Origin of the sequence: Sandarakinorhabdus sp. DWP1-3-1 (genome assembly GCF_049896705.1) — a bacterium.
GTDB lineage: Bacteria > Pseudomonadota > Alphaproteobacteria > Sphingomonadales > Sphingomonadaceae > Sandarakinorhabdus.
The window spans coordinates 507,102-563,617 of the sequence record NZ_JAFCUV010000001.1 but is presented as its reverse complement, the minus strand read 5'-3'; the positions used below and the strand labels follow the sequence as shown (position 1 = coordinate 563,617).

Annotated in this window: 49 protein-coding genes and 1 tRNA gene (2 of these 50 cut by a window edge); 28 read left to right on the top strand and 22 right to left on the bottom strand. The window is 67.8% G+C overall.

Features of this window, described 5'->3' with window-relative positions; genetic code table 11:
- Nucleotides 1–1,029, bottom strand: partial view of a transketolase gene (gene tkt / locus ACP7AI_RS02595; protein ID WP_426163750.1) — the 5' portion only. 939 nt of this gene lie to the left of the window's left edge; 1,029 of the gene's 1,968 nt are visible here — the first part of the coding sequence; the start codon lies at nt 1,027–1,029; its stop codon lies beyond the left edge, outside the window.
- 408 nt (nt 1,030–1,437) lie between these two features.
- On the opposite strand from tkt, the gene ACP7AI_RS02590 reads away from it, so the two are divergent.
- The 4 genes from ACP7AI_RS02590 to ACP7AI_RS02575 all read left to right on the top strand — a co-directional run bounded on the left by ACP7AI_RS02590 (nt 1,438) and on the right by ACP7AI_RS02575 (nt 3,090).
- Nucleotides 1,438–1,761, top strand: coding sequence for a cell division protein ZapA (locus ACP7AI_RS02590; protein WP_426163748.1), 324 nt, complete (start codon nt 1,438–1,440; stop codon nt 1,759–1,761).
- A gap of 219 nt (nt 1,762–1,980) precedes the next feature.
- Nucleotides 1,981–2,574 (top strand): 5-formyltetrahydrofolate cyclo-ligase, encoded by a 594-nt coding sequence (locus tag ACP7AI_RS02585; RefSeq protein ID WP_426163746.1) that lies wholly within the window; start codon nt 1,981–1,983, stop codon nt 2,572–2,574.
- 10 nt (nt 2,575–2,584) lie between these two features.
- On the top strand, nt 2,585–2,797 hold the full coding sequence (locus ACP7AI_RS02580; protein ID WP_426163743.1) for a DUF2842 domain-containing protein: 213 nt from the start codon (nt 2,585–2,587) through the stop codon (nt 2,795–2,797).
- Nucleotides 2,794–3,090 (top strand): chorismate mutase, encoded by a 297-nt coding sequence (locus tag ACP7AI_RS02575; RefSeq protein WP_426163741.1) that lies wholly within the window; start codon nt 2,794–2,796, stop codon nt 3,088–3,090. Before ACP7AI_RS02580 ends, ACP7AI_RS02575 begins: the two co-directional genes overlap by 4 nt.
- 147 nt (nt 3,091–3,237) lie before the next feature.
- On the opposite strand, the gene ACP7AI_RS02570 is transcribed toward ACP7AI_RS02575, so the two are convergent.
- Nucleotides 3,238–3,314, bottom strand: a tRNA-Asp gene (locus tag ACP7AI_RS02570).
- Nucleotides 3,315–3,411: 97 nt separating this feature from the next.
- On the opposite strand from ACP7AI_RS02570, the gene ACP7AI_RS02565 reads away from it, so the two are divergent.
- Complete coding sequence (locus ACP7AI_RS02565; protein WP_426163739.1) at nt 3,412–4,308, top strand: acyl-CoA thioesterase; 897 nt, start codon at nt 3,412–3,414, stop codon at nt 4,306–4,308.
- Here the strand turns inward: ACP7AI_RS02565 and ACP7AI_RS02560 are convergent.
- Together ACP7AI_RS02560 and ACP7AI_RS02555 are read right to left on the bottom strand one after the other, a co-directional pair.
- The gene (locus ACP7AI_RS02560) at nt 4,286–5,575 is read right to left on the bottom strand and encodes a dicarboxylate/amino acid:cation symporter (RefSeq protein WP_426166532.1); all 1,290 of its coding nucleotides are present in this window, start codon (nt 5,573–5,575) and stop codon (nt 4,286–4,288) included. The two genes, ACP7AI_RS02565 and ACP7AI_RS02560, sit on opposite strands and share 23 nt — an antisense overlap.
- A gap of 33 nt (nt 5,576–5,608) precedes the next feature.
- The gene (locus ACP7AI_RS02555) at nt 5,609–6,370 is read right to left on the bottom strand and encodes a sterol desaturase family protein (RefSeq protein ID WP_426163737.1); all 762 of its coding nucleotides are present in this window, start codon (nt 6,368–6,370) and stop codon (nt 5,609–5,611) included.
- Nucleotides 6,371–6,437: 67 nt separating this feature from the next.
- On the opposite strand from ACP7AI_RS02555, the gene ACP7AI_RS02550 reads away from it, so the two are divergent.
- The 4 genes from ACP7AI_RS02550 (at nt 6,438) to ACP7AI_RS02535 (ending at nt 10,085) form a co-directional block, all read left to right on the top strand.
- Entirely contained in the window at nt 6,438–7,325 is an 888-nt protein-coding gene (locus ACP7AI_RS02550; protein ID WP_426163735.1) for a dienelactone hydrolase family protein, read from the top strand.
- An 82-nt stretch (nt 7,326–7,407) separates the two neighbouring features.
- Complete coding sequence (locus ACP7AI_RS02545) at nt 7,408–8,832, top strand: hypothetical protein (RefSeq protein WP_426163732.1); 1,425 nt, start codon at nt 7,408–7,410, stop codon at nt 8,830–8,832.
- Entirely contained in the window at nt 8,832–9,641 is an 810-nt protein-coding gene (locus tag ACP7AI_RS02540) for a hypothetical protein (RefSeq protein WP_426163730.1), read from the top strand. Before ACP7AI_RS02545 ends, ACP7AI_RS02540 begins: the two co-directional genes overlap by 1 nt.
- A 45-nt stretch (nt 9,642–9,686) precedes the next feature.
- Nucleotides 9,687–10,085 (top strand): GFA family protein, encoded by a 399-nt coding sequence (locus tag ACP7AI_RS02535; RefSeq protein WP_426163727.1) that lies wholly within the window; start codon nt 9,687–9,689, stop codon nt 10,083–10,085.
- A 63-nt stretch (nt 10,086–10,148) separates the two neighbouring features.
- On the opposite strand, the gene ACP7AI_RS02530 is transcribed toward ACP7AI_RS02535, so the two are convergent.
- Nucleotides 10,149–11,336, bottom strand: a complete 1,188-nt coding sequence (locus tag ACP7AI_RS02530) for an NAD(P)/FAD-dependent oxidoreductase (protein ID WP_426163725.1) — start codon at nt 11,334–11,336, stop codon at nt 10,149–10,151.
- Nucleotides 11,337–11,427: 91 nt separating this feature from the next.
- Here ACP7AI_RS02530 and ACP7AI_RS02525 point away from each other — a divergent pair, with 91 nt between their 5' ends.
- The 3 genes from ACP7AI_RS02525 to ACP7AI_RS02515 are packed head-to-tail and all read left to right on the top strand — an operon-like array spanning nt 11,428 to nt 13,941.
- Nucleotides 11,428–12,624, top strand: coding sequence for a M20 metallopeptidase family protein (locus ACP7AI_RS02525; protein WP_426163723.1), 1,197 nt, complete (start codon nt 11,428–11,430; stop codon nt 12,622–12,624).
- A gap of 22 nt (nt 12,625–12,646) precedes the next feature.
- Nucleotides 12,647–13,084 carry a Pvc16 family protein gene (locus ACP7AI_RS02520; RefSeq protein ID WP_426163721.1) on the top strand — a complete coding sequence of 146 codons (438 nt, stop codon included), beginning with the start codon at nt 12,647–12,649 and terminating at the stop codon, nt 13,082–13,084.
- Nucleotides 13,081–13,941 carry an MBL fold metallo-hydrolase gene (locus ACP7AI_RS02515; RefSeq protein ID WP_426163719.1) on the top strand — a complete coding sequence of 287 codons (861 nt, stop codon included), beginning with the start codon at nt 13,081–13,083 and terminating at the stop codon, nt 13,939–13,941. Before ACP7AI_RS02520 ends, ACP7AI_RS02515 begins: the two co-directional genes overlap by 4 nt.
- Here the strand turns inward: ACP7AI_RS02515 and ACP7AI_RS02510 are convergent.
- Nucleotides 13,938–15,347: a helix-turn-helix domain-containing protein gene (locus tag ACP7AI_RS02510; RefSeq protein ID WP_426163717.1), complete on the bottom strand. Its 1,410-nt coding sequence runs from the start codon at nt 15,345–15,347 to the stop codon at nt 13,938–13,940. The two genes, ACP7AI_RS02515 and ACP7AI_RS02510, sit on opposite strands and share 4 nt — an antisense overlap.
- 147 nt (nt 15,348–15,494) lie before the next feature.
- Here ACP7AI_RS02510 and ACP7AI_RS02505 point away from each other — a divergent pair, with 147 nt between their 5' ends.
- The gene (locus tag ACP7AI_RS02505) at nt 15,495–17,090 is read left to right on the top strand and encodes an isocitrate lyase (RefSeq protein ID WP_426163715.1); all 1,596 of its coding nucleotides are present in this window, start codon (nt 15,495–15,497) and stop codon (nt 17,088–17,090) included.
- Nucleotides 17,091–17,285: 195 nt separating this feature from the next.
- Nucleotides 17,286–18,626 (top strand): FAD-dependent oxidoreductase, encoded by a 1,341-nt coding sequence (locus ACP7AI_RS02500; RefSeq protein ID WP_426163713.1) that lies wholly within the window; start codon nt 17,286–17,288, stop codon nt 18,624–18,626.
- Nucleotides 18,627–18,629: 3 nt separating this feature from the next.
- Here the strand turns inward: ACP7AI_RS02500 and ACP7AI_RS02495 are convergent, their stop codons facing one another.
- The 3 genes from ACP7AI_RS02495 to ACP7AI_RS02485 are packed head-to-tail and all read right to left on the bottom strand — an operon-like array spanning nt 18,630 to nt 22,731.
- Nucleotides 18,630–20,156, bottom strand: coding sequence for a DHA2 family efflux MFS transporter permease subunit (locus ACP7AI_RS02495; protein WP_426163711.1), 1,527 nt, complete (start codon nt 20,154–20,156; stop codon nt 18,630–18,632).
- A gap of 5 nt (nt 20,157–20,161) precedes the next feature.
- Nucleotides 20,162–21,307 (bottom strand): HlyD family efflux transporter periplasmic adaptor subunit, encoded by a 1,146-nt coding sequence (locus ACP7AI_RS02490; protein ID WP_426163709.1) that lies wholly within the window; start codon nt 21,305–21,307, stop codon nt 20,162–20,164.
- Entirely contained in the window at nt 21,307–22,731 is a 1,425-nt protein-coding gene (locus tag ACP7AI_RS02485) for an efflux transporter outer membrane subunit (RefSeq protein WP_426163707.1), read from the bottom strand. The genes ACP7AI_RS02490 and ACP7AI_RS02485 overlap by 1 nt, the downstream gene beginning before the upstream one ends.
- Before the next feature lie 92 nt (nt 22,732–22,823).
- Here ACP7AI_RS02485 and ACP7AI_RS02480 point away from each other — a divergent pair, with 92 nt between their 5' ends.
- On the top strand, nt 22,824–23,453 hold the full coding sequence (locus ACP7AI_RS02480; protein ID WP_426163705.1) for a TetR/AcrR family transcriptional regulator: 630 nt from the start codon (nt 22,824–22,826) through the stop codon (nt 23,451–23,453).
- Nucleotides 23,454–23,539: 86 nt separating this feature from the next.
- A complete protein-coding gene (locus ACP7AI_RS02475; RefSeq protein WP_426163703.1) occupies nt 23,540–24,508 on the top strand; it encodes a sensor histidine kinase in 969 nt (322 codons plus the stop codon).
- A gap of 134 nt (nt 24,509–24,642) precedes the next feature.
- Here ACP7AI_RS02475 and ACP7AI_RS02470 read toward each other — a convergent pair whose 3' ends face one another.
- From ACP7AI_RS02470 to ACP7AI_RS02455, 4 genes are all read right to left on the bottom strand, one after another.
- Nucleotides 24,643–28,311, bottom strand: coding sequence for an SDR family NAD(P)-dependent oxidoreductase (locus ACP7AI_RS02470; RefSeq protein WP_426163701.1), 3,669 nt, complete (start codon nt 28,309–28,311; stop codon nt 24,643–24,645).
- Nucleotides 28,312–28,322: 11 nt separating this feature from the next.
- A complete protein-coding gene (locus ACP7AI_RS02465) occupies nt 28,323–33,827 on the bottom strand; it encodes an AMP-binding protein (RefSeq protein ID WP_426163699.1) in 5,505 nt (1,834 codons plus the stop codon).
- Nucleotides 33,828–34,009: 182 nt separating this feature from the next.
- Nucleotides 34,010–35,140: an acyltransferase family protein gene (locus ACP7AI_RS02460; RefSeq protein ID WP_426163696.1), complete on the bottom strand. Its 1,131-nt coding sequence runs from the start codon at nt 35,138–35,140 to the stop codon at nt 34,010–34,012.
- Nucleotides 35,141–35,151: 11 nt separating this feature from the next.
- Nucleotides 35,152–36,615: an undecaprenyl-phosphate glucose phosphotransferase gene (locus ACP7AI_RS02455; protein ID WP_426163694.1), complete on the bottom strand. Its 1,464-nt coding sequence runs from the start codon at nt 36,613–36,615 to the stop codon at nt 35,152–35,154.
- A gap of 89 nt (nt 36,616–36,704) precedes the next feature.
- Between ACP7AI_RS02455 and ACP7AI_RS02450 the strand changes: the two genes are divergently transcribed.
- Nucleotides 36,705–36,968: an XrtV sorting system accessory protein gene (locus ACP7AI_RS02450; RefSeq protein ID WP_426163692.1), complete on the top strand. Its 264-nt coding sequence runs from the start codon at nt 36,705–36,707 to the stop codon at nt 36,966–36,968.
- A 20-nt stretch (nt 36,969–36,988) separates the two neighbouring features.
- On the opposite strand, the gene epsI is transcribed toward ACP7AI_RS02450, so the two are convergent.
- Genes epsI through ACP7AI_RS02420 form a run of 6 tightly spaced genes read right to left on the bottom strand, consistent with a single transcriptional unit; the run spans nt 36,989 to nt 43,096 of the window.
- Nucleotides 36,989–37,696 (bottom strand): exosortase-associated protein EpsI, V-type, encoded by a 708-nt coding sequence (epsI, locus tag ACP7AI_RS02445; RefSeq protein ID WP_426163689.1) that lies wholly within the window; start codon nt 37,694–37,696, stop codon nt 36,989–36,991.
- Complete coding sequence (gene xrtV / locus ACP7AI_RS02440) at nt 37,693–38,583, bottom strand: exosortase V (protein ID WP_426163686.1); 891 nt, start codon at nt 38,581–38,583, stop codon at nt 37,693–37,695. Before xrtV ends, epsI begins: the two co-directional genes overlap by 4 nt.
- Entirely contained in the window at nt 38,583–39,479 is an 897-nt protein-coding gene (locus ACP7AI_RS02435) for a CpsD/CapB family tyrosine-protein kinase (RefSeq protein WP_426163684.1), read from the bottom strand. Before ACP7AI_RS02435 ends, xrtV begins: the two co-directional genes overlap by 1 nt.
- Nucleotides 39,480–39,502: 23 nt before the next feature.
- Nucleotides 39,503–40,897, bottom strand: a complete 1,395-nt coding sequence (locus ACP7AI_RS02430; protein WP_426163682.1) for a Wzz/FepE/Etk N-terminal domain-containing protein — start codon at nt 40,895–40,897, stop codon at nt 39,503–39,505.
- Nucleotides 40,898–40,931: 34 nt separating this feature from the next.
- Nucleotides 40,932–41,747: a polysaccharide biosynthesis/export family protein gene (locus tag ACP7AI_RS02425; protein WP_426163680.1), complete on the bottom strand. Its 816-nt coding sequence runs from the start codon at nt 41,745–41,747 to the stop codon at nt 40,932–40,934.
- A gap of 11 nt (nt 41,748–41,758) precedes the next feature.
- Nucleotides 41,759–43,096, bottom strand: coding sequence for a hypothetical protein (locus tag ACP7AI_RS02420; protein WP_426163678.1), 1,338 nt, complete (start codon nt 43,094–43,096; stop codon nt 41,759–41,761).
- Nucleotides 43,097–43,291: 195 nt separating this feature from the next.
- On the opposite strand from ACP7AI_RS02420, the gene ACP7AI_RS02415 reads away from it, so the two are divergent.
- The 11 genes from ACP7AI_RS02415 to ACP7AI_RS02365 all read left to right on the top strand — a co-directional run bounded on the left by ACP7AI_RS02415 (nt 43,292) and on the right by ACP7AI_RS02365 (nt 54,236).
- Nucleotides 43,292–44,725 carry an AAA family ATPase gene (locus ACP7AI_RS02415; protein ID WP_426163676.1) on the top strand — a complete coding sequence of 478 codons (1,434 nt, stop codon included), beginning with the start codon at nt 43,292–43,294 and terminating at the stop codon, nt 44,723–44,725.
- Between the two features lie 37 nt (nt 44,726–44,762).
- Entirely contained in the window at nt 44,763–45,707 is a 945-nt protein-coding gene (locus ACP7AI_RS02410) for a glycosyltransferase (protein WP_426163674.1), read from the top strand.
- Nucleotides 45,704–46,729: a hypothetical protein gene (locus tag ACP7AI_RS02405; protein WP_426163672.1), complete on the top strand. Its 1,026-nt coding sequence runs from the start codon at nt 45,704–45,706 to the stop codon at nt 46,727–46,729. Before ACP7AI_RS02410 ends, ACP7AI_RS02405 begins: the two co-directional genes overlap by 4 nt.
- Before the next feature lie 65 nt (nt 46,730–46,794).
- On the top strand, nt 46,795–47,748 hold the full coding sequence (locus ACP7AI_RS02400) for a hypothetical protein (RefSeq protein WP_426163670.1): 954 nt from the start codon (nt 46,795–46,797) through the stop codon (nt 47,746–47,748).
- 67 nt (nt 47,749–47,815) lie between these two features.
- Nucleotides 47,816–48,985: a polysaccharide pyruvyl transferase family protein gene (locus ACP7AI_RS02395; RefSeq protein WP_426163668.1), complete on the top strand. Its 1,170-nt coding sequence runs from the start codon at nt 47,816–47,818 to the stop codon at nt 48,983–48,985.
- Complete coding sequence (locus ACP7AI_RS02390; protein WP_426163666.1) at nt 48,982–50,199, top strand: Coenzyme F420 hydrogenase/dehydrogenase, beta subunit C-terminal domain; 1,218 nt, start codon at nt 48,982–48,984, stop codon at nt 50,197–50,199. Before ACP7AI_RS02395 ends, ACP7AI_RS02390 begins: the two co-directional genes overlap by 4 nt.
- Nucleotides 50,196–51,080 carry a glucose-1-phosphate thymidylyltransferase RfbA gene (gene rfbA / locus ACP7AI_RS02385; RefSeq protein WP_426163664.1) on the top strand — a complete coding sequence of 295 codons (885 nt, stop codon included), beginning with the start codon at nt 50,196–50,198 and terminating at the stop codon, nt 51,078–51,080. Before ACP7AI_RS02390 ends, rfbA begins: the two co-directional genes overlap by 4 nt.
- The gene (rfbC, locus tag ACP7AI_RS02380; RefSeq protein ID WP_426163662.1) at nt 51,077–51,619 is read left to right on the top strand and encodes a dTDP-4-dehydrorhamnose 3,5-epimerase; all 543 of its coding nucleotides are present in this window, start codon (nt 51,077–51,079) and stop codon (nt 51,617–51,619) included. The genes rfbA and rfbC overlap by 4 nt, the downstream gene beginning before the upstream one ends.
- Nucleotides 51,616–52,482, top strand: coding sequence for a dTDP-4-dehydrorhamnose reductase (rfbD, locus tag ACP7AI_RS02375; protein ID WP_426163660.1), 867 nt, complete (start codon nt 51,616–51,618; stop codon nt 52,480–52,482). Before rfbC ends, rfbD begins: the two co-directional genes overlap by 4 nt.
- The gene (gene rfbB / locus ACP7AI_RS02370) at nt 52,479–53,567 is read left to right on the top strand and encodes a dTDP-glucose 4,6-dehydratase (RefSeq protein ID WP_426163658.1); all 1,089 of its coding nucleotides are present in this window, start codon (nt 52,479–52,481) and stop codon (nt 53,565–53,567) included. Before rfbD ends, rfbB begins: the two co-directional genes overlap by 4 nt.
- A 30-nt stretch (nt 53,568–53,597) precedes the next feature.
- Nucleotides 53,598–54,236, top strand: coding sequence for a DUF1345 domain-containing protein (locus tag ACP7AI_RS02365; protein ID WP_426163656.1), 639 nt, complete (start codon nt 53,598–53,600; stop codon nt 54,234–54,236).
- A 6-nt stretch (nt 54,237–54,242) separates the two neighbouring features.
- On the opposite strand, the gene ACP7AI_RS02360 is transcribed toward ACP7AI_RS02365, so the two are convergent.
- The 3 genes from ACP7AI_RS02360 to ACP7AI_RS02350 form a co-directional block, all read right to left on the bottom strand.
- Nucleotides 54,243–54,734: a Dps family protein gene (locus tag ACP7AI_RS02360; protein WP_426163654.1), complete on the bottom strand. Its 492-nt coding sequence runs from the start codon at nt 54,732–54,734 to the stop codon at nt 54,243–54,245.
- A 92-nt stretch (nt 54,735–54,826) separates the two neighbouring features.
- On the bottom strand, nt 54,827–55,390 hold the full coding sequence (locus ACP7AI_RS02355; protein WP_426163652.1) for a glycine zipper 2TM domain-containing protein: 564 nt from the start codon (nt 55,388–55,390) through the stop codon (nt 54,827–54,829).
- Between the two features lie 82 nt (nt 55,391–55,472).
- Nucleotides 55,473–56,516 carry the end of a hypothetical protein gene (locus ACP7AI_RS02350; RefSeq protein ID WP_426163650.1) on the bottom strand. It continues 2,259 nt past the right edge of the window, so the window shows 1,044 of its 3,303 coding nt (coding positions 2,260–3,303); the start codon falls outside the window, past its right edge; the stop codon is at nt 55,473–55,475.

The window sequence follows — 56,516 nt, the reverse complement described above, 5'->3', positions numbered from 1 at the left end:
CGCGGCGATCAGCCCGGCGATATGGGCATCGAGCGCGGCCACCGCGGCGGCGGGCACGTCACCCGCCATGCGCGCCGTGAAATCCGCCCTCGCCGGTGCCGCCGCCAGCCGACCTTCCCAGGCCGTGCGCGCGTCGGCGCCCTTGCGGCCCACCGCCAGCCAGTCGGCGCGGATGTCGTCGGGAATGACGAACGCCGGATGCTCCCAGCCGAGCGCGGCGCGGGCGCCCTCGATCTCCTTGGCGCCGAGCGGCGAGCCGTGCGAACCGCTGGTCCCGGCCTTGGTCGGCGCGCCGAAGCCGATGGTGGTGCGACAGGCGATCAGCGACGGGCGCGGGTCGGCGGCAGCCGCGGCCAGCGCCGCATCGACGCTGGCAAAATCCTGGCCATCGCAGGCAACGACATGCCAGCCGGCGGCGGTGAAGCGCCCGGCGATATCCTCCGACGTCGACAGCGAGGTCGGGCCGTCAATGGAAATGCGATTGTCGTCCCACAGCACGTTGAGCCGGCCCAGCTTCAGATGGCCGGCCAGCCCGATGGCTTCATGGCTGATGCCCTCCATCAGGCAGCCATCGCCGGCGATCACCCAGGTGCGATGGTCGACAAGGTCGTCGCCGAACTCGGCATTGAGGTGCCGCTCCGCCATCGCCATGCCGACCGCGGTCGCCAGACCCTGCCCCAACGGACCCGTGGTGGTCTCGATGCCGGCGAGCTCGAAATTTTCGGGGTGGCCGGCGCAAGGGCTGCCGAGCTGGCGGAACTTGCGAATGTCGTCGAGCGTCGGGCGGTCGTAGCCGGTCAGGTGCAGCAGCGCATAGATCAGCATCGAGCCATGGCCGGCCGACAGCACGAATCGGTCGCGGTCGGGCCAGTGCGGCCGGCTGGCGTCGAACTTCAAATGGTTGGCGAACAGCACGGTGGCGGCGTCGGCCATACCCATCGGCATGCCGGGATGCCCTGAATTCGCCGCCTCGACAGCGTCCATGGCCAGGGCGCGAATGGCATTGGCCATCGGTCGAATCTGGGTCATCGTCAAAAAGCCTGTGATTTCGAGCAAAAACCGAACGTCGGCACCGGTGTCGGAACAGCGGCGCGAATCGCGCCGGACATTGGCCAGAGCCGGACGAGAGCGTCAACCACAGCGGACCGGCAAGCACGTCCATCGCAAAGTGTATTAATACGCACGTAGTAATTGACGCATGCTGATAATCGGTCTTACAAGGCTCCCGGAACCCACTGAACTCTAAGGCGCTGCCATCTTCGATCACACCGCCATTGCCGACCGTTTGCAGGATGCGATCGCCAGGATCGAAGCCGGGATGGCGCGTCGCGACGCAGAAATCGCACGGTTGCGCCGTGTCGAGGAGGCTGCCGCCGCGGCGCTTGCCGATCTCGATGCCTTCATCGACGGCCAGGCTGAAAAGCGGAAATACGGCTGATGGGCCAGGTCATCGTCGACATCGGCGGCCGCAGTTACCCGCTATCGTGCCGCGACGGTGACGAGGCGCATCTCGCCGAGCTCGCCGCCGGTATCGCGACGAAAGCCGATGGCCTGACCCGTTCGCTCGGCGCGATGAGCGAATCGCGGCTGCTGCTGATGGCGGCACTGATGGTCGCCGACGAGCTCTACGACATGCGCCGTGGCGGCCCGATTACCCCAAGCAGCGCCGTGGGTCTCGACCCCGAACTCGCCGAACGCCTGCTCGGGCTGGCCGATCGCGCCGAAAAGCTCGCCGACGCGCTCGAATCCTCGGCTGCGTGAATCTTTGCGCCGCCGGTTGAGCCGGCCGCGCCGAGCGCCTATATCAGGGACAGGCGGGTACTGCCCGGCACGAGCACCGAGCATCCCTGAGGCGATTCACTATCCTAGGGGGCTGGCCCTGGGCGGATCCTGGTCCGTTCTATCTGGCTCCCACCTGACGTAACTGGCGTCAGAGGATCTCTCATGCAACGACCCATGGTGGTCCCGCCGAACGATCCTATGCGCGACCCGACAGAATACCCCAAGCCGGCGCTGCGCCGGATGTTCCGCAGCGACCGCGCCGCCTTCGTCGCAGCGCAGTCGCCCGCCGAACGCGCCCGGCTTGAGGGCGACCTCGCCGCCCGCGTGCTGCCACTGCTGCGGGGTGCTACCGTCATCGCCAGCTATGCCGGCGTCGGTGCGGAGGTCGATCCCGGCCCGATCGAGGCGCTGCTGGCGTCATCCAGGCCACCCCCGCATGTCGCCTTCCCCCTCGTTACCGGCCGCGACCTCAGCTTCCACATCGCCGCGTGGGCCGACCTGAAACCCGGCGTCCTCGGCATCCCCGAGCCCGCCGCCACCGCGCCGCGCGTCACGCCGGACCTGCTTCTCGTCCCCCTCCTCGCCGTCACCACCGCCGGCGTCCGCCTCGGCCAGGGCGGCGGCTATTATGACCGCACGCTCCGTTCCCTCCGCGCCGCGGGCCCCGTCACCGCCATCGGCCTCGCCTGGGACGTGCAACTCGCCGACGCCCTGCCCCGCGACCCCTGGGACGAGCTGCTCGACTGGGTCGCGACACCGACACGACTGGTGGATTGCGCAAAGCACCGCTAACAGGCCGCGCATGGAACCCAGCTGGCGCAAACCCGTGGGCGTGCTTGCCCTCCTCGTCTATCTCATCGTCTATGCGGTGATCGTCTCGTCGTTCGGCGCGACGCTCGACACGCTGCCGACGATCCTCAAGGTCGTCGCCTATCTCGCCGCCGGCCTCGCCTGGGTGCTGCCGCTGAAGCCGCTGTTCGTCTGGATGAACACCGGCCGCTGGAGCAGCAAATGAACCCCGCCGAATGCACGACGATGGCCGAGGTCCGGACCGGCGTCGACGCGCTCGACCAGGAGCTGGTGGCGCTGCTCGTTCGCCGCTTCGGCTACATGGACGCCGCGGCCCGCATCAAGACCGAGCGGACAGCGGTGCGCGACGAGGCGCGCAAGGCGCAGGTGATCGCCAATGCGGAAGGCGCCGCGGTCGCGGGCGGGATTCCGGCCGGCGTCGCGGCGGCGTTGTGGGAGACGCTGGTGGAGGCGTCGATTGCGTATGAGCTGAGCGCCTGGGATCGGGCGCGAGGCTAGCCCGCGGGCGGCGAAATCGGTGGTGTATGGGTCCCGGCCTGCGCCGGAATGACAGAAATTGCGTGTCATCCCGGCGCAGGCCTGGACCCATACACCACGATCGTGGCCACAAAATTTCGATTTCCGAGATCAGACCCACAAAAAGGGTGGCGCGAGTGACGGGGCTCGAACCCGCGACCTCCGGCGTGACAGGCCGGCGCTCTAACCAACTGAGCTACACCCGCTTGAAGCGGAAGCGGCGGGATAGGTGCGGGCCCCCGGCCTGTCAAGCAGCTTTCAAGCCAGATGACAGCCGCAGCGCACCCGGCTAGGCACACGGCCATGACCACGGCCCCCACAACGACCCCCGATCACGCCGGCAGCGTCGGCCGCCTGCTCGACCTTCTCGATGTCGAACGGCTGGAGGACAATCTGTTCCGCGGCCAATCGACCAACGCCGGCTGGATGCGCGTCTATGGCGGCCAGGTCGTCGCCCAGGCGCTGATGGCGGCATCGAAGACCGTCAACGACGGCCGGCTCTGCCATTCGCTGCACAGCTATTTCATCCGCCCCGGCGACCCCGCCCACCCGATCGTCTACAGCGTCGAGCGCGACCGCGACGGCCAGAGCTTCACCACCAGGCGGGTGGTCGCTATCCAGAAGGGCCGCCCGATCTTCAACATGGCGGCATCCTTCCAGGCGCCCGAGCCCGGCCTGCAGCACGGCTTTGCTGCCCCCGATGCGCCGCCGCCCGAAAACGTCCGCAGCGACGCCGCATGGGCACTCATCAACGCCGATCGCACCCCCGAACCCTTCAAGACGCTGTGGACGACCCGCGAGCGCCCGATCGAGTTTCGCGCCGTCGACCATGCCGATCCCTTTGCGCCCGTCGCCATGCCGCCACGCGCCCGCCACTGGTGCCGGGCCGCCGCGCCGTTCAGCGTCGACGAACCGATGATGCGCGCGCTGTTCGCCTATGCCAGCGACATGACCATGCTCGACACCTGCCTGCTGCCGCACGCCATCGCCTGGTCCGATCCGCGCCTGCAGGTCGCCAGCCTCGATCACGCCATCTGGTTCAATGCGACGCCGGATCTCAACGACTGGCTGCTGATGGACCAGGATTCGCCGGTGTCGGGCGGCGGCCGCGGCCTCAACCGCGGCATCGTCTACACCCGCAGCGGCCAGGTCGTGGCGACGCTGATGCAGGAAGGCCTCATCCGGCTGCGCGAGGGCTGAACACCGCTGCGAACCGTTCCTCGTCGATGCCGCCCTCCCAGCGCGAGACGACGATGCAGGCGACCGCGTTGCCGATGAAATTGGTCAGCGACCGGCATTCCGACATGAAGCGATCGACGCCCAGGATCAGCGCCATGCCCGCCACCGGCACGCTCGGCACGATCGACAGCGTCGCCGCCAGCGTGATGAAGCCAGCCCCGGTTACCCCGGCGGCCCCCTTCGAACTCAGCATCGCCACGCCGAGCAGCAGCAATTGTTCGCCCAGCGAAAGGTGTGTGTTGGTCGCCTGGGCGATGAACAGCGCCGCCAGCGTCATGTAGATGTTGGTGCCGTCGAGATTGAACGAATAACCGGTGGGCACGACGAGGCCGACGATCGCCTTGGGGCAACCCGCCGCCTCCATCTTTTCGATCAGCGACGGCAGCGCCGATTCGGAGCTGCTGGTGCCGAGCACGAGCAGCAACTCGCTCCGGAGATACCGGATCAGCCGGAAGATCGAAAAGCCCGCCCGCCACGCCACCAGCCCCAGGATGCCGAGCACGAACAGCAGCGCCGTCAGGTAGAAGGTCGCGACCAGCGCCGCCAGATTGGCGACCGAGCCAAGCCCGTATTTGCCGATGGTGAAGGCAAAGGCCCCGAACGCCCCGATCGGCGCCGCGCGCATGAAGATCTCCACCAGCTTGAACACCCCGGTCGCCGCCGACCCCAGCACCTCGAGCAGCGGCCGCGCCCGCTCCCCGATCATCGCCAGCGCGATGCCGAAGCCAATGGCCAGGAACAGCACCTGCAGCAGATTGCCCTCGGTGAACGCCCCCAGCGCCGTGTCGGGGATGATCGCCAGCAGGAAGCCGGTGATGGTGCTGTCGTGCGCCTTCGCGACATAATTGCCGATCTCGCCGGTCTCGAGCGTCGCCGGGTCGATATTCAACCCGGCGCCGGGCTGCACGATATTGCCGACGACCAGCCCGACGACCAGCGCCAGCGTCGACAGGGTCAGGAAATAGGCAAAGGCCTTCAGCGCCACCCGCCCGACGCTGGCGACATCGCGCATGCCGGCGATGCCTGTGACGATGGTCAGGAAGATGACCGGCGCGATGATCATCTTCACGAGCTTGATGAAGCCGTCGCCGAGCGGCTTCAGCGCCACGCCCGTCGCCGGCGCGAAATGCCCGATCAGCCCGCCGAGCAGGATGGCGAACAGCACCTGGAAATACAGCTGCGCGTAGAACGGCCGGCGAACGGGCGGCGCGGCGCTGATGGGCTGGATGGCGATGGTGCGGCTCCCCGGTATCGGGGCACGCTAGCGCACCCGGTCGGCCCCTGTCATCCGGAACGGCAGCAGCAGCGCCGTCACCAGCCCCTGGTCGACGGCCAGCCCCGGCACCCCGATCGGCACATCCGGCGCAGTGTCCGCGAACGTCCCGTGCAACCGGTCCCAGACACTCAGCCCCGAGCTGAAGTTGGCATCGAGCGACGCCGCATCGGCGCGGTGGTGAATGTCATGCATCCCCGGCGTCGTCAGCAGCCACGCCAGCCCGGCATCGCCCGGCACGTCGAGGTCGGCATGGTGGAACAGCACGGAGGCGAAGAAAAACCTCTCCCAAGCCGCCAGCGCCCGCGGCGACACCCCGAGCACGCGCACCTGCGCCGCCCGCAACCCCACCGAAATCATCATATCGAGCACATGAAAGCGCAGCGCCGTCGATGCATCCATGTCGCGGTCGACATGATGCACCGCATGCAGTCGCCACAACAGCGGCACGCGATGCGTCGCCACATGCCAGTGATACATCGACCAATCGAGCAGCAGGAACGCCGCCACATCGCGCAACGGCGCCGGCAGGTGCTGCGCCAGCCCCTGTCGTCGCTTCTCCACGCCAGCCGCCAGCCGCCGTGCCAGCGGTTGCTGCACCCCCGCCACGACGCCCAAGTCGATCAACCCCAGCGCCACGTTGCGCATCGTCCGCGCCGGCTCCGCCTCTGTCCGCACCCGCCGCGGCCGCAGCCGCTCCGCCACCAGCAGCGCCGCCACCGCCGCGGCGCCGAGCCACAGGCCACCCATATCCGGCTTTTGTCGCGCCATCGCCCCAGTCTAGGCTATGCCGACCCGCGCCCCCAAGGAGTTTTGCATGGCCACGCTCACCCACGACGCCGCGCCGCCCGTCAGCCGCCGCGGCGCCACCGCGCTGATCGCCGCCGGCTATGCCGCCATCGCCGTCGGCGCCGATGCCGCGGCCATCACCACCGACAGCGCCGGCCTCGTCATCGACAGCGTCACCATGCCCAACGGCGCCGCCGGCCTGCCCGCCTATGTCGTCCGCCCGGCGGCTGCGGGCCGCCACCCCGCCGTCATCGTCGTCAACGAGGTCTTCGGCCTCCACGAATACATCAAGGACACCTGCCGGCGCCTCGCCAAGGCCGGTTATGTCGCCATCGCGCCCGAATTCTTCTATCGCAACGACCCCGACCGCAAGCTGGCGCAGACGATGGACTTCCCGTTCATCATGAAGATCGTCGGGGAGGCGACCAATGCCCAGGTCATGGGCGACGTCACCACCACCCTCGGCTGGCTGCAGAAACAGGGCTTTGTCGCTCCCGATCGCCTTGCCATCACCGGTTTCTGCTGGGGCGGCGGCGTCACCTGGATGGCGGCGGCGCAATTTCCGCAGCTGAAGGCCGGCGTCGCCTGGTACGGCCGCCTGGCGCCGCCCAAGACCGCCGCCCCCGGCGCCGAGCAGCGCCGCTATCCGATCGAGGTCGCACCCGATTTGAAGGCGCCGGTCCTCGGCCTCTACGGCGCCCTCGACAAGGGCATCCCGGTCGACGACGTCGCCGCCATGCAGGCGGTGCTGAAGGACGCCGGCGCGCGCAACCCCGCCGCGAAACGCAGCATGATCCGCCTCTACATGGCCGCCGACCATGGTTTCCACGCCGACTATCGCCCCAGCTACAACGAGGCCGACGCCAGGGACGGCTGGGCCCGCATGCTGGCCCACTTCAAGGCCAACGGCGTCTAGCAACGGCACGGTTAATTGACTCTTGCCGTCGAAAACCCGACTGTAACGCGGCTTTACAGCTGGGGAACGGGGCGTTTTCGAGATGCTGGACTATATCCTTGGCGTGATCGCCGAGCATCGCTGGGTGCTCGCCGGGGTCATCCTCACGACCTTCGTGGCGTGGGTGTTCGTTCAGCGCCACCGGCTGTTCTGGGTCACCGACCTCGCCTACACCGTGCCTGTCGTTGGCCGGATCGCCCGCTTTTCGTCGGACTATGCCAAGGCGCACGATGGCTGGCTCAACGTCGAAAAGACGCTGTGCCGCGACTATGCCAAGCACGTCCCCGCCCTGTCGCGCGGCGAGTTCGAGAACCACGCCGAATATCTGCGCAAGACCTATGACCACGGCCGCAAGCCGCTGCCCTTTGCCATCGTCGCACTGCTCGCGGTGCTGATCGGGCTGGAGGCGCTGGGCTTTTCCTATCTGCTCGGCTCACTGATGGCACTGGAAGGGTCCGAAAACACCCGCACACTGCTGATGCTCGCCGTTGTCACCGTGCTGGCCATCGTGCTGCTGTGGCTGACCCATGCCGCAGGCCACCAGCTTTATCGTACAAACCTGCTGCGCAAGCTGTTCCGCGAGCACCAGGTCGACAACAGCCGCGAATTCACCAGTCGCACCGTCAAGCTCAACGAGCCGCAATCGATCGACGATGACCAGCCCGACCATGTCCAGGCCGCCAACCGCATCGCCGCCGGCCCCGGCGATCGCGGCAGCTACAGCATGGTGTGGATCGCGCTGGCCTTCATCCTCGTCGTCGCCATCGGCTCGACGGTGCTGCGCATCGAGACGCTGAACAGCATCGAGCAGGAAGCTGCGGCCCCGGCCGCGTCGATCTTCGGTGCGACCGAAGGCGAAGCCGCCGCGCCCGCCGTCGCCGCCACTCCCGAACCCGGTGCGGAGGCCCGCCACAACGCCGCACTGACCGGTTTCACCCTGCTCGGCGCCATCTTCCTCGTCACCCAGTTCATCGGCATGCGCGTCGGCTATTCCTATGGCTTCGTCGGCCTGCAGAGCGCCGAGGCGCATCGTGCCACCGAAGGCGCCGCCGACTATGCCAGCTACTGGGCGCGCATCCAGGCGATGATCGACATCGCCAATCTGCGCCTGCAGAAACTCCACCAGAAACTCGAGGCCGGTGCCCATCGCCCGCTCGAATTCCACAAGAGCTTCGTCGATTTCCTGCGCGAGGAGCGCGGCCGCTCCGGCGACCATCTGCTCGATCCCGCAGACCCCGGCACCGGCGGCCCCGGTGGCCGCGGCCGCCCGACGCTGGTGCCCAACGCCACCGAAGCCGTCGATCGCGCGGTGGAGGCGCTCGACAAGGCGCCGACCAGCGCCGCCAAGCTGGAAACCCTGGAAGGACTCGACGCGCACATGCAGGACCTGGTCGAGGAACGCCTGCGCGCCCGCGCCGCCGCCGGTCGCCGCGAACAGCTGCGTACGCGCTTCGCCGGGCTGTATTGATGCGCCGCCTGCTGCTTGGTGCCGCCCTGCTTGCCACCCCCGCACTCGCGGCCGAAAACGCCGTGCCCAGCTGTTATCGCGCCATCCCGATCGGCGTCGCCGCGCCGGCGCCGCAGCGTGACGTCTTTGTCTTCATCGACCAGACGACGCCGCTGCCGGCCGACATCAAGACCGCCGTCGACGACAATGTCCGCCGCCTGGTTCGCCCCGGCACGCGCTTCACCATCGCTTCCTTCTCGGCCTTCGCCCAGGGCCGCGCCACCACCGTCCAGTCTTCCGGCACCGTCGAAACCGGCATCGCGCCGCAGCGCCGCGGCGATGTGTCGGTGGCCCTGCTCAAGAAATTCGACACCTGCCTCGCCCAACAGGCCCCCTATGCCGGCCGCCTCGCCGTCGCCACCGTCGACAAGGCTATCGCCGGCGCCAGCAACGACCTTGCCAAGTCCGACGTGCTGGCCAGCCTGTCGCAACTGTCGGTCCGGGTCGCGGCGTCGCGAGCCCGCGACAAGACCGTGATCATCGTCTCCGACATGATCGAAAACAGCGGCGTCACCAGCTTTTACGCCCGGAAAAAGCTGCGCCGCATCGACCCCCAGGTCGAGCTCGACAAGGTCGCCAAGGCCGAAGTCGGCGGCAATTTCGGCGGCGCCCGCATCTATGTCATCGGCGGCGCCCTGCTCCCCGACAACGGCTATCGCGCCGAACCCGAGCTGAAGGCTCTGGAACGTTTCTGGGACGCCTGGTTCCGCGGTTCACAGGCAAAACTCGTCGAGTTCGGCCGCCCCAATCTGGTCAACCCGATCGATTGACGACCGGCTTGCCGCGGGCGTGCCCGGCCCCATAGACTGCGCGTGATGAGCATCCGGACCGCCACCTGTCGCTGCGGGCAGCTCAGCGCCACCTGCACCGGCGAGCCCGTGCGTGTCTCTGTCTGCCACTGCCGCAATTGCCAGCGACGCAGCGGCAGCGCCTTTTCCCTGCAGGCGCGCTGGCCCGATGCACAGGTCGAACTCGCCGGCAGTTTCCGGGAATGGCAGCATCTGGGCGACAGCGGATCGTGCGCAACCTTCCGCTTCTGCCCCGAATGCGGGTCGACCCTGGTCTATGCCAGCACGGGCCTGCCGGGCCTCACCGCCGTCGCGGTCGGCGGTTTCGCCGATCCCTCGTTCCCGCCGCCGCATTACTCGGTCTATGAATCGCGAAAACACGGCTGGGTCGCCATCACGGGCGACGCCATCGAGCATTTCGACTGACGCCGTCGCGGCTATGCCGCGCAATCGTTATCGGCGGCTATGCCGCGCAATCGTCATCACCGGCTATCCCGCCGCGATCGCCGTCCCCGCCGCCCAGCCGCTCGCCCAGGCCCATTGGAAGTTGTAGCCGCCGAGCCAGCCCGTCACGTCCACCGCCTCCCCGATGGCATACAGCCCCGGCACCTTCCGCGCCTCCAGCGTGCGTGACGATAGCCCATCGGTAGCGATGCCGCCGACCGTCACTTCGGCCTTGGCGAACCCCTCGGTACCGTTGGGCAGGAACTGCCAGTCCGCCAGCAGCCGCTCGATGTCGCCCAATCGGGCATCGGTGATGCTGTTGAGATCACCATACAGACCGATACGTTGCCACAGCATGTCGGCCAGCCGGTCGGGCAGCACCGCCGCCAGCGCCACCTTCAGGAAACTGCGCGGCCGCTGCCGCTTCATCTCGACGAGCCAGCCGGGACGGTGATCGGGCAGGAAGTTGATCGCAATCGGCTGCCCGTGCCGCCAATAGCTCGAAATCTGCAGGATCGACGGCCCCGACAGGCCGCGATGGGTGAACAGCGCCGCCTCGCGGAACGCCGTCCTGCCGCATTTCGCCACCACGTCCGCTGCAACGCCGGAGATGTCGCGAAACAGCGTCTCGTCACCACCCAGCGTCAACGGCACCAGCGCCGGCCGCGGTTCGACGATCGACAGCCCGAACTGCCGCGCCAGGCCATAGGCATAATCGGTCGCCCCCATCTTGGGGATCGACGGCCCGCCGGTGGCGATGACCAGCGCCGGCGCCGTCGCCACGCGGTCGCCATAGGTCACGGTGAACCGGCCATCGGCATGCGTCACCGCGCCGATGCCGTGCCCGAGGCTGATCGCCACCCCGCCGGCGGCGCATTCATCGAGCAGCATCGCGACGATCTGCTTCGCACTCCCGTCGCAGAACAGCTGGCCCAGCGTCTTTTCATGATAGGCAATGCCGTACTTCTCGACGAGCGTCACGAAGTCGGCGGCCGTGTAGCGACCCATGGCACTCTTCGCGAAATGCGGATTGGCCGAGATATAGCGTTCCGGCACCGCGCCCAGATTGGTGAAATTGCACCGCCCGCCGCCCGAAATCAGGATCTTCTTGCCGACTTCATCGGCATGATCGACGACAAGGACGCGCTTGCCGCCCTGCCCCGCCACCGCGGCGCACATCAGCCCGGCCCCGCCGCCACCAAGGACGATCGCGTCATATTCCTGTGTCTGCATCGGGGCGGCGTGTCGCAACGGGGTGGAAAGTGCAAGCCCGAGTTGTCGGGGCAACGCGCCCGCTCTAGCATCGCCTTCAAGGAGTCTCCCCATGAAGATCGACTGGAACGCCGACGCGCTGGCCGTACTGCCCGACCTCGTCGCGCTGCGCCGCGCCATCCATGCCGAGCCCGAACTGGGTCTGCACAATCCCCGCACCACCGCCAAGATCCGCGACGCCCTCGCCGGCCTGCCGCTGACCATCACCGAAGGGCCGAGCACCACCGGCCTCATCGCCACCCTCGCCGGCCCGCAGAACGGTCGCACCGTGCTGCTGCGCGGCGACACCGACGCGCTGCCGCTGCACGAGGACACCGGCCTCGATTTCAGCTCCGCCACCCCTGGCGCCATGCACGCCTGCGGCCATGACAGCCATGTGGCGATGCTGGTCGGCGCGGCCAAACTGCTCTGTGCCCGGCGCGAGCAGCTCGCCGGCACCGTTCAGTTCATGTTCCAGCCCGGCGAGGAGGGCCACCACGGCGCCCGCTTCATGCTCGACGACGGCCTCATCGACCCGCTGCCCGATGCCGCCTTCGCGCTTCACGTCATGCCCAATGCCCCGCACGGGGTCTTCGGCGGCCGGCCCGGGCCCCTGCTTGCCGCCACCGATCGCCTGCATGTCACCATTACCGGCCGCGGCGGCCATGCCTCGATGCCCCATGACGCGCTCGACCCGGTGCCGATCGCCTGCGAGATCGTCGGCGCGATCCAGAGCTTCGTCACCCGCCGCGTCTCGGTTTTCGACCCCGCCGTCGTCACCATCGGCAAGATCGAGGCCGGCACCACCGACAACATCATTCCCGAGACGGCGAAAATGCTGGGCACCATCCGCACGCTCAGCGCCCGGACGCGTGCCGACGTCGCCGTGGGCCTCGAGCGCCTGGTCACCGGTATCGCCGCCGCCCATGGCGCGACGGCGCAGGTCCGCATCGAACAGGGTTTTCCGGTGACGATTTGCGACGCCCGCGCCGTCGCGCTCGGCCAGCGCGTGATCGAGGATGTGTTCGGCGCCGATGCCTGGCGCACCATGGCCAGCCCGGTGATGGGCGGCGAAGATTTCGCCTATGTCCTCGAAAAGGCTTCCGGCGCGATGTTCTTCCTCGGCGCCTCGCACGAAGGCAGCGACTGGACGGCGTGCTGCGGGCTGCACAGCAACCGCATGATGCTCGATGAAAAGGTCATGGCGCGCGGCGCCGCCGCCCATGCCGCCATCGCCGAACGCTTCCTCGGCGGCGGTTTCGACGGGTGAGCGGCAGCCCGAAGTCTGTCGCATGAGCGATAGCCGCGCCATCGCCGCCATCACTGCCGCACTCACCGCCCTGCTGCTGCCGATCGGCCCCGGCGTCGCGCCGACCCTGTACCGGGTGACGCCGAGCAGCCGGGCCCGCAACGCGCTGCCGCGGGCCGGCACCGCGCTGTCACGCGGCACCGCCGTCGATCTCCACTACATGATCACCGGCGCCGGCGACATCGGCCTGCAGCTGGGTGCCGCCATCACGGCGCTGGCCGCATCGCCGCTGCTCGACGGCACCGCAATCGACCGCCATGTCGTCGATCGCGGCCTCCACGGCGCCATTGCCGCCGACGAGCATGTCCAGCTGGCCGCGGAAATACTGACGCTCGAGGAGACCGCCCTCCTGTGGCAGGCGCTTGGCCAACCGCTGCAACCGGCGCTGTTCTATCTGGTCGGACCGTTGACGCTGGCATGATCGGGCTGGCCATCGCCCTGGTCCTGCTGGCGCCGCCGCCGAAACCGCTGTTCCGGCCCTGGATGGACGCCACGACAGCCGAGCCGCGGGTGCAGGTCCAGCGCATCGACGCCGACACCTTCGTCATCCGCCAGTCGATCGCCACCAATTTCGAAGGCCCGTTCCTCTACCTGCTGTTCGGCCGCGACCGCGCCCTGCTGCTCGACAGCGGCGCCGGCGGGCTGACGATCCGCCCCACGATCGACGCGCTCATCGCCGGCTGGGCCGCCGCCCACCACCGCGCGGGCATCCCGCTTGTCGTCGCGCACAGCCACGGCCATGGCGACCACCATCAGGGCGACGCCGAATTCGCCGGCCGACCCGACACGCAGGTCGTCGGCCTGTCCCCGGCAGCGGTCGCCAAGTTCTTCGGCATCGTCGCCTGGCCCGACACCATCGCCCCATACGACCTCGGCGGCCGCACGCTCGACATCATCCCGACCCCCGGCCACCAGGACGCGCACATCATGGTCCATGATCGCCGCACCCGCCTGCTGCTCTCGGGCGACATGCTCTACCCGGGAAGGCTGTACGTGCCCGAGAACCATTTCGCCGAATTTCGCGCCAGCGCCGACCGCCTCGTCGATTTTGCGCACACGCATCCGATACACCGGCTGCTCGGCGCGCATATCGAGATGACCGCGACGCCCGCCCAGGACTATGCCCGCGAGGCCCCCAACCACCCCGGCGAACACAGGCTCGAGATGCTGCCAAGCGCCATCTTCGACCTGCAGAAGGCTGTGGCGGCGATGGGGGACACGCCGGTGCGCAGGCTCCTGCCGGACTTCATCATCACCCCGGTGCCACCCCGGCCCTAGACATCGGAAAACCCGAACGGCGCACTCGCCCGGCGGAAGTCGTCAGGCAACACCGGGCGGCCCAGCGGCGGCGCCGAGCGTGCGGTGCACTTCGGCCGATGGCACAAATGGCAGGCGACCCCGATCGTCGTCGCCGTCTCCGGCCCCGGGCTCGCGGGATCCTGGGTATAGACCAGCCGCCCGGCGTGTTCGGCGGCACAGCCCAGCGCAATCGCACGCTCGACGCGCAGCGAGCCATAGGCACCGCCACCCGCCGTCACTGTCCGTGATATCGAGAAGAACCGCTGGCCGTCGGGAAGCTCCAGCCATTGCGTGACGATCTCGCGCGGCCGGCGAAACACCTGGTGCACCGACCACAAAGGACAACCGCCGCCGTGGCGGGCGAAGGGGAAGCCGGCACCATCCAGACGCTTGGACACATTGCCGGCCTGGTCGACCCGGATGAAAAAGAACGGCACCCGCTCGTCGCCGGGCTTTTGCAGCGTCGTCAGCCGATGCGCCGTCTGCTCGAAACTGGCGCCGAACTGCCGCGCCAGTTTCTCGACGTCATAGCGCCGCGACTCCGCCGCCTGCGCAAAGGCGGTATAGGGCATCAGCACCGCGGCCGCTGCGTAGCTGGCGAGCGCCTTGTGCGCCAGGCGACCGCCGCTTTCGGTGGCAAAGCCGCCGCGGCCCAGCTCGGCATCGATCTCGCCGCGCATCTCGAGATAGGCGAGCTGCACCGCCAGTTGGAATGTCTGGCTGGCGGTGTCGAGCGTCTCGTCGAGCAGCACCTGGTCGCGGTGCCGGTCATAGCGGCGCATCGCACCGCCCATGACGTCCGACGGCAACCGCCGCACCCGCAGCCGGTGACGAGCCTTGAGATACGCCGCCAGCCCCCCGGCCTCCGCCACCGCCGCCGCCAGCCGTTCCCCGGCATCGTCGAGGCTGGCGAAATTGTTGCGCCGCGCCGCCAGGAAGCGCCGCGCCTCCGCCACCGGGTCCGACGCATCGGGGGCATTGTCGCGGGTTTCGGCGCCCCGGTCAGCAAGCGCCAGATGTTCCTCGCGATAGGCGGTGTAGAGGCGCAACAGTGTCTCTGTAACGCCCGGAAAGCCGGTGACGACATCGGCCAGCTCCAGCGCCGGCACGTCGATGTCGCCGAACATCGGGTCCTTCAGCAGCGCCTGCAACCGTGCCGTCTGTTCGCCGCCAGCATCATGCGCCAGATCGGCCATGTCGATCTTGTAGATGCGCGCCAGCCGCAGCAGCATGTCGGCGGTCAACGGCCGCTGGTTGCGTTCGAGCAGCGCGACATAGGACGACGAAATCTCGAGGTCGGTCGCCATGTTGGCCTGGGTCAGCCCGAGGTCGCGGCGCAGCCGGCGCAGGCGCGGCCCCATATAGACGGGACGTTCGTTGGACACGGCTCGACTCCTGCGTGCTGTGCAGTCCTTACAACATTACAACGAATGCCTGTAAAGTCTTACAGCTGAACTGCGAAGCCGCTTCCTGCACCAAAGAGACGCGCCTACGCCGCGTCGCAACACGAATGTCATATAGGGCGGTGAACCATGTCGTATCAGGACCACATCAACCAGGTCAGCACGCTCATCGGCAAGCAGAAGGGCACTTGGGACGGCATCAGCGCCGAATCCGTCGCCCGCATGCGCCTGCAGAACCGTTTCCAGAACGGCCTCGAGATTGCCAAATACACCGCCGCGATCATGCGCCGCGACATGGCCGCCTATGATGCCGACCCGGCGAACTACACCCAGTCGCTCGGCTGCTGGCACGGCTTCATCGGCCAGCAGAAGATGATTTCCATCAAGAAGCATTTCGGCTCGACCGAGCGTCGGTACCTGTACCTGTCGGGCTGGATGGTCGCCGCGCTGCGCAGCGAATTCGGCCCGCTGCCCGACCAGTCGATGCACGAAAAGACCAGCGTTCCGGCGCTGATCGAGGAGCTTTACACCTTCCTGCGACAGGCCGATGCTCGCGAGCTGGGCATGATGTTCCGCGACATCGACGCGGCCCGCGCCGCCGGTGACGTGATGCGCGAAAAGCAGCTGCTGGCCGCGGTCGACAACTATCAGACCCACGTCGTGCCGATCATCGCCGACATCGATGCAGGCTTCGGAAACGCCGAGGCGACGTACCTTCTCGCCAAGAAGATGATCGAGGCCGGCGCCTGCGCGCTGCAGATCGAGAACCAGGTTTCCGACGAAAAGCAATGCGGCCATCAGGACGGCAAGGTCACCGTTCCGCACGAGGACTTCCTCGCCAAGGTCCGCGCTTGCCGCTACGCCTTCCTCGAGCTGGGTATCGATGACGGCATCATCGTCACCCGCACCGACTCGCTCGGCGCCGGCCTGACCAAGCAGATCGCCGTGTCGAAGGAGCCGGGCGACATCGGCGACCAGTACAACAGCTTCCTCGATTGCGAGGAGATCGACCCCGCGACAGCCCGCAACGGCGATGTCATCCTCAATCGCGACGGCAAGCTGCTGCGGCCGAAGCGCCTGCCGTCGAACCTGTTCCAGTTCCGCGCCGGTTCCGGCGAGGACCGCTGCGTGCTCGATTGCATAACCAGCCTGCAGAACGGCGCCGACCTGCTGTGGATCGAAACCGAAAAGCCGCACATTGAGCAGATCGCCGGCATGGTCGACCGCATCCGCGAGGTTATTCCCAATGCCAAGCTGGTCTACAACAACTCGCCCAGCTTCAACTGGACGCTGAACTTCCGCCAGCAGGTCTATGACGCCTGGGTCGCCGCCGGCAAGGACGTCAGCGCCTTCGACCGCGCCCGGTTGATGAGCGTTGATTATGACGCCACCGACCTCGCCGTCGAAGCCGATGAGCGCATCCGCACCTTCCAGCGCGACGCCGCCGCCCGGGCCGGCATCTTCCACCACCTGATCACCCTGCCGACCTATCACACCGCGGCGCTGTCGACCGACAACCTCGCCAAGGAATATTTCGGCACCGAAGGCATGCTGGGCTACGTCAAGAACGTCCAGCGCGCCGAGATCCGCCAGGGCATCGCCTGTGTGAAGCACCAGAACATGTCGGGTTCGGACATCGGCGACGACCACAAGGAGTATTTCGCAGGCGAGGCGGCGCTCAAGGCCGGTGGCGCGCACAACACGATGAATCAGTTCGCGGCGTAGCGCCGCGCGCGCGTAGCCGGCGGCTACGCGCCGACAGGCGCAAGCCCGGCCGGCGGGGCGGCGGCGTTCCGCCGCCGAACCCGTCCGACGCCAGCATGGGCTTTGCTCATGCCCTCGCCGCCTCCCCAGCCGCCCACTTTACGCAACCCTGCCGACGGTCGATAAAACCCCACCCGACCCGACCGCAGGCCCACCATGCAGCTCTATGAATACACCGTCCCCGTCGTGATCGTCGGCGGCGGCGCCTCCGGCACGGTCGCGGCCCTCGCCGCCCGCGAAGCCGGCGCCGAGGTCCTGCTCATCGAACAGGACGCCCGCGCCGCCGGCACCACATCGATGTCGCAAGGGTTGATGTGCGCCGCCGGCACCGCCCAGCAACGTGCACTCGGCATCGAAGACAGCGCCGACACACTGTTCGCCGACATCATGGCCAAGACCCGCGGCCAGGCCGACCCGGTCATCGCCCGCGCCATCGCCGACGGCTCCGGCCCCTGCTGCGAATGGCTTACCGAGACCATCGGCTATCCCTTCGCGCTCGATACCGGCTTTCGCGCCGTCTATGGCCACAGCCGCCAGCGCATGCACGGCTGGCCCGGCCATGGCGGCGACGACATGGTGCAATTGCTCCACCAGCGCCTGGCGGAACGCGGCGTCGACGTGCTTCTGCAGGCGCGGCTCGTCGACATCCATGCCGATGGCGACCGGGTCACCGGCATCACCGTCGAACGCCCCGATGGCAGCCGCGAGCCCATCGGCTGCGGCGCGCTGGTCCTCGCCTCCGGTGGTTTCGCAGCCAATCACGACATGGTCGCCAAACACATGCCCGAGGCGGCCACCGCCTGCCACAACGGTCATGAGGGCAATCGCGGCGACGGCATCCGCCTCGGCGCGGCACTCGGCGCGGCGCTGGGCGACATGGGCAGCTACCAGGGCTATGCGATGCTCGCCGATCCCCACGGCATCACCGTGCCGCCGGGCACCCTCGTCGAAGGCGGCGTGCTGGTGAACCGCGACGGCCGCCGCTTCGTCGATGAAACCGCCGATATCGCCGGCATGGTCCACCCGGTCATGGCGCAGCCGGACGGCATCGCCTGGGTGGTCTTCGACGCCCGCATCGAAGAGCTTTGTGCCTATACGCTCGAAGTCCAGGCGCTGCGCGATACCGGCGCGATCCGCATCGCCGGCGATGCCGCCGCGCTCGCCGCGATCATCGGTGCCGACGCCGCCACCGTCGCGGCGACGCTGACCGCCACCAGCCCCGACCCCTTCGGCCGCGACTGGCAGACCCCGCCGCTGCCGCCCTATCACGCCGTCAAGGTCGGCGGCGCCATCTACCATACGCAGGGCGGCCTGCAGATCGACGCCGATGCCCGGGTGCTGCGCGACGATGGCAGCGGCTTTGCCAACCTGTTCGCCGCCGGCGGCGCGGCGCGCGGCGTGTCGGGGCCCTCCTATTGGGGTTATCTGCCGGCGATGGGCCTCGGCTCGGCAATCACGCTCGGCCGCATCGCGGGGCGATCGGCGGCTCTTGTCTGAGGGTCAATGCGCCGGGGTGTCGGTCATCACCCTGGGCCGCGGCGCCAGCCATATGAAAAACCCTGTCAGCAGGAACATGAAGCCGGTGACCATGAACACCCGGTCGGTCGCCAGCATTACCGCCTGCATCTGCACCATGGCATCGAGCTGGGCCAGCGCCTGGCCGGCGGTCAGCCCCTGGGCCACCAGCGCGTCGATCTGCGCCTGCGCGTTGTTCAGCGCGCCGGCAAGGTTGTCACGGGCGTTGCTGGTCGATGTGTCCCAATAGGTCGTCGAGATCGACGCGGCAAAGGCCGCCGCCGTCGTCCGCATGAAATTCGACAGCCCGGCCGCGGCCGCGGTTTCCTGCGGCTCCACGGCGCCCAGCGCGATGCGGGTGGTCGGCACGAAGAAGAACGGCACCCCGATACCGAGCACCACGGCGGGCAGGAAAATGTGCCAGAAATCGATGCTGGTGGTGAAATCGGCGCGCCAGAAGGTGACCATGGCGAACCAGATGATGCCCCCCGACGTCAATATGCGCGGATCGACCTTGCCGACCAGCTGCGCCGCCACCGGCGACATGATGATGGCGAGGAACCCGCCCGCCGTCGCATAGCCGGCCCAGGTCGCGGTATAGCCCATGCTGGTCTGCAGCCAGAGCGGGATGAGGATGATGCTGGCGAAATAGGCGCCGAACGTCAGCGACAGCGTCACCGCGCCGACGGCAAAGCCCCGGTGCCGGAAGATGCGGAGGTTGACGATGGGATCCTCGGCGGTCAGCTCCCAGATCAAAAACGCGATGAAGCCGACAACCGCGATCAGCGCCAGCACGACGATCACCGGGGAGCCGAACCAGTCGAGTTCCTTGCCCTTGTCGAGCATGATCTGCATGGCGCCGACGAACAGCACCAGCAGCGACAGGCCGATATAGTCCACCGGCCGGCGCGCCACCGGCGTCTCGCGGCTGCGGAAGGTGCGCCACGAGAAAAAGGCGCAGGTCACCGCGACCGGCACGTTGATGAAGAATATCCACGACCAGTGGAAATTGTCCGAAATCATGCCGCCGAGGATCGGCCCCGCCACCGGCGCTACGACGGTCGTCATCGCCCATAGCCCGATCGCCATGCCTGCTTTTTCGGGCGGGAACACCCGCAGCAGCAGCGCCTGGGACAGCGGGATCATCGGGCCGCCGCACACCCCTTGCGCAACGCGGAACGCCACCAACACGCCCAATGATGGCGCGATGCCGCACAAAAACGAAAACAGCGCAAAGCCCGCCATGGCGACACAGAACACCCGCACCGTGCCGAACCGCATCGCCAGCCAGCCGGTCAGCGGTACGGTGATCGCCTCCGCCACCGAATAGGAGGTGATGACCCAGGTGCCCTGCGACGGCGACACCGCCAGCGCGCCCGAGATCGACGGCACCGAGACGTTGGCGATGGTGGTATCGAGCACCACCATGAAGTTGGCGAGCGCCAGCAAGGCGCCCGCGCCGATCAGCGCGCGGCCCTGCATGGGGCCCAATGTGACGGGGGCGCTCGCCATCGCCGTCAGTTGGCGCCGGAAATGTCGATGTCGGCTTCCATCGACAGGCCGATGCGCAAGGGGTGCGCGCGCAATTCCTCGGGCTTCAGCGTGATCCGCACCGGCAGGCGCTGCACCACCTTGATCCAATTGCCGGTGGCATTCTGCGCCGGGATTAGCGCGAACGCCGCGCCGGTGCCGCCGGCCAGCCCGGTCACCGTGCCGTGATAGACGACATCGCCGCCATACAGGTCCGACGTCAGCGTCACCGGCTGGCCGATGCGGACCTTCTGCAGCTGGCTTTCCTTGAAATTGGCGTCGACGAAAGCGGTTTCCACCGGCACGATCGTCATCAGCGGCGTCCCCGGCGCGACGCGCTGGCCAACCTGAACCGATTTGCGGGCGACCACCCCGGCGATCGGCGCCCGGATAACAGTACGGTCGAGATCGAGCCGGGCCCGCGTTACCGCCGCCGCTGCCGCCCGCACCTCGGGATTCTGCGCTGCGCTGCTGCCGCTGATCAGCGCCGTGGCCACCGCCTGGCTGCCTTGTGCCGCCGTCACCTGCGCCACCGCCTGCGCACGCGCCGCCCGCGCCGTCGCCAGCGCCGCCACTGCCGCAGCCTGACGGTTGCGTACCGATGTCAATTCCTCGCCCGACACCGCGCCCGACGCCGCCAGCGCCTGGCGGCGATCGAGATCGATCCGCGCCTTGGCGAGATCGGACTCGGCGCTTTCGACCCGCGCCGCCGCAGCCGCGATATCCGCGCCGCGTGCCGTCACCTGCGCCGCGAGCGCGCGATCGTTGGCATAATAGCCCGACACCCGCCGCCGCGCGCTGGCCAGCTGCGCCTCGGCCTGGTCGAGCGCCACCCGCGCATCGGCCGGATCGAGTTCGACGAGCACGTCGCCGGCCTTGACCGTCTGGGTTTCCATCACCCGCACCCGCAATACAGCCGCAGCCGTCAGCGGCGCCACCTGGGCGCTGTCGGCGCCGACATAGGCGTTGTCGGTGGTGACGTTGTTGCGGCCGATCAGGAACCAGTAAAGGCCGTAGCCGATCGCGCCGACCAGAATGACCAGCCCCAGGATCGTGAACAGGCGCTTGCGCACCGCGCCCTTGGTCCGCCTCGGCTGCATATCGACTGTCATGATCGGGTCGGCATCGGCCATCACGGCACCTCGTTTCGGGCAATTGTGGCGGGCGCGACATAGCCGCCGCCCAGAGCGCGCACCAGGGCAACGTCGAGCGTGAACGCCCGCGCCTGCAGGTCGGCAAGCAGCCGGCGGCGCTGCAGCACATTGTCCTCGGCGATCAGCACCGACTGGTAATCGGCGAGGCCGCCGGTGTAGCGCAGCCGGGCGATGCGGTTGGCCTCCTCCTGCGCTGCCAATGCAGCGCGGGCATCCGTCAGGCGGCCGGCGAGCGCGCGAGAACTCGTCGCCGCATCGGCGACATCCTGCAGCGCCTGGACCAGCGCCCCGTCATACTGCGCCACCGCCAGCGCATAATCGGCCTCGGCCCCGCGCAGATTGGCCTTGCGGCGGCCGCCGTCGAAGATCGGCAGCCGGATGGCGGGGCCGACCTGGCCGATATCGGAGCCGCCGATAACGAGATTGGACAGCCCCAGCGACTGGACGCCGATGAAGGCGGCGAGATTGATATTGGGGTAGAAATCGGCGCGCGCCACGCCGATGCGCCGCGCCGCCGCCTCCACCCGCCAGCGTGCCGCGACGATCTCGGGCTTGCGGCCGATCAGGTCGGCGCCGAGCTGCGCCGGCACGCCGACGGCCGTGAGCCGCACCACCGCCGGCGGCGTGATGGCCCGGCCGCGACCGGGGCCGGCGCCGAGCAGCGCGGCCAGTGCATTGCGGGTCAGCGCCAGGCTCTCGTCGATGCCGCCCAGCACCTCGCGCGCCGCCGCCACCCCGGCCAGCGCCGATTGCTCCTCGCCCTGGGTGTCGAGCCCCTCGCGGACGCGCCGCCGCACCAGCCCCAGCGTCTGTTCGCGCAAGCCGATCGAGGCAACCGCCACGTCGCGGTCCGCCGTCTGTTGCGCCAGCCGGGCATAGGTCGTCGCCACCGACGTCGCCAGCATCAGCGCCGCCGACGCACGATCGGCCTCGGCAGCGCGCAGGTCCGACGTGGCGGCGCGGACGGCGGACCGGTTGCGGCCCCAGAAATCCAGCTCATAGCCGAAATCGAGCGCGGCGCGGCCGGTGTCGTTGTAGCCACGCGGCACGAACTCGGCCGGTATGCCGTTGTTATAGCTCTGCTTGTTCAGCGCCACCGCGCCATTGGCGTCCAGCGATGGCAGCGTCGCCGCGCGCGCCTGGCCGATCTGCGCCGCCGCCCGGTGCAGCCGCGCGTCGGCCGCGGCGATATCGGGGCTGCCGGCCAGCGCCTCGGCGATCAGCGCGTCGAGCTGCGGATCGCCATAGCTGCGCCACCAGCCCTGCCCCGGCCAGGCCGCCGCCACGCCGCTCAGGCTGGCGACGCCCAGTGTCTCGGGCGCACGCGGCTGCCGTCCGGCGTCGAGCGAAGGCGCGACACAGGCCGACAGCAACAGCAGCGCTAAAAGCAGCAGACGGCGCATCGATTCGAATCCAGTTGACCGTACCGTACGGTCAGTGCCATTTAGGCCTGCGTGTTCCGCCGGTCAACGCCAGCTTTGGATACCGTTTTGTAATGATCGCCCCAGCCCCGAAACCCCGACCCGCCGCCGCCCAGCGCCGCGAGGCCATCCTGCTGGTCGCACAGGAGGTCTTCCTCGAACACGGCTTCGAAGGCGCCTCGATGTCGCAGGTCGCGGCGCGGCTCGGCGGGTCAAAGGGCACGCTCTACAGCTATTTCGACAGCAAGGAGGCGCTGTTCGAAGCGCTGGTCGCCGACAGCTGTGCGCGCAACGCCGATGCAATGTTCGCGGTCGCCGACGATGCCGACATCGAGGCGCGGTTGCTCGGCTTTGCCCGCGGCTATATCCGCCTCGTCAACTCCGACTGGGCGATCCGCATGTTCCAGGCCGTAGCAGCCGAGGCCCGGCGCCGGCCCGAAATCGGCCGCCTGTTTTTCGACGCCGGCCCCGGCAACGCGCTGGCCCGGCTGGCGGCCTGGATCGCCGCCGCTGCTGCCGCCGGCGAAATCGCCGTGACCGATCCACAGGCATCGGCCGAGGACTTCGCCTCCCTGTGCCGCGGCTCGCTGCACCTGAAGCGCATGCTGGCGCTGGCGCCGGAACCCGATGCCGCCCGCATCGACAGCCTGGCGAACCACGCGGTGACACAGTTCCTGCACCTGCACGCCGCGGGGCACCACTAAAAAGACCATTTGCGGACACGTTCGCTATGGTATGGAGCCCGTGCGGGGCACAGCACCTGCCGCAGCTTGCCAGGTGATGAAGACGCATGTTCGATTTCGAAAAACTGCTGCAGGCGATACCCACGCCGCTGATGATCCTCGACCGCAACCTGTGTTTCCTGCGGGCCAATGATTGCTATCTGACCGTCACCAACCGCAGCTGGGCGGATCTGGAGGGTCGCTATGTCTTCGACGCGTTTCCCGAAACGCCGGAGCGGCTTGCCGTCATCAGGGCCGCCTTTGAAAAGGGCCTTGCCGGCGAGGAAACGCATCTCGAACGGCTGGTTTATGCCATTGCCCAGCCCGACGGCAGCTACGCCGACATCAGCTGGGACCTGCGCCATATCCCGGTACGCGCCCGCGATGACAGCATCGTCGGGGTCATGCAGCACACGCTCGATGTCAGCGCCGAAGTCGCGGCCGAGCGGATGCGCGACGTCATCAGCCAGGAATATGACCATCGCGTCCGCAACATTCTGACCAAGGTGTCGGCGATCGCCCGCCGCACGGCGCGCGGCACCACGACGATGGCGCAGTTCATCAAGGATTTCGAACCGCGCATCGCCTCCATGGCGCGGGCCCACCAGATGCTCGTCCATGGCGGCTGGGAACGGCTGGGGCTGACGGAGCTGGTCGAAAGCGAGCTGCAGCCCTATTCGCCGCAGGTGCCCGGCCAGATCGTCACCGATGGCCCCAACGTCGCGCTGTCGAGCCGGGTTGCCCAGGCGTTGGGCATGGCGCTCCATGAACTGGCGACCAACGCCGTCAAATATGGCGCGCTCGGCCGGCCCGAAGGTCGGTTGCGGGTCACCTGGCGGACTGCCGCCGATGGCACGCTGAGCATCGACTGGCAGGAAAGCGGCATGCGAGACCTGACAAGCGATTCCAAGGTCGGCTTCGGTTCGTCGATCATCGATCGCGTCCTGCCGGCCGAAACCGGCGGCACCGTCACCCGCACGATCGGGCCAGACGGCCTCAATTGCGCGATCATCATTCCGGCGCCGCGGGAAAACTGAGGCTAGGCGCCATGATGACCTGTCACCCCGGCGTAGGCCGGGGCCCATAATCCACCAGTTCCGCCCACACTCGGATCTGCGGTGCCGACAGGCGGTGGGCCCCGACGTTCGCCGGGGCGCCCCCCCCAAACCCCTCACACCGTAATCGACATCCCGCGATACACCCGCGCCCGATAGCGCGAATCTTCGGCATCGGGCAGCGGCGCCCCGGCGAGCAGGACGGCGCGGGCAAAGCGCTTCACTTCCTCGTCATGCTCGGCCTGGTTGCGCGGTTCTTCCGATCGCACCCGACGCGTCAGGTTGATCTGGTTGACCGGCACATCGTGGACCAGCCGCTCGTTCTCGACGGCGATGGTCGCGGTAAAGGCGTGCAGCGTCGTCTTGACGAAGTTCGCCAGCGCGAACGCGGGGCCGCCACCGCCTGCGCCCATCGGCACGTCGGGCGACACCAGCACCAGCTGGCAGCCGTCGAACAGCGACACCTTGCGGGCGACGCGGAAATGATGGGTCAGATTGGTATCGACGACATCGGCAAAGCCCGCCGCATCGAGCGGATTGGCGTCATCGAACAGCGCATCGGGCAACGGCTTGAACGGCGTCGACACGACGGTGGTCGGATAGCCCCACTGGACGATCGCCTTGTCGAGGCTCGCCTCGATCTCGTCGCCGACCTCGAGCGTGACCAGCTTGTCGCTGTCGCCGATCGCCGCCACCAGTGTTTCCGCGCCCGCCGCGGTGCGCGTCAACAGCACGACACGAGCGACATTGGCGGCGAGGAACGAGCGTGCACTTTCGGCGATATAGTCGGTCAGATGCTCGCCGATCAGCCAGACGGTGCGGCCGGCCATCTGGTCGAGCCGTTCCTGCTTGGGGCTGCCGAACAGCTCGCGCTCGGTCGTCGAGCGTTCGACGTTGAGCCCGCCCGACGGCATGAAGGTTTCCCCCGACACGGCGCGATCAGCGAGGAAGAACACCGTCGCCTGTGCGACTTCGCCCTCGGTCGGCATCTTGCCCAGGTGCAGCTGCGACAGCACGCCGGCGCGGACCTTCGCCGCTTCCCGGGCGATCTGCGCGCCCGGCAGCCAGGGCTGGTTGTCGGGCGGCACGCGCAGCAACAGGCCGTCGTCGGGCTTCGCTGCCCAGTCGCTCTGCAGGAAATAGCCGCCGAGCCGCAGCCGCTTGACCAGCTTGGTCGCCAGCGCCGGCGTGAGCAGATAGCGATCCCAGCAGCAAGTCTCGTCGCCCTCGCGGGCACAGGCCAGCGCCAGCTCGCGCAATTCCTGCGGCACGGTCTTGTCGTGGCTCAACTGCACCGTGTCGTTGCGCGCCAGCCGGCCCAAGATCGTCTCGACCTTCTCACCGCGGCGGATCGCCCGTACCGTAGCCGCATGGACGGCGTTAAGCCGCTTGTTCTCGAGAATCAGCCGCCCGCGCCGCTCGAACAGCCCGGGCTTGCCGCCCAGCCCCGCCAACCGGTCGCCGTCCACCGGCCCCGGCGCGATGGCGTTGATCTGGATTTCCGGTCCCAGGTGCCGCGCCATGCTCTCCACCATTGCCCGCTGCCCGGCCTTGCTGACAGCATAGTCGGTCCGGTTCGGATAGCTGACGGCAAGGAACTTTTCCCCACCGAAATAGCTGGAGACATTGAGGACATAGCCCGACCCTTGCGCTTTCATCATCGGCACCACCATGTGCATCAGCGCATAGTTGGAGATGAGATTGGCATTCTGGGTGTTGCGCCAGGCCTTCAAATCCATGTCGACGGCCATTTCCTCGGCCCCCGATACCCCGGCGTTATTGATCAGGTAATCGATGCGCCCGAACGCCTTGACGGTCTCGTCGACGGCGTGGCGCAGCGAGGCCATGTCGGCGACATCGATGTCGGCGAGCGTGCGCACCCGGCGCTCGACGCCCGAAAAGCCGATATCCTCCAATTCGCCGACGATGCGCTCGCGCGCCGCCGCCAGCTCGCTTTCGCGCCGTGCGACCATCATCACCTTGGCGCCGGCCAGCGCCAGCAGCCGCGCCACCTGGCCGCCGATGCCGGCCGAACCGCCAGTGATCAGCGCCACCTTGCCCAGGTGCAGCCCGGTGATGTTCTCGGTGGTGCCGACCATCGCCCGCCGTGCGCCGGTGGCCTCGCCGATGCTTTCCGGCAGGTACAGGTTGATCGGCTTGATCTTCCTTTCCTTCAGCAGGATGCGCGCCGCCTGGCCGGCGGCGAACGACAGGCATTCGGGCTCGTTGTTGGTATAGCGAACGATCTGGCTGCCCCATTCGGCCCGCGCGCGGCGGCCATGCGCGGCATCGACGGCGCTTTCGTCGCGCCAGATGCGGATCAGTTCCTCCAGCGCGGCGCGCAGCACATTGGCGTAATAGTTGCCAACGCCATCGTCGCCGTTCGACATGAAGACGAAGCGTGGATCCTGCAGCAACCCGTCCTGTCGCTTCCAGTAGCGGCTGAGCGTGCGCGCCACGGCGATATTCGCCTCCAACTCGTCATCGACGAAGCGTTCGACCTGGGCGTCCTCGGCGTCACCGAGCTTGCCGGTGAAATAGCCCGCCGGCCGCGTCGGCAGCACCAGCACGCCGGTGATCGGGCAATGGTTGGCGGTGAATTCGGCCAGCACCGCGTCCATCTGGACATGGTCGTGGCGATCGAAGCGCACCACCCGGATGCGCTTGGCATCCCCCAGCCTGGCCGTCGCATCCTCGACCGCCGAACGGGCGTGGAAGCCGAGCAGCACTTCGGCCCCGCAATCGGCCTGCACGCGGGCAAAGGCGATGGCATCGTCGACCTGCGAACCGGCGGCGACGAGCACGCCTAGACCGCCGCCATCGATGGAGCGCATCGTCGGCCGCGACAGATAGGTGGAACGCGATTCCTCGCGCACCGCCATGCCGTGCGTGACCTCGAAATTATGGCCGCTGAACGCCGCCGACTCGTCCGAGCCGAGGAACACGCAGGTGTTGGCGATATCGGCCGGCGTCGGGAAGGTCTTGGCCTTGGCCGCGCCATCGACGCTGCGCTCCAGCGCCATCAGGTCGAAAAAGTGATTGGCGGTGGCGCCGGGTTCGTCACCGCGCAGGCCGTCCATGGCGGCAAAGACATTGCGGATGCGCTCGCTGGCGATGGGCCCCGGGAACAGCAGGTTGACGCGGATGCCCTTGGGCCCCAGCTCCGCCGCCATTTCGTGGCTGAGCGCGTTGAGCGCCGCCTTTGGAACTGTATAGGCGGCGCGGGCATAATATTCGGTGCGCGAAAAGATCGTCGACACGTTGATGATCGAGCCGCCCTCCCCCATCGACGCGGCGGCGGCGCGCACCATGTTCCAGGCGACGACCATGATGTTGCGCGCCGCATCGCCGACGGTCTCGCTGTCGGTGCTGCCGGCGGCTTGCAATGCCGACAGGTCGGCGGCGCTGAGCGGCAGATTCTCCAGCGGCTGCTTCGGGCCCGCGGACCCGGCATTATTGACCAGCACGTCGATGCGACCATGGCGCTTGACGACCTCGGCGATGCCCGCGCGCACGCTGTCGGCGTCGGCGCCATCGATGACGACGCTGGTGGCACGATCGCCGGGCACCCCGGCATCGGCAACCGCGGCTTCGCGCGCGGCATCGGTGCGGGCGAGGTCACGCCCCGAAAACACCACGGTGGCGCCTTCGCCGAGATAGCGCCGGGCGATCGACTGCCCCAGGTTGCCGGCGGCGCCGGTGATCAGCGCGACCTTGCCGGCCAGGCGGCCGGTGGCGGCGGTACCGACGGAAGGCACGGCGTCGGTGGTCGAGAACTTGGCCATCGTGTCGTCCCTCAATTGCCGGTGTCGGACGACAATGCCGCCCACGCTTCGAACAGTTCCTCACGCCCGCGCAAGCCCGTCGCCGGCAGTGCGTGGTTGACGATATAGGTCGCGCCCGAGTGACGGTTGTCCCACATCGACTGGTGCGCCTCGGGCAGGCCCTCCCATGGCACCACGGTCGGCTCGGTGACGTCGAGCAGCCCGGCGGCGACCATGTCGTTCATGCGAGTCACTTCATAGGCGTTACACAGATGGGTGCCGAGGATCTCGGCGGTCGGCATGATGATGCGCCGCTGCCGCGTCCACACCTGCGGCGCGTAGAAATTGTAGCGCTGCCCGGCCATGTCCTCGGCATAGACGATACGCCCCGTGAACGGCTTGACCAGCGCCGAGGTGACGCCGAGCGTGTCCTGCCCGGCCCGCTCCAGCACGATATCGGGCGCGCCGCGCGGATTGTCGGGGGACCGCAGCAGCTTGCCGACGGCGCTGCCGAAGGGTTTGAGCGTCTTGTCCTGGAACTCGCGCACCGCCTCGCGGAACGCCTCGATATCGGCGCGCGCCACCGGCAGACGCGGCATGGTGTCGGGCCAGTCGAAATTGGCCCCCTCCCGCCGCTTGATGCCTTCAAGGCTGACGACCCCGGCAACAGCATCCTCGAAGCCCAGCGACAGGATGAACTCGCGCTGCCCGTCGGTGTTGGTGACGACCACCGTGCGCGCCCCGATGCCGCGCGCCGCCTCGATCATCTCGAGGCCGGTTTCATCGGCGAGCGCCGTCGAATTGGGGCCATAGAAGATCAGTATCGCCTCGCCGCCGCGGGCGCCGGCCTTTTGCAGCATGGCCTCCGCCGTCGACGAGCCTGGCTTGCCCATGAAGCTGAGGTGATAGCCCGAGGACGCGCCGTAGAACGCCAGCTTGCCGCCCTCGCCGAGCAGCTGGAACGTGCGCGGGAACGCCGTTTCGCCGGCATGGCTGACCGCATAGTCCGCCAGCTTGCCGTTGTTGAGGCGCCTGTACTCCTCGACCAGCGGCTGCCCCGCCACTTCCCAGGCGCGCGACGCCTCGGCACCGTCGGGCACCGCGGTGAACAGCCCGGCAAAGCGCGCATCGGTGCGATCGATGGCGCCGACCGCGCCCTTGGTGGTGACGAACTCGGCCCGCGCCGGGCTCGAGACCAGGCCGGTCACGGCGAGGCCCGAGGCCTTGGACGATTTCAGCGCATCAAGCCCGGTGCCGGTCGCCGAGCCTTCGATGAAGATCGTCTTGCCGCCGACGATCTGCAGCGTGGTGAACAGGCAGCGCACGATGGTGCCGAGGTTGAGGATATACGATCCCGCCTGCTCCAGCGTCAGGTCGCCGGGCACGCCATGCAGCTGCGGCGCCTGGACGGCGAGGAACTGGGCATGGCTGCCGGTTTTCGTCTCATAGCCCTGGATGCTGAAATCGGCGAACATCGGGTCCCGGCCGGCGGCCGGCGACAGCAGGTCGGACGTGCCGGAATAGACAGCAACCATGTCGCCGACCTTCAGCCGGCCCTCGGCACGGGCTTCCGACCCCAACGCCGCGATCAGCGCGAGGCCGCCCGAACCGGTGACCTGCACATCCTCCTCATGGCCGTCGAACGGCGACACCGGAATGCCCGTCAACGCCCAGATATCGTTGAAATTGACCTCGCTGGTCAGCAGATAGACCAGCGCCTCGTTGGGTTCCGGCACCGGCACCGGCACGATCAGCTCGCGCTCATGCGTCGCCGGCTGGCCGAAGCGCGGCGCCCCCGTCCCGGCGTCGCGCGCTATGCCGAAGGCATATTGATGCCCCGGGATGGCGGTGACGCCCGGGAAGAACGGCGCGCCGATCGGCAGCAGGTCGCCGGCCGTTTCCAGCCGTTCGCCCTTGGCCTGGTGCTCGCTGTCGATATAGACGCCGTTGCGGCGCACCGGCAGCGGCGGACTCTTCTTGTCGAGGAACTCCTTGATGCCGGTCTTGCCGCCCTGCGGGTCGACGACGGCCTCGGCGAACAATTGTGCCTCGCGTTCCAGCCCGGCCGACAGCCCCTGCTCCCAGCCTGTGCGGATCGCGTCGATGGCGCGTGCCCCGGCCTTGCCACGCCCCGCCCAGTCGAGCTGCTTGAGGATACGCTGCACGAACTCGTCGGTCAGCGCCTCGTCGAGGTCGACATGCGCCGGATGCTGCCAGGCTGCCTTGGCCGACTTGCGGCGCTCCGCCCAGGCGCGGCCGAGCTTCGAATTGTCACCGTGCCGCACGAACTCGCGCACCGCGGCATGGGCGAGGCTCAGCGCGTCATCGGCACCGGTCGCCAGCGTCTCGACCAGGCCGATCTCCAGCGCCGCTGCGCCATCGATGCTGCGACCGCCGAGGATCAGGTCCAGCGCATCGCGCAGGCCCGTCGCACCGTTCTTGTCGGCGAGCAACCGCGGCAACCGCTGGGTACCACCATAGCCGGGCAGAAGCCGCAGCCGGATTTCGGGCTGGCCGAAGCGGGCATGGGCCTCGGCAACGCGCCAATGGCAGGCCAGCGCAAACTCCATGCCGCCGCCGAGCGCGACGCCCTGGATGGCGGCGACACACGGCTTGCCCATGCTCTCGATCTTGGCGAACGCCAGCTGGGCGTTGTTCGGCAGCACCCGCGCTTCCTCGACGGTGTGGATCTCGTCCAGGAACTGCCGGATGTCGGCACCCGCCACGAAACTGGCCGTGCCGTCGCCGGTGAAAACTACCGCGACCACGTCATCGCGCCGCGACAGATGCTCGACGACAATCACCAGCTCGTCGATGGCACGCTCGTTGAGCGCGTTGACCGGCGGGTTGGTAATGAACACCGTCGCGACCTTCTGGCCCGGCGCCACATCATTGTACTGCACCCGGAAATAGCGATAGCGGTCGAAGATCTGCTGGTCTTCCGACAGGCTCTGCCGCCGCTGCCAGTCTCCGATGACCTTCTTCAGTTCATCGAGGCTCTCCGGATTGCGCAGCGTCGTCGCGTCGCCGACCTCGGTGCCCTCGACCAGCGCGCGGACCATGCGCCGCATATACTTGCCACTGCGGGTTTCGGGAAACTGCGTCACCTCGATGAAGTCGCCCGGCACCGCCACGGCGCCCTTTTCCTGGCGCACCAGGTCCGACAGGCGGCGGAAATCGTCGCGCGTCAGCGTCTGCCCGGGTGAGGCCGTCACGAAGGCAATCGGCGTCAGCCCCTTTTCGCGGTGCGGCGCCCCGACGACCAGCACATTGCCGAGCGGCGAATCCGGGTCGAGCTGCTTGTCGCGGAGGATGGCGCCCTCGATCTCCTCCGTGCCCATGCGGTGGCCGGAGACATTGATGACGTCATCGGACCGCCCGTGCAGCGAAAAGCCCTCGTCCTCGTGGCGCACTGCGAAATCGCCCTGGGTATAGGCCCAGACACCCTGCCAGCGCCGCCAGTAATTGCTGTCCCAGCGCTCGCCATCACCCTTCCAGCCGGCGGCGACGCTGCCATTCTCGACAACGAAATGCTCGGGGTCGCCCCAGACGGTCCGCGCCAGATAGGGGTATGGCGCGGCGATGATGATCTCGCCCTTCTCGCCAACCTCGGCCCGGCGCCAGTTGACGCCATCGGCCTTTTCGCGCGTCAGCAGCACCGTCCCCTTGGCGTCGCCGGCCTCGTCCTCCACCCAGACATCGCCGACGATCCACGGCAATGGGAAGGTGCGGGCATCGGCAGCCAGCGGGAAATCGCCATTGCCATAGAAATGCGTCCAGGCGATGCCGCCATGCTCGGTCGCCCAATAGCTGTTGATGTACTGCGGCGTGATGTTCGCCATGCCGAACGCCTGCACCGGCGGCGAGCACGGCTCCGCGCAGAAGGTCGCGACGCGCAGCCCCGACATGTCATAGGCCTTGATGTCAGCAAGGTTCTGCGGGTCGGACATCACCGCCTTCAGGAACGTCACGCCGGCCTTGAAGATCGTCACGCCATGGCGCTCGATCATCGCCGCAAAGCGTCCCGAATGCGGAAACACCGGTGCGCCTTCACCGAGCACCGTCGTCACCCGGGTCAGCAGCGGTGCCGAGATCATGTAGCTCTGCCCGGTGATCCAGCCCGGATCGGCGACGACATACAGCACGTCGCCCGGCCGCGCGTCGAACGCCACCTTCATCGTCTCGGCGATGCCGGCGGCATAGCCGCCATGGACATGGACGACACCCTTGGGCTTTCCGGTCGAACCCGAGGTATAGATGAAGAACATCGGATATTCGGCATCGACCGGCAGCACCGGCGCGGCCGCCCAGATGGCGCGCACCAGTTCGGTATCGGGCAGCGCCAGCAGCGCCTTTTCATCGGCGACGCCAGCCGCGCTCAGGATCTCGCCCAGCGCCGTGTTGGTCAGGTCGTGGCTCCACACGTCGCGGTCGCGCCAGACGATGTCGGGCTGGCCGGTATGGCGCGCGACGACGACGGCATCGACGCGTGGCGGCGTCGCCACCAGCGCCTCGGCGACGGCGATGCGGATGCGCGCCGAGGCAGTCGAATCGACGGTTCCGGCCTTGCCCAGCTCCGCCAGCGCCCGGCCGACGCCGCGCATGACATCGCCGCGCTCCACGGTGACTTCGCCCTTCAGCGTCGCGGTAACGGTTTCGGCAATGCTCGCCGCCATGTCGGGCGACAGGCCCAGGTCGTCGCCGGCAAGGCGGTCGGCGAGCAGCTTCAGCGCCACTTGCACCGGCACATAATTGTCGAGCGCCGGATCGGTGTACGCCGTCTTGAACGGCACGATCTGCGCCATGCGATAGCCGCCATCGGCGGTGATGACGATCTTCGCCCCGGCATCATGGATGCGGTCCGACAGCGTCTTGTCCGAAAAGCCGCCGAACACCGGCGTATACAGCACGCCGATGCGCTTGGCGGCTTCGGTCCAATAGAGCTGCGCCGGGATGTTCGGCATGTTGAGCGCGATCCGGTCGCCGGCCTTCAGGCCCAGGTTCTTCAGCGCGATGGCGCATTTTGCCGTCTCGACCAGCAGTTGCTTGCGGCTGACGCTGTAGCAATCGACAGGCGCGCCGCGGCCGCCGTCCTGCGCCATGTCCCAGCGATCGCCTTCGAAGATGAACGCCGCCTCGTCGCCATGGCCGGCGAGCACGTGGCGATCGACCTCGTTGAAGCCGCAATTGGTCCGCGCGCCGTCGAACCAGCGGAAATGCGGCGCATCATCGTCGTTGAAGGCGCGCGTCCAGGGCGCGAAATCCGCCGGCAATTCGGGGCTGACGGCTTCGGCGGTCACGGCATCCCAGCCCGACCAGCGCGTCCCGTCGAACGTCAGCCAGGCCGACGCGCCATCCGGCAGCGCCACCAGCCAGTGCAGGTTGCGCGCCGCCATGGCACCATGGACGGCACCCGGGTCGGCGAGCACGGCGGCGCGCATCGCATCCCAATCGGCGCGGTCACGAATGGGGTTGCTGACCGCCTGCGGTACCAGCGTCACCGGCGTCTCCAATGACGCAAGCGTCTGATCGTTCATGTGTCGGCCCTGTTCCTGTTGCCCGCAATTGTCGGACGATCGAACGGCGAGCGTCGCCTTCGTCCGCACCAACTACAAGAATTTTCGGCCAATGCAAGCATCCGGCACGATTATGTCCACAAGCTGGCGTCGATTATATGCATTGTTGCCAAACACCATCCTCATTTGCGCTGAAATTGCCGTTACGGCTCGAATCGCGACGCCGGCAAAGGCGCATTCTCCGGCCTTGCCAACCCCGCCGCGACCGGTGCAGCCGGCCGCACCCCGGGTTTCAGCCGCAGCGCCGGCTTTTCGACGAGATGCCAGGACAGCGCCGCCAGCGGCACCGTCATGGCAAAGGCCAGCCCCAGATTGGCGAGCGGCGTCGCCGCGCCCAGTGCCACTGCCGCCTGCTGCATCGGGAACGCATAGATGTAGATGCCGTAGGAATAATCCGGCGCTGCCGCGCTGAACCGCTTCACCGCCGCCGGCACGCGAAAACCGGCGACGATGGCCAGGTAGCCGAAAGCGACCTGCGAGATGTTGACCTTCCACCGCGCCTCTGCCGGCACCAGCAGTGCCAGCGCCACCAGCCCCAGCGCCACCGGCCAGGACAGCGGCAGCCGGTCGCGCCACAGCCAGGCCAGCACGCCCAGCCCGAAGGCAAAGGCCAGCTGGCGCGTGGCGCCGAGCGGCATCGACCCCAGCCGCAGGCTTGTCGGCAGCGCCAGCTCCAGCGCCAGCAGCAGCACCAATATCAATGTCATCCGCCGCCGCGGCTGGGTCAGCCCCACTGCCGCCGCCAGCGTCAGCGCCAGATAACATTGCACTTCCTTGGGGATCGTCCACAGCGAGCCGTTGACGACACCCGGCAGGTAATGTGTCTCGAACAGCCCCGGCAGCGCGAAATCCCGGCCGAGCAGCAGCGCGTTGCGGCCCACGAAGCGCCAGGTTTCCGGCGACCCGACGAACGCGCCGAACGACAGGGTGCCGAACGCCGCCCACAAACCCAGCGGCACGACGATCAGCATGACCCACAGCCCCGGCAGCAACCGCAGCGCCCGTGCCACCAAAAACGGCGTCACCCCGCGCTTGTACAGGCTGCCGGTGACGAGGAAGCCGCTCAACGTGAAGAACAGATAAACCGCCAGCCGGCTGACCGGAAAGCCGAGCACCGAGGCGATCGGATCGAGCCCGGTCACCGGGCTGGTCAGGTCCCAGGCGTGGGATATCATTACCGATGACGCCAGCACCCAGCGCTGGATGGTGAAGCTGTTGCCGTCGTGGCGCAGGTCGGCCGGCTCGATCCGCCGCGGCTGCCACCATCCGCCCACGCCGGCGCCGTCTAGAACGCGTTCTTGGGCAGGATCAGCGCGCCGACCGTCCGCGCCAATATGTACAGGTCGAACCACAGCGACCAGTTCTCGATATAGTAAAGGTCGTGCTCGAACCGCTTGACGAGCTTGGCTTCGGTATCGGTTTCGCCGCGCCAGCCACAGACCTGCGCCCAGCCGGTAATGCCGGGCTTGACCTTGTGACGCGCCGCATAGGAAGCGACGACTTCCGGAAACAGCCGGCCGCCGGCGCGGGTCGACGGCGCGTGCGGGCGCGGGCCGACCAGCGACATGTTGCCCTGCAGCACGTTGAAAAGCTGCGGCAGTTCGTCGAGACTGGTGCGACGCAGCAGCCGGCCGACCCGCGTGACCCTGGTATCATTGCGGCTGACCTGGTCGATGCCGTCGACCTGGCCGTGGTCGTGATACATGGTGCGAAACTTGAACACCCGGAACGGCCGGTTGTTGAACCCTTCGCGCGGTTGGCGGAAAAAGATCGGGCCGGGCGAATCGAGCTTCACCGCCAGCGCGACGACCAGCAGCAGCGGCCAGATCACTGCCAGGATCAGCACCGTCAAAATGCGATCCTCGGCCGATTTCACACCGGCATCGATCCCCGAGATCGGCCGTTCGAACAGCGTCATCACCGGCAGCTCACCGAGCATGACCAGGGGCCGGCGCACAAATGCAAAGCTGGCGAGGTCGGGCGCCAGGCGGATCTTCACCGGTGTCAGCGCCAGCCGGCTGACGATCTGCTGCAGCCGGGTTTCCGCCGACCAGGGCAGCGCGACGACGACCTGGTCGATGCGTCCGTCGCGGATCATCGAGATCAGCGCCGACAGATTGCCCAGCACCGGCACGTTCGACGCCGTCGCCGGCACCCGGCCATCGCGCCGATCGTCGAAAAAACCGACCAGCGAGATCGTCAACCGGTCGTGGCTCAGCACATAATCGGCAAAGCGCGCGCCCTGCACCCCGGCACCGAAAATCGCGACCCGCTGGTTGAACGTGCCCTGGTTCTTCAGCCGACGCACCCAGAAGGTCGAGGCGGCACGCACCGCCAGCAGCATGGCGCCGCCGCCGGCGAACCAACCCAGCGCCCAGCCGCGCGACACCACGTCCGACGACTTCAACAGAAAGCCGAGCGTGATCATGAACAGCGCCACGGTGACCCAGCTGGTGGCCACCCGCTGCCAGGCGCGACGCAGCGAGAACTGGGCATCGACGTCATAGCAGCCGAGGCTTTCGCCGAGCACGCCATAGGCGATCGCCGCCACGACGACCACGCGCGAATAAAGGCCGGCGGAATCGGGCGTCAGCGTATCGCGGACCAGCGCCGTCGCCAGCGCGCCACTGACCAGCACCGTGACGAACTCGAGCAGCCGCACGAAGAACACCGCCAGGTCGAGCGGCACCCCCGGCTTGTCACCCTGCTTCGTCAGCGGCGGACGCGGCTGCAGCTGGATATCGTTCATTGCGCAGCACCCGCCGACAGCGGAGCAATGACAGTAGCGCCGGCGTTGCGACTTGCTGTAGGACCGGCGCAAAGAGCAAGGAAATGGGCATGGAAACACCGTACGACTGGATTACAATCATCGTGTTCGCCGGCCTGATCGTGCTCTTCCTGCAGCGTTCGCAAGGCGTCGCCCGCGATCACCTCTGGCAGTATCTGGTCGCCGCCATCGGCTGCGCCGTCACCAACTATCTTGGCAACGAGGCGCTGAAACTCGACATGGTCGGCTATCACGCCGCGGCGATCGCCCTCGGCATCGCGACGCTGGCCTTCATCTGGATCGTGCTGCAGCCGTTCAGCAACGCCAACGACTGACGCCGCCGCCGCGGCGCTGCTCATGTCACTACCGCCGGGGCGGCGCCGATCGCCGAAGCCAGCGGCCGTCCGATCAGCACCGCGCGATTGCCCGGCGCCATCGCCGCCACCATGCTGGTCGCGAACAGCCGCAATTGGGCGAATATCTCGGGCGTCGGCTCGCCCACCGTCGACATGCGCACCAGCACGCCATCGGAAAGGTAACCGCGCATCTGCTGGCGCAGCTTGACCATGCGCTGCGACGAGCCATCGGTCGGCAAGTCGTCGCCGATCCGCGTCCAGTAACAGATCTGTTCCTCACGGCTGTCGGTCGTGGCGCTCAATTCGCGCACCGGCAGCACCGAATTGGGCCCGAGCCGCGCCGGCACCGTGTGCGACCCCGAAATGGTATAGCCGACGGCGGCATAACAGGCTTCGGGCCGGTGCAGCTGCAGCAGGTCGTTCTGGACCGCGCCATAGGCGACGACCAGCATCACCGGCGGGTTCGACGGCGACGCATAGAGCCGTGCCATCGTCTGGCTGTACAGCCGATCGGCAAGGCTGCCCGGCGACTTCGGCAACACAAAGGCGTTGGACGGCACCGTGTTCCAGGCGCCGACCCTTTCGGGAATGATATCCTCGAGCTTGCGATCCTCGAGCAGCACGAGACGCTTCCGTGGCTGCAGCGCCGCGGCGGCACCCGCGGCGGCGAACAGGCTGCCGCCGAGCAGGACATCACGGCGGTTCATGGCATCGTATCCCCTGGCGAGGCCAGCGCATTGCGTACCGGCGTCAGCAGCTTGTCGACCAGAAAGATGAACAATAGTGCCGATGTAAAGGTCACCATGCCGGCAAATTTGTGCAGATAACCCTGCGCCGCCGCATCGCCGAAATGATAGGTGATCAGTACCAGCGCCGCGACGCGGATCATGTTGGCCGCAATGGCGATCGGCAGGACCAGCGCCAGCAGCAGCATCGAATAGCGCCAGTTGCTGCCCCGCAGCATGTAGATGTAGAACAGCCCGATCGCCGACAGGCTGACCAGCGAGTTCAAGCCGGCGCAGGCGTCCTCCACCAGCAGCTGGTAATTGGCGACGTAGATGGTGACGCCGCTGTTGCCTATCGGATAGCCGAACTGGGTCAGCGTCCAGGTCACCACCAGCGACACGAAAAGCTTCAGCGGCTGAGTGACCTGGTCGAGCAGCCAGCCCGGCACCGGGATGATGAAGCCGAGATAAAAGATCGGGAACCACATGGCGCGCAGCACCCGGCGCCCGACATAGGCATAGGCGACCGCAAGCAGCGCCAGCATCAGCGCCGCCACCTCGACGCTGATGAAATCATAGGCGCGGCCAAAGGCATAGGCCGGCACCGCCACCGCCAGCGCGACAACCGTCGGGGTCGTCGCGCCGGGTACCATGTCGCGCCGGATCTCGGGCATCCGCCGGAAGATCAGCCACAGGCCGGTCGCCAGCACGATCGGGCCGTGCACCCCCGATTCGAGCGACCACGGCCCTCGCGCCACCGACACCATCGTCGGGATCGCCATCAGCGCGATGCCGACGAACACCGGCCAGTGCCGCAACACCAGCGCCTGCCACGCCGGGCGGATCGTGGAAACCGCGGTGGCCACCATCAAAACTCGTTGAGGACGGAACCGATGACCGGGCAGCGCGCCGATGCCAACTGGCTCACCAGCGTCGACACATCGTTGAAAAAGCTGAAGTTGCGTCGGGCCACGACGAGCGCATAGCCGGCGGCCGCCCCCACCGTCAGCGCATCGGCATTGGCGTTGGTCGCCGGCGTATCGAAGATGACCAGGTCATATTCGCGCAGAAGCGTATTGGTACCGTCGCGAAAGCGGCTGCCCGACAGCAGTTCCTGCGGCCGCGCCACCGGCGGCCCGGCGGTGATCACCGACAGATTGGGCAGCACATTGGCATGGACGACGCGTTCCGGCCGGGCGACCTGCAGCGACAGGAAGCTCGAAAGCCCGGGCGCATTGACGTCGAGGCCGAAGATCTGGTCAAGCCGCGGCGAGCGCATGTTGGCGTCGACGATGAGCGTCTTGGTGCCGACCTGCGACAGCGATGCAGCGAGGTTGGCGGCGAGATAGCTGCAACCGGCACCATCGATCGGTGACACAAAGGCAAGGCCGCGACGACCGGCACGGATATGCTGGGCGATGATCTGGGTGCGCAGCAGCCGGATCGATTCAGACCGCAGGCAGCCGGGATCGTTGACGACGACCAGTTCCTCCGAAACGTCGCGGCGCTGCGTGTCCTGCAGTGCCAGGCTGCCGATCAGCAATTCGCGGGCGCGGTCCAGCTCCTCGCTGGTGATGAAGCCCAGTTCCAGCGCGGCCTGGTCGAAATCGAGCCCGCGCTCGGCCTGGTGCGCCGCCACCCGGGCGGTCTGGTCCTCGGAAAGATAGCCGAGCCGCAACAGCGCGTCGCGGATAGGCGCATCGAATGTCATGCGGCCGTCATCGACGCGGTTCGCGACCGCGTCAGCCAGGGGAGTCGAATCCATTGTCGTCGTATTCCCTTGACCGGTCACTGAGCAGGTTGCCAGCCGGGATCGACCGGTCGGCGTCGCCGCGACAGCAGGCGGGTGATGCGGTCGCGCCATGGCGATGGCGCGACATCGGCGACCACCGCCAGCACCGGCGACTTGGAGGCAAAGCCAAGGTCATCGGTGCCGCGGATGCGCCGCTTGAGCAATTCGGTGAACACCGCCAGCACGAGGCCGAGACCGAGCCCGAACGCCGCCGACAGGCCCCAGACCTGCGGCCATTTGGGGAACGACGGCACCGAGGTGCCGATCGCGTCGCCGAGCACGACAAGGCCGCTTTCGGACACGTTCGATGCCAGCTTGAGGTCGGCGGTGCGCGCCGCGGCCTTTTCATATTGCGAGCGGCGCAGATCGACTTCGCGCTGCAACTGCGCCAGCTGGTCGAACTTGTCCTTCATGCCCAGCACCTTGGTGCGCTGCGCCTCATAGTCCCGCTCCAGCGCCGCCACCGTGCGCTGCCCGGCATTGCCCATGGCGGCACGGTTCGAATTCTGCACCGACGTCTCGCGGGAGATTTCGCGGTTGAGCAAATTGCGCCGGGCGATCATCGCCCTGTAGGTCGGGTGCTGCAGCCCGAGCTTTTCGCCGGCCTGCTCGATCTGGTCGTTCAGCGTTGCCAGCTGGACCTTCAGCTGGTCGACCACGCCGACGGTGACCTGGGCACCCTGCATCGCCTCCTGCGCCGTGGCGCCACCGCGCGCCTGCATCAGCGCCGCCTGCAGGCTGATCAGCTTCGACTGCTCCGATTCGCCGCTCGGGCCCACGACGATGTTGTTGGCACGCTCGAAATTGGTCTTGGCGGCCTCGGCCTGGGCCAGCGCCGCCTGCGCCTTGTCCGATTGCTCGCGGTACCAGTCGGCGGTGCGGCCGGCCGTATCGGTTTTGAACTTCAGGCTGTTGTCGATGTAGGACTCGCGCAGCAGCGTGACGATCTGCTTCGACAGCTCGGGATCGGGCGACTGATAGGTGATTTCAAGGATGTTCGAGCCTTCGACAAGGCCGACCTCCGTACCGCTGATGATGCGCTGCGCCGCCCAGCGCCGGAAATCGGTGCTGCCGCCGGTTTCCGCCTGCCACGCCGCCTGCAGGCCCGGATTGTCCGCCCAGCCCAGCTTGTCGACGACATCGCCGGCGATGCGGAAATCCTGGATCAGCTCGATCTGGGTGCGCACATAGCCGCGCGCCGCGCTCGGCCCGAGCATCTCGCCGGTAACAGGATCCGGCTTGACGATGTCGAGCAGCACGCGCGCCCGCGCCGGATAGCGTTCCGGCAGCGTGCTCGCCACCGCCAGCGCAACCACGACGCAGGTGATCAGCGTCGTGAAAATGATCCAGCGCCGCGCAATCAGGATGCGCAGGAATTGGGCGAGGCTCATCGAACGGCGTCCTTGAAAAACACTGAAGCGATCATCAGAACAAGCGTTCCTTGACGATGATTACGTCATTCTTCTGCACAATCTGCGTCAGTTCCGCGTCGACTTCCTTGGCATTGCCGCGGATCAGCCCGACCTTGTTGCTCGAACCCGTGGCGGTGACGCCGCCGGCGAGCGCCAGCGCCTGGCGGATGGTCATGCCCGGCAGCACCGGCAAGGCGCCGGGACGGTTGACCTGACCGGTCAGGAAGAACTGGTCGGCCTCGGGCACATACAAGGTGTCGCCGGGACGCAGATACGGGTCCTTGTCGGGCTCGCCCCTCACCAGGCCTTCGGCTTCGAGCCGGATTTCGGAAGCGCCCGGACGGCGCAGATAGACATAGGCGGCGCCGTTTTCGCGGATCCAGCCGGCCTTCAGCAGCACTTCGAGCGCGCGATATGGCCGGTCGAGCGGATAGACCCCGGGGGCGCCGACCTTGCCGGCGACATTGACGGTCTTGCTGACATAGGCACCGATCTCGACGTTGACGATCGGATCCTTCAGGAACCCGCCGCTCGTCAGCTTGCTGGTGACTTCACGGGCAAGGCCGATGCTGGTCAGCCCCGATGCCTTGACGATGCCGATCAGCGGCATGACGATCGTGCCGTCGGCCTTGACCCGCGTCGTGATGTTGAATTCCGACTGGCCATAGACGATGACCTGGACGGTGTCGTCGGCGCCGAGCACATAGCCGGGATCGCCGGCCTGGGCCAACGCGGCGCCGCTGCCGCACAGCAGCAGCACCGTCGCCAGCACCAGCCGCCACATCATGGCGAGACGGGCGAACCCATCGCGATCTTCCCCGATACGCATAACCGCCGACATCAACCACGTCCTCCAAAACCCGCGCGCAGCCGCAGCGTCGCCGCGAACGACTTAAACGAATAGTCGTCAGGATTCGATTTACGATCCTGATAAGAAATGTCACCCGAAACCGAATATAGCGTCCCCGGGCTGTAGGACAGGCCGGCGAAGATACGCGCGATCTTGTCCTGCAGACGCCGCGTCGGCTCCTCTATGCTGGTGAAGCTGTTGCGATAGTCGCGCTGGGTATAGCTGACGCCCGACGTCAGGCCGATGGCGCGGTTCAGGCGATAGCCGATATTGCCGGCGATCGCCTGGACGACCTGGTACTGCGCGCCGACGTTGATGCTCGCCTGCGCCGACTTGCGCGCCGTGATGTCGGCGGTCAGCCGGCTGCCGCTGTTGTAGCTGACGCCGACGTCATAGCCGAGGTTCGACTGCGATTCGCGGGTCAGCGGTATGCCGATGCCCGGCGCGATCGGCACGAGGATGTCGGCAGGCGTGGGCGTCACGTCGAAATAGCTGACGCCGAAATTCACCGACAGCCGGCCGCCGAGGCCGCGCTGATAGCCGAAACGGCCCGACATGATGTCGACGCCATCGGGCTGCTGCGCGCCGGCGTTGTTGATGATGAAGCGCGCCGGGTAGCGCGCCTGGCTGAAACTGCCCGACAGCGAAAACTGGCCGAGCGTCGGATTGCCATAGCTCAGCTGGGGTGAAAAGGACGTGCTGTTGGTGTCGAACGAAATCCGGTCTGGATTGTCGTTGCGCGTCGTCGAGCGCCGGATCGAGCCGCCGAAACCGATGCCGGTTGCCGTCCGGCAGATGGCGCTGCCGCCAAAGCTCAGCTGCTCCTGGACGTTCACCGAGGCGAAGGACACCTCGGAAAACAACTGCTGCCGGCTATTGAAACTGCCCGACACATCGCCGCTGCAGCGCGTGCCCAGGCGCCAGTTGACGCCGCCGTTGACGCCGTAATTGTTACGGTTTCTATTGGAATTGTTGATGAAATAGTCGCGGCCGACAATGCCGGACGCATAGAATTCCTGGCGCCCGATGGCCTTGCCGAACGAGGCCCGTACCGATGGCGAGATGCGAACATCGCTCTTGCTCGCGCCGCCGTTCGGCGGAAAGCCGTCACCCAGCCGCAACAGGTTTGAATCGTAAAGCGTGTTGATCGAAGCATCGAGCCGCAGGCCGCCGACGAGACTGCCGATCGCCGACAGCGCACCGTTTTCGATGGGGCTGTCGTCGCCGGCCGTGCTGATGATCGGCGGCAGGGCCTGCGCGCCGGCCGATGTCCCGCCCAGCAGCGATGCCGCGGTCGCGAACGCCGCCACAGTCTTCCGAAACGCCATCCGCCTGATACTCCCGTGTCGCATGTTGTCGGGTGCTACACCCGCAGGCAGGCATCGGCAACCTTGTCGGGCTATCGTCGTAAAGCAGCTTGCAAGACCGTAACGTGACGATGGCGCGGGAAAAACCGCCTGACAATGAAAGCGCATGTTGTATAGAGCGGTCGACTGGTCAGCATGACGAGAGTGAGTTTATCTATGATCTGGAAACGCTGGTCACGGGCCGAACGCGCCGGTGCGGAAACGTTGCCCGAAAACGATGCCGACGCCGTCATCGCAGCCCCTGCCGCAGCCTATGACACCGAACCGATGGTCGCCGACCCCCGCGCCGCCGCCGGTGCCGCCGCAGCCGACGCTCGTCCGGCCTTCCTCGACACGCTGTGGCGCGAACCCCAGCCCGTTGTCCGCCCGTTCACCCTGCCGCGCTTCTCCGCATCGGCCTCCGACGACGTGGAGCCAGGCGATTCCGATGCCGGCCTTGCCCGCCGCAAGCTGGCGCTGCGCGATGCGCTCGGCGCCTCGCAACCGGTCATCGGCCGCGAAAGCTTTGCCGGCCGCCACGATGCCCTCGCCCAGTTGATCGCCAGCATCGAGCAGCAGCGTGTCCATGTCGTCATCTACGGCGAGCGCGGGATCGGCAAGACCAGCCTCGCCCATGTCTTTGCTGAAACCGCCCGCGAGGCGCGCTACCTCGTCCTTTACGGCAGCTGCGGAACCGAGGCGCAGTTCGACGCCATGTTCCGCTCCTTCGCCGCCCGCATTCCGCGCCTTTACCACAAGTCGGTGCTGCCGAATTCGCCCGAGGCCGAGCGCGGCGACAATTTCGATGTCATGCTGGAGGAACATTTCGGGCCGCGTGAACTCGCCGACCTGTTCGCCGACGTCACCGGCACCCGCGTCATCATCATCCTCGACGAATATGATCGCGTCCTCGACGCCTCGTTCCGCCGCGACGTCGCCGAGCTCATCAAGAATCTGTCCGACCGCGCCGCCCGCGTCCAGCTGGTGCTGACGGGCGTCGCCCAGAACCTCGACGAGTTGATCGGCTATGCCCCGTCGATCCGACGCAACATCGTCGGCCTGCCGATGCGGCCGCTGTCGGTCAACGAAGTGCGCGACGTCATCGCCATCGGCGAGACCGCCGCCGAGATCAAGTTTTCCGACGAAGCCGTCCAAATGATAACCGCCATGGCCGGCGGCTCGCCCTATCTGGTGCGGCTGCTCGCCCACCAGGCCGGCCTCGCCGCGCTTGCCGACAAGCGGTCGCAGGTCTCCGAGGTCCATGGCCGCACCGCCGTCGAACGCGTGCTGACCGACTGGAACGCGTCCTTGCCACGCCGCGTCCAGGCCAGCCTCGGCCGCGACGAAGCCCGGGCGCAATGGCCGCTGCTGATCGCCGCCGCCCGCGCCGGCAGCTCGGCCGACGGCTATTTCACCGTCGACGATGTGTACACGGAACTCGGCGGCAACAGTGTGCCGACGATCATCGAGCGCGACCTGAAGCGTTTCGCCAATGCCAACGACCTGCTCGAACTGCAGGAACCCGGCGGCGAAGCGCGCTTCCGCTTCCGCTACCCGGGTGTGTCGTCCCTGCTGCTGATGTCGGCGGCGATGGCCCGGATGGCGCCCTGAGGTCGATCCCGAGGGCGATCGCGCGCCGGCGTTACCGTTGCAGACCGACACCTCTCGCCAGGTCGATCCCGCCGTGCCGCGCGCGGCGGTGATCATACCGCATTACCAGATGCCGAAATCGTTGCGTATCTGTCTCGATTCGGTGCTCGGCCAGCAGCTGGATCATGGGCGATTCGAGGTGATCGTCGTCGACAACAACTCGCGGGAATTCCCGGCCGACGTCGCCGCCGCCTATCCGGCCGTGCGCTTCCTCGCCGAACCCCGGCCCGGCCCGGGCCTCGCCCGCAACACCGGCGTCGCCGCGGCATCGGCGCCGCTGCTCGCCTTCATCGATGCCGATTGCCGCGCCGAAGCCGGCTGGCTGCAGGCGGCGATCGACGCCGTCGAGCCCGATCCCGACCGCAATGTCGTCGGCGGCGACGTCCGCATCGATGTCGGCGATCCGCGCCGGCTGACCGCGCTGGAGGCCTATGAGGCGGTGTTCGCCTATCGCCAGCAGATGTACATCGCCACCAAGAATTTTTCGGGCACCGGCAACCTGGCGATGGGTGCCGCCGTACATGTTGCGGTGGGGCCATTTGCGGGCATCGATATCGCCGAGGACATGGACTGGGGCGCCCGCGCCACCGCCGCCGGCTATCGCATCCGCTATGTCGAGGCGATGCGCATCTACCACCCGGCGCGCACCACCTTTGCCGAGCTGCAGCGCAAATGGCAGCGCCACATCGCCCATGATCTCGTCGCCCACCGCACCGCCGGCCGCCCGGCCTGGCGCTGGACGGTGCAGCGGCTGGTCGTCCTCGCCTCCATCCCCGTGCACGCGGTCAAGCTGCTGACCAGCGATCGGCTTGCCGGCCTCGGCAGCCGCCTGCGGGGCATCGGGCTGCTGGTGCGCATCCGGCTCTGGCGCGTGGCCGAAATGGCGCGCGCCGCGGCGGCGCCCGAAGTTTCCGGTGGCAGCTATTGGACGACCGCACCATGAGCGGAGCCCGCAGCGGCGAAATCGGCATCGTCCTCGTCAACTGGAACCGCTGGCAGGACAGCATCGAGTGCCTCGAATCAATGTTCCGCAGCACCATCCCGGTGCGCGTCGTCGTCGTCGACAACGCATCGTCGGACAATTCGCTCGACCATATCGCCGCCTGGGCCGCCGGCACCGCTGCTGCCGTACCCGCCGCCGCCGCCATGGCGGGCTATTCACAGCCGCCGATGCGCAAGCCGATCGCCTGCGAGCGTTTTACCGCCGCCGACATGGCAGGCCGCCGGCCCGATCCGGCGGTGCGGCTGACGCTGATCGATTCCGGCGGCAACCTCGGCTTTGCCGGCGGCAACAATGTCGGCCTGCGCTGGCTGCTCGCCCAGCCGCAGCTCGATACCTTCTGGCTGCTCAACAACGATACCGTCATCGACCGCAACGCCGCGGCGGCGGTGCAGCACCGGATGGCCGCGACCGACCGCGCCGGCATGTGCGGCACGGTGGTCCGCTATTACCACCGGCCCGACCGGGTGCAGGCACTGAACGGCAGCACATTCGATATCTGGACCGGCCGGTCGCGCGGCATCGGCATGGGGCAGCCGGCCAAGGCACCGTTCGATCCTCTCAAGGTCGCCCGCGAGACCGATTTCGTGCTCGGCGCCTCGATCGCCGTCAGCCGGGCGTTCCTCGATGCCATCGGGCCGATGGATGAAGGCTATTTCCTCTATTACGAGGAACTCGACTGGGCCTGGCGCAACCGCGGCCGCTTCGCCATCGCATTTGCCCATGGCGCCGTCGTCTTTCACAAGGAAGGTGGCTCGATCGGCTCGTCGGGCACCGGCGATCGCAGCGCCTTTTCGGAATATTGGCTGGCGCGCTCGCGGCTGCGCTTCATCGCCAGGCATCGCGTCATCCTGTGGCCGTGGTACTGGCTGCTGACGGCGGCGGCGGCGGCGGCGCGGCTGCTGCGCGGTCGCCCGGCGCGCGCCGCGGCGCTGCTGCGTGCCCTTTTTGGCCTCAAATATTGACCGCGATGACAAGTCCGGCGCATGAAATCGCCATACATTCCCCAATTTCGACTTCAGGAGCTGCTATGATCAAATCGGCACGCGTGACAATGCTCGCCTCGGCCGCGGCCGCCACGCTGTTCCTGGCGGCCTGCGACAAGACCCCCAAGGCACCCGAAGGCCAGGTCGTCGCCACTGTCGACGGCCAGGAAATCACCATCCACGAGCTCAACGGCGAGCTTGCCACCATCCCCAACCGCGGCGGCGATGCCCCGCGCAAGCTGGTGGAATCGGTCGCGCTGGCCCGCGTCATCGAACGCAAGATGCTCGCCGCGGAGGCCGAAAAGCTGAAGCTCGACAAGAGCCCGCAGTTCCTCCTCGCCAAGGAGCGCACCGAGGAAGGGCTGCTCGTCCAGGCGCTGCAGGCCGACATCCAGCGCAAGGTGCCCAAGGCGACGCGGGAAGCGGCACAGAAGTTCGTGTCCGAAAACCCGCAGGTGTTCGGTGATCGCAAGATCTTCACCCTCGACCAGATCCAGTTCCTGCGTCCCGCCAACATCGACCAGCTCGGGCTCAAGGATGCCAAGACCATGGCCGATGTCGAACGCATCCTGACCGACGCCAATGTCGAATATCGCCGCGCGCCGCAGCAGATCGATTCGCTGACCGTCAATCCGGCGCTGACCAACGAGATCATCCGCATCACCGCATCGAGCAACGGCGAGCCGTTCATGTTCGCCGACCAGCCCGCCGGCGCCCCGGCCCCGGTCATCTACGTCAACAACGTCACCGCGACCAAGTCGCAGCCGTTCACCGGCGAAAAGGCGATTTCCTATGCGCAGAACGTCCTGCAGCGCCAGAACACGCAGAAAAGCCTCGCCGATGCGCTGAAGGCCTACCAGACCGACTACAAGGCCAAGATCGTCTACGGAAAGGGCTATGGCCCCCCGGTCTTCCCCAAGGCACCGGCCCGTCCGGCAGGCGCACCCGCCGCGACGCCGGCGGCCGCCACCGCGCCGGCCTCAGCCCCCGCCGGCTGAGGCCCTCGCGGCGGGGCAGCCGCCCCGCCACCTGCACGCTCCCCTTCGTGTCTCGGGAAGGTCGGCCATGACGACGCTCCGGATCGGATTGCTGTGGCATTCGGTTGCCGCCGGCAATCTGGGGGTCGGTGCCCTCACCATCGGCAATATCGCGCTTGCGCGCGCCGCCGCGGCGCGCGCCGGGCTGACCCCGCAGTTCACCATCATCGGTGCGCGTGAAACCGGCACCCCCTATGTGACCGGCAGCGACATCGCCGTGCGCACCATCACCGGCCGCTACATGATCGCGCCGTCGGGCTATCGCGCCGATGTCGCCGCGTCGGACATCCTGCTCGACATCGGCGCCGGCGACAGCTTTGCCGACATCTACCCCGACAAGCGCTTTGCCTATATCTTCATGACCAAGGCGCTCGCCATCCTGGCCGGCAAGCCGCTGGTGCTGTCGCCGCAGACCATCGGGCCGTTCTCGCGCCAGCCGCACACCGCCATGGCCGCCTGGGCCTGCCGCCGCGCCGATGTGGTCTTCGCCCGCGACCCGCTTTCAATGGCGGCGCTGCAGGCACTCGCCCCCGATGCCGATGCCCGCCAGGCCATCGATGTCGCGTTCGCACTACCTTATGACCGGCCGGCACGCCGCTCCGGCGGGCCAATCAAGGTCGGCATCAACGTGTCCGGCCTGCTGATGCACGGCGGTTATGCCGGCAACAACCAGTACGGCCTCGATTTCGACTATGCGGCGCTGACCCGCGCGCTGGTCACCGCCTTCACCGCCATGCCGGGGGTGGAGGTCCATCTTGTTCCCCATGTCATGGCGCCCGGCCTGCCCAGCGACGACGACGGCGCCGCCGCCGACCGGTTGAAGGCCGAGTCCCCGGCCCTCGTCCGCCACCCCGATTTCGCTTCGCCGGTCGCCGCCAAAAGCTTCATCGCGGGGCTGGATTTCCTCACCGGTGCCCGCATGCACGCCACCATCGCCGCCTATTCGGCCGGCGTCCCCGTCGTGCCGATAAGCTACAGCCGCAAGTTCGAAGGGCTGTACCGCGGCCTCGACTACCCCTGGCTGGTCACCGCCAAGGGCATGGACACAGGCGCCGCCACTGCCTTCATCCTCGATGCCTTTGCCCGCCGTGCCGAACTCGCCAAGGACATCGCCCGCGGCGCGCCGGTGATCGCCGCCGGCCTCGAAAGCTACATCGGCGAGCTCGCCGCGCAATTCGCGGCCGCGGCGGCGCGGTGACGCCCTCGCCCAGCCTCGAACGCGTCGCCCGCGGGCAGTTGTGCAGCGGCTGCGGCCTGTGCGCCGGCATCGCGCCGGGCGCCGTCGCCATGGCGATGGCACCGCCGGGTTACCTCCGCCCCCACCAGTCGGCAGCGCTGACCGACGCCCAGGAAGCCGGCATTGCCGCCGCCTGCCCGGCGCTGATCGTCGACGAAAGCGATCTCGCCCCGGCGCCGATCGATGATCCGCTATGGGGCCGCGCGCATTTCGTCGGCACCGGCTTTGCGCATGACGACACGCTGCGCCACCGCGCCTCGTCGGGCGGGGTGCTGTCGGCGCTGCTCGCCCATGCGCTGGCGACCGGCATGGTCGATTTCGTCGTCCAGACCGGCGCCGATCCCGACAGCCCGACCGGCAACCGCACCGACGTGTCGGCAGATGCCGGCGCCATCCTTGCCGCCGCCGGTTCGCGCTATGCGCCGTCGGCGCCGCTTGCCGATCTCGAGGCCTGGCTGGCGCGCGGCCGCTTCGCCTTTGTCGGCAAGCCCTGCGACGTCACCGCGCTGCGCGCCCGCGCCCGCACCGATCCGCGCATTGCGGCGCAGGTGCCGCTGATGCTCGCGTTTTTCTGCGCCGGCATCCCGAGCGCCGCCGGCACCGGGCGTATTCTCGCCAAGCTGGGCGTTGAGCCCCACGAGGTCGCCGCCTTCCGCTACCGCGGCGACGGCTGGCCGGGCTTTGCCACCGCCACCCTCCACGACGGCAGCACGCGCCGCATGAGCTATGCCGACAGCTGGGGCGATATCCTGTCCAAGGAAGTCCAGTTCCGCTGCAAGATCTGCCCCGATGCCGTCGGCAACGCCGCCGATATCGCCTGCGCCGACGCCTGGTACGGCGACGATCGCGGCTACCCCAGCTTTGCCGAACAGGACGGCCGCAGCCTGGTCATCGCCCGCAGCATGGCCGGCCTGGCGCTGCTCGACGCCGCCCGCGCCGCATCGGTCATCAGTACCGAACCGCTCGCCATGGCCGAGATCATCCGCATGCAGCCATCCCAGGCCCGCCGCAAGCGCCAGATCCTGTCGCGCCTGGCCGCGATGGCGGTTGCCGGGCGGCCGCGGCCCCGGTATCGCGGGGTGCAACTCCGACAGGCCGCCGTGCTGGAATCGCCGCTGGCCCAGGCGCGCAGCTTTGCCGGCCTGCTGCGACGCTTCATTCAGGGACGCACATGATGACGACAGCTCGGCGCGGCATCATCCTGGCGGGCGGCTCGGGCACGCGGCTGTATCCGCTCAGCCGCTCGGTGTCGAAGCAGCTGATGCCGGTCTATGACAAGCCGATGATCTATTATCCGCTGTCGGTGCTGATGCTCGCCGGCATCCGCGAGGTGCTGATCATCACCACGCCCGCCGATGCGCCGGCGTTCCGCGCATTGCTCGGCGACGGCAGCGACTGGGGCATGCGCTTCGACTATGCCGTGCAGCCGGAACCCAGGGGGCTGGCGCAGGCCTATCACATCGGCGCGGATTTCATCGGCGATCGTCCGTCGACGCTGATCCTCGGCGACAACATCTTCTACGGCCATGGCCTGCCCGAACTGCTCGCCACCGCCGGCGCCCGCACCGACGGCGCCACGGTGTTCGGCTACAACGTCAAGGATCCGAGCGCCTATGGCGTCGTCTCCTTCGGTGCCGACGGCCGCGCCGAGACGATCGAGGAAAAGCCCGCGGTTCCGAAATCGAACTTTGCCGTCACCGGGCTGTATTTCTACGACGCCGATGCCGTGCGACTGGCCCGCGACGTCAAGCCGTCACCGCGCGGCGAGCTGGAGATCACCGACCTCAACCGCCTCTACCTCGACGCCGGCAAGCTGTCGGTAGAGCTGATGGGCCGCGGCTTCGCCTGGCTCGACACCGGCACCCATGGCGCGCTGCTCGACGCCGGGCTCTATGTCCGCATCGTCGAGGAACGCCAGGGCCTGAAGATTTGCTGCCCGGAGGAGATCGCCTGGCGCCAGGGCTTTATCGACGCGGAGCAATTGGCGCGCATCGCCGAGCCGTTGCGCAAGTCGGGCTATGGCGAATACCTCCTCGGCCAATTGCGCGCCGCATGAAGGTCGAGCCGACCGCGCTGCCCGGCGTGCTGCTGATCACGCCGCGCGTGTTCGGCGACGACCGCGGCTTCTTCCTCGAAAGCTGGAACGCCAAGGCATTTGCCGACGCCGGGCTGGACCTCGAATTCGTCCAGGACAACCACAGTCGCTCGGGCCAGGGCGTGCTCCGCGGGCTGCACTATCAGCTCTCGAACCCTCAAGGGAAGCTGGTCCGCGTCACGCAAGGGTCGGTCTTCGACGTGGCCGTCGACCTGCGCCGCTCCAGCCCGCATTTCGGCCAATGGGTCGGCGTCGAACTGTCCGACACCAACAAGGCGATGCTCTGGGTACCGCCCGGCTTTGGCCACGGCTTTGTCGTCACCAGCGCGAGCGCCGATTTCCAGTACAAGTGCACGACATTCTACGAACCCGCCGACGAACATTGCATCCGCTGGAACGACCCGACGATCGGCATCGACTGGCCGCTCGACACGGCGCCGCTGGTTTCCGCGAAGGACGCTACCGGCACGCTGCTCGCCGACGCCGCGGTGTTCGCATGAGGGTGCTGGTCGCCGGCGCCAATGGCCAGCTCGGCCGCGCCCTGCAGGCAACCGCGCCGGAAGGCGTCACCGTCATCGCGCCGCCGGAGGCCAATTTCGACATCACCGACCCTGTGGCCATCACCCGCGCCATCGCCGATGCCCGCCCGGACATGCTGGTCAACGCTGCCGCCTACACCGCCGTCGACCGCGCGGAGGCCGATTCCGACACCGCGCAGCGCATAAACGCGACCGCGGTCCACCATCTGACCACTGCGGCACATACCGCCGGCATCGGTTTCACCCATGTTTCCACCGATTTCGTCTTCGACGGCACCGCGCACAGCCCCTATCCGACCACCGCCGCCCCCTCGCCGGTCAGCGTCTACGGCCGCACCAAGGCTGATGGCGAGGCCGCGGCGCAGGCCGCCCACCCGCAAGCCCTCATCGTCCGCACCGCCTGGGTCTATGCCGCCGCCGGCAACAACTTCGTCCACACCATGTTGCGGCTGATGCGCGAACGTGATGAAATCCGCGTCGTCGCCGACCAGATCGGCACGCCGACCCATGCCGACGGCCTCGCCCGCGCGCTGTGGGCGCTGCTCGCCGCCGACGCCACCGGCATCCACCACTGGACCGATGCGGGCGTGACCAGCTGGTACGACTTCGCCGTCGCCATCCACGAGGAAGCGCTGGCCCTCGGCCTGCTCACCCGCGCCGTGCCGATCGTGCCGATCCGCACCGCCGATTACCCGACGCCGGCGCGCCGCCCGCCCTATGGCGTGCTCGACAAGACCGCCACCTGGGCCATCACCGGCCCCGCCCGGCACTGGCGCGCCGAGCTGCGCGACTGCCTCGCCACCATCAAGCAGGCCACCCCATGACCCTTCTCGTCACCGGCGGCGCCGGCTTCATCGGCGCCAATTTCGTCCATTACTGGCGCGCCAGGCACCCCGAAGACGCCATCATCGTCCTTGATGCCCTCACCTATGCCGGCAATCGCGCCAGCCTTGCCGGTGTCGACGTCGATTTCGTCCAGGGCGATATCCGCCAAACCGCGCTTGTCGAGCAACTGCTGCGCAACCGCGGCGTCGAAACGCTCGTCCATTTCGCCGCCGAAAGCCATGTCGACCGCTCGATCCACGGCCCCGCCGCCTTTGTCGACACCAATGTTCTCGGCACATTGAGCCTGCTCACCGCGGCGCGCAGCGTCTGGCTGGCCGGTGACGGCACGCCCCACCGCTTCCACCATGTCTCCACCGACGAAGTCTATGGCAGCCTCGGCCCCACCGACCCTGCGTTCAGCGAGACCACCGCCTATGCCCCCAACAGCCCCTATTCGGCGTCGAAGGCCGCATCGGACCACCTCGTCCGCGCCTGGCACCACACCTATGGGCTGCAGGTCACCACCTCGAACTGCTCGAACAACTATGGCCCCTACCAGTTTCCCGAAAAGCTGATCCCACTGTTCCTCATCAATGCCCTCCACGGCCGGCCGCTGCCGATCTATGGCGACGGCATGCAGATCCGCGACTGGCTGCATGTCGAGGACCATTGCCGGGGCATCGAGGCGGTGCTGCAGCGCGGCCGCGTCGGTGAAACCTATTGCATCGGCGGCGGTGCCGAACTGCTTAACATCGCCGTCATCGACACGCTGTGCGCCGCCGTTGACGCGGCCTTTGCCGCCGATCCGGCGCTGGCGGCACGCTTTCCCGGCGCGCCGGCCGCCCGCGGCACCCCCACCGCCAGCCTGAAAACCACCGTCACCGACCGCCCGGGCCATGATCGCCGCTATGCCATCGACGAAGCCAAGGCCCGCGCGGAACTCGGCTATGCCCCGGCGCGCGACTTCGCCACAGGGTTCGCGGCCACCCTCGCCTGGTACCTCGCCAATGAAGGCTGGTGGCGCGCCGTGCTCGACGGCAGCTATCGCGACTGGGTGGAGACCAACTATGCGGCGCGGGGCTGATCAGGCGCCACCGCCGGCCTGTGCCGGCGCATGAGCATCCTGCGCCGCTACACCCGTTTCTGGCTGTTCGCGGCGATCATGGTCATCGTCACCACCGCCCTGTCGACCCGCCTGGCACCGGCGCCGGCGTTCCTCATCGGCTTCGATTGCGGCGCCAGCGTCTTCCTCGTGCTGATGCTGCGCCGCTTCGTCCGCGACAAGGCCGCTGCCATGCGGGCCCGCGCCGCCGACAATGAACCCGACCATCACACGCTCATCGGCATTGCCCTGGTCATCGCGCTCGTCACCGTCGTCGCGGTCTGGGTCGAATTGACCGGCCACGGCGCCCGCAGCGGCGATGACGTCGCGCTCGCCGGCGTGTCGCTGGTGCTTGCCTGGCTGTTCGCCAATACGCTGTTCACGCTCCACTATGCCCATGTCTGGTATCTGGGCGATGCCAAGGGCGACCTCGGCGGCCTCGATTTTCCCGGCGACGACACCACCCCCGACTATTGGGACTTCGCCTATTTCGCCTTTGTCCTCGGCATGACCTTCCAGGTTTCCGACGTCGACGTCACCAGCAAGCGCATGCGCCGCATCGCGCTCGGCCATGGCCTGTTGGCGTTCCTGTTCAACATCGCCGTCGTCGCCCTGTCGGTGAACCTGGTGGCCACCGCCATCGCGCGCTGATCCCCCTCAGCCGAGCGTCGCGCGCAGCATCCAGGCAGTCTTTTCATGGATTTGCATGCGCTGTGTCAGCAGGTCGGCGGTCGGCTCGTCATGCGCCGCATCGGCGAGCGGGAAGATGCTGCGCGCCGTCCGCACCACCGCCAGCTGGTCCTCGGCCAGGATGCGCACCATCTCCTCGGCGGGCGGCTGGCCCTTGGCTTCGGCGATCGTCGCCAGCGTGGCATAGGCCGAATAGCTGCCCGGCGCCGGCTCGCCCAGCGCCCGGATACGCTCGGCGATCAAGTCCACTGCCAGCGCCAGCTCGGTATACTGCCCCTCGAACATCAGGTGCAGCGAATTGAACTGCGGGCCGGTGACGTTCCAATGGAAATTATGCGTCTTCAGGTACAGCGTATAGGTATCGGCCAGCAGCCGTGACAGGCCCTCGGCAATGGCCCGGCGCTGCTTGTCGTCCATACCGAGATCGATGGTGGCACTCTTCTTTGCGGTCTTGGCCATGATGGTCTCCTTCGCCCATCATGATAGAACACATGAAAATGGCGTCCAACGGATTTAACCGCCGGACGCCATCGCCAGCTTCGATCGTTACTTCAGCGGCAGGTGACGTTACCGCGCTGGATCGAATTGCCCAGCACCGCGCCCAGGCCGCCGCCCAGCACGGTGCCCAGCGTCTTCGATCCACCCGGCGAGATCACGTTGCCGAGCACGCCGCCGCCCAGGGCACCGATGATCAGGCCCGTGGTGCCGTCGTCGCGACGGCAATAGAAACGGTTGTCGCGGCCGCGATAGATGCGATCGTTGGGGCCGAGCACCCGCGGGCGGTAGTTGTTGCCGCCACGATAGTAGTTGTCGGCGTAATAGGCGCCATAGCGGGGATCGGGCCGGCGATAATCATAGCGGGCGCCGCGCTGCCAATCGCGCGCATCCTGGCGATATTCGCGCCGGGCATCCTGCAAATCGCGGCGCTGCTCGCGCACATCGTTGCGGTCGCCATAGCGGCGGGCCTGCTGCAGGTCGCGGCGCTCGCGCTCGATGCGGCGCTGGTCCTGTCGCAGCTCGCGATTGTCGACATAGGCACGATCCTGATACTGGGCCGCCGCCGGAGCAGCAGCGCCCACGGCCAGGGCCGCCAGCGGGATAAACAAGGTACGCATTGGCAGGTCCTCCTCTTTCAACGAGGGGGGAGAATGCCGATTCGCGTGTGGCGATTGCCTGAACGGCCCTGTTACCCGCCGTTCATGTGCCACTGCTCAGCACATTGCCGTTGCCCAGCAGCGCCAGCCAGGCGGCAAGGTCGGCCGGGTTCGGCGGCACCGAGCCGTCGCGGTTCCACAGTGCGCGATCGCTGTCGGTGACGGGCGGATCGACCACCGGCAGCGTCGCGGTCGTCAACCGGCCGCTGCCCCGCGCCACCAGGGCAGCGATGGCCCGCACCAGCTGCGCGCCATCATCGGGCACCAGCGCCGGCGACAGGCCGAGCCGCGCCGCCACCAGCGCGCGGCGCAGCGCCGCCAGCGAGGCGCCGCGGCCGCGCACCACGGCCTCGTCGAACACCGCCACCGACAGGCTCGAATCGAAGCTCAGGCCACGCCGGGACAATGCCGTCGACCCTGTTAGCGCAAAGACATCGTCGACGATCACCGTCGTCGTCGCGATGCGCAGCGACCGTCCGGCGCCGGCATTGGGGCAGAAACTCGCCACGCGGCCCGGCGCCGCCGCCTCCAGCGCCACCAGCGCCGCCTTCAGCGTGTCGGCGCGAACGCGGATCAGGTCCTTCGGCGCGCCGATGAGCGCCTCCACCGGCACGCAGATGACCGCGTGCAGCGCCCGGTTCGCCGCCAGCCGGTCGGCAAGCGCCTGCACCGGCCGCAAGATATCCTCGCCGCTGCCGATCGCCAGCAGATCGAGCGCCGGGCTTTCGAGATAGACCAGGTCCTCGGCCCGCGCGAACGCCGCCGTCAGCGCCACCGCACCCTCCTGCAGGCCACGCGCCGCCGCCAGCGCCCGGCGCGCCATCGCCCGCTGCTGCACCGCCTCGCGGCCGGCCGCCGGCGCCGCAATTGTGATCGACGGGTGATCCGCATACCAGGTCCGCATCGCCGCCTCGTCGCCATCGAATGGAAACGGGTGGCCGGTGTCGCCCGCCTCGACGTCGAGCCCGCGTTCTCCCTCCACGCCAGCCGCCTGGGTGCGCAGCGCGGCGACGAACAGCCCTGCACCGGCAGGCTCGGCCGGCGCACTCGTCCGCGCTGCCGCCGCCGCGACCAGCGCCGGGGTCGC

What these genes read in the sequence shown, in the direction of transcription:
- ACP7AI_RS02590 (WP_426163748.1), top strand. Translation starts at nt 1,438, where the DNA reads ATGGGCCAGGTCATCGTCGACATCGGCGGCCGCAGTTACCCGCTATCG.
- ACP7AI_RS02585 (WP_426163746.1), top strand. Translation starts at nt 1,981, where the DNA reads ATGCGCGACCCGACAGAATACCCCAAGCCGGCGCTGCGCCGGATGTTC.
- ACP7AI_RS02580 (WP_426163743.1), top strand. Translation starts at nt 2,585, where the DNA reads ATGGAACCCAGCTGGCGCAAACCCGTGGGCGTGCTTGCCCTCCTCGTC.
- ACP7AI_RS02575 (WP_426163741.1), top strand. Translation starts at nt 2,794, where the DNA reads ATGAACCCCGCCGAATGCACGACGATGGCCGAGGTCCGGACCGGCGTC.
- ACP7AI_RS02565 (WP_426163739.1), top strand. Translation starts at nt 3,412, where the DNA reads ATGACCACGGCCCCCACAACGACCCCCGATCACGCCGGCAGCGTCGGC.
- ACP7AI_RS02555 (WP_426163737.1), bottom strand. Translation starts at nt 6,370, where the DNA reads ATGGGTGGCCTGTGGCTCGGCGCCGCGGCGGTGGCGGCGCTGCTGGTG.
- ACP7AI_RS02550 (WP_426163735.1), top strand. Translation starts at nt 6,438, where the DNA reads ATGGCCACGCTCACCCACGACGCCGCGCCGCCCGTCAGCCGCCGCGGC.
- ACP7AI_RS02545 (WP_426163732.1), top strand. Translation starts at nt 7,408, where the DNA reads ATGCTGGACTATATCCTTGGCGTGATCGCCGAGCATCGCTGGGTGCTC.
- ACP7AI_RS02540 (WP_426163730.1), top strand. Translation starts at nt 8,832, where the DNA reads ATGCGCCGCCTGCTGCTTGGTGCCGCCCTGCTTGCCACCCCCGCACTC.
- ACP7AI_RS02535 (WP_426163727.1), top strand. Translation starts at nt 9,687, where the DNA reads ATGAGCATCCGGACCGCCACCTGTCGCTGCGGGCAGCTCAGCGCCACC.
- ACP7AI_RS02530 (WP_426163725.1), bottom strand. Translation starts at nt 11,336, where the DNA reads ATGCAGACACAGGAATATGACGCGATCGTCCTTGGTGGCGGCGGGGCC.
- ACP7AI_RS02525 (WP_426163723.1), top strand. Translation starts at nt 11,428, where the DNA reads ATGAAGATCGACTGGAACGCCGACGCGCTGGCCGTACTGCCCGACCTC.
- ACP7AI_RS02520 (WP_426163721.1), top strand. Translation starts at nt 12,647, where the DNA reads ATGAGCGATAGCCGCGCCATCGCCGCCATCACTGCCGCACTCACCGCC.
- ACP7AI_RS02515 (WP_426163719.1), top strand. Translation starts at nt 13,081, where the DNA reads ATGATCGGGCTGGCCATCGCCCTGGTCCTGCTGGCGCCGCCGCCGAAA.
- ACP7AI_RS02505 (WP_426163715.1), top strand. Translation starts at nt 15,495, where the DNA reads ATGTCGTATCAGGACCACATCAACCAGGTCAGCACGCTCATCGGCAAG.
- ACP7AI_RS02500 (WP_426163713.1), top strand. Translation starts at nt 17,286, where the DNA reads ATGCAGCTCTATGAATACACCGTCCCCGTCGTGATCGTCGGCGGCGGC.
- ACP7AI_RS02495 (WP_426163711.1), bottom strand. Translation starts at nt 20,156, where the DNA reads ATGGCGAGCGCCCCCGTCACATTGGGCCCCATGCAGGGCCGCGCGCTG.
- ACP7AI_RS02490 (WP_426163709.1), bottom strand. Translation starts at nt 21,307, where the DNA reads ATGGCCGATGCCGACCCGATCATGACAGTCGATATGCAGCCGAGGCGG.
- ACP7AI_RS02485 (WP_426163707.1), bottom strand. Translation starts at nt 22,731, where the DNA reads ATGCGCCGTCTGCTGCTTTTAGCGCTGCTGTTGCTGTCGGCCTGTGTC.
- ACP7AI_RS02480 (WP_426163705.1), top strand. Translation starts at nt 22,824, where the DNA reads ATGATCGCCCCAGCCCCGAAACCCCGACCCGCCGCCGCCCAGCGCCGC.
- ACP7AI_RS02475 (WP_426163703.1), top strand. Translation starts at nt 23,540, where the DNA reads ATGTTCGATTTCGAAAAACTGCTGCAGGCGATACCCACGCCGCTGATG.
- ACP7AI_RS02470 (WP_426163701.1), bottom strand. Translation starts at nt 28,311, where the DNA reads ATGGCCAAGTTCTCGACCACCGACGCCGTGCCTTCCGTCGGTACCGCC.
- ACP7AI_RS02465 (WP_426163699.1), bottom strand. Translation starts at nt 33,827, where the DNA reads ATGAACGATCAGACGCTTGCGTCATTGGAGACGCCGGTGACGCTGGTA.
- ACP7AI_RS02455 (WP_426163694.1), bottom strand. Translation starts at nt 36,615, where the DNA reads ATGAACGATATCCAGCTGCAGCCGCGTCCGCCGCTGACGAAGCAGGGT.
- ACP7AI_RS02450 (WP_426163692.1), top strand. Translation starts at nt 36,705, where the DNA reads ATGGAAACACCGTACGACTGGATTACAATCATCGTGTTCGCCGGCCTG.
- epsI (WP_426163689.1), bottom strand. Translation starts at nt 37,696, where the DNA reads ATGAACCGCCGTGATGTCCTGCTCGGCGGCAGCCTGTTCGCCGCCGCG.
- xrtV (WP_426163686.1), bottom strand. Translation starts at nt 38,583, where the DNA reads ATGGTGGCCACCGCGGTTTCCACGATCCGCCCGGCGTGGCAGGCGCTG.
- ACP7AI_RS02435 (WP_426163684.1), bottom strand. Translation starts at nt 39,479, where the DNA reads ATGGATTCGACTCCCCTGGCTGACGCGGTCGCGAACCGCGTCGATGAC.
- ACP7AI_RS02430 (WP_426163682.1), bottom strand. Translation starts at nt 40,897, where the DNA reads ATGAGCCTCGCCCAATTCCTGCGCATCCTGATTGCGCGGCGCTGGATC.
- ACP7AI_RS02425 (WP_426163680.1), bottom strand. Translation starts at nt 41,747, where the DNA reads ATGCGTATCGGGGAAGATCGCGATGGGTTCGCCCGTCTCGCCATGATG.
- ACP7AI_RS02420 (WP_426163678.1), bottom strand. Translation starts at nt 43,096, where the DNA reads ATGGCGTTTCGGAAGACTGTGGCGGCGTTCGCGACCGCGGCATCGCTG.
- ACP7AI_RS02415 (WP_426163676.1), top strand. Translation starts at nt 43,292, where the DNA reads ATGATCTGGAAACGCTGGTCACGGGCCGAACGCGCCGGTGCGGAAACG.
- ACP7AI_RS02405 (WP_426163672.1), top strand. Translation starts at nt 45,704, where the DNA reads ATGAGCGGAGCCCGCAGCGGCGAAATCGGCATCGTCCTCGTCAACTGG.
- ACP7AI_RS02400 (WP_426163670.1), top strand. Translation starts at nt 46,795, where the DNA reads ATGATCAAATCGGCACGCGTGACAATGCTCGCCTCGGCCGCGGCCGCC.
- ACP7AI_RS02395 (WP_426163668.1), top strand. Translation starts at nt 47,816, where the DNA reads ATGACGACGCTCCGGATCGGATTGCTGTGGCATTCGGTTGCCGCCGGC.
- rfbA (WP_426163664.1), top strand. Translation starts at nt 50,196, where the DNA reads ATGATGACGACAGCTCGGCGCGGCATCATCCTGGCGGGCGGCTCGGGC.
- rfbC (WP_426163662.1), top strand. Translation starts at nt 51,077, where the DNA reads ATGAAGGTCGAGCCGACCGCGCTGCCCGGCGTGCTGCTGATCACGCCG.
- rfbD (WP_426163660.1), top strand. Translation starts at nt 51,616, where the DNA reads ATGAGGGTGCTGGTCGCCGGCGCCAATGGCCAGCTCGGCCGCGCCCTG.
- rfbB (WP_426163658.1), top strand. Translation starts at nt 52,479, where the DNA reads ATGACCCTTCTCGTCACCGGCGGCGCCGGCTTCATCGGCGCCAATTTC.
- ACP7AI_RS02365 (WP_426163656.1), top strand. Translation starts at nt 53,598, where the DNA reads ATGAGCATCCTGCGCCGCTACACCCGTTTCTGGCTGTTCGCGGCGATC.
- ACP7AI_RS02360 (WP_426163654.1), bottom strand. Translation starts at nt 54,734, where the DNA reads ATGGCCAAGACCGCAAAGAAGAGTGCCACCATCGATCTCGGTATGGAC.
- ACP7AI_RS02355 (WP_426163652.1), bottom strand. Translation starts at nt 55,390, where the DNA reads ATGCGTACCTTGTTTATCCCGCTGGCGGCCCTGGCCGTGGGCGCTGCT.